Origin of the sequence: Nannocystis sp., assembly GCF_016714285.1 — a bacterium.
Lineage (GTDB): Bacteria > Myxococcota_A > Polyangia > Nannocystales > Nannocystaceae > Nannocystis.
Genome location: NZ_JADJNN010000010.1, coordinates 57672 through 115073, shown reverse-complemented (window position 1 = coordinate 115073; position 57402 = coordinate 57672). Strand labels below are relative to the sequence as shown.

General features: G+C 68.3%; 49 protein-coding genes, 4 tRNA genes and 7 pseudogenes (2 of these 60 running past the window's edge). 32 read left to right on the top strand and 28 right to left on the bottom strand.

Annotation, left to right across the window (positions count from 1 at the left end):
- The 7 genes from IPJ59_RS18710 to IPJ59_RS18680 form a co-directional block, all read left to right on the top strand.
- Nucleotides 1-60, top strand: partial view of a TlpA family protein disulfide reductase gene (locus IPJ59_RS18710; protein WP_293272742.1) — the 3' portion only. The gene continues 1239 nt to the left of window position 1, outside the view; only the last 60 of its 1299 coding nucleotides appear in the window; its start codon lies off the left edge, out of view; it ends in the stop codon at nt 58-60.
- 5 nt (nt 61-65) lie between these two features.
- Nucleotides 66-1139, top strand: a complete 1074-nt coding sequence (locus tag IPJ59_RS18705) for a hypothetical protein (RefSeq protein ID WP_293272741.1) — start codon at nt 66-68, stop codon at nt 1137-1139.
- Nucleotides 1140-1353: 214 nt separating this feature from the next.
- On the top strand, nt 1354-2988 hold the full coding sequence (locus tag IPJ59_RS18700; RefSeq protein ID WP_293272740.1) for a serine/threonine-protein kinase: 1635 nt from the start codon (nt 1354-1356) through the stop codon (nt 2986-2988).
- A 13-nt stretch (nt 2989-3001) separates the two neighbouring features.
- Entirely contained in the window at nt 3002-4093 is a 1092-nt protein-coding gene (locus IPJ59_RS18695; protein WP_293272739.1) for a hypothetical protein, read from the top strand.
- Between the two features lie 448 nt (nt 4094-4541).
- Nucleotides 4542-5690, top strand: a complete 1149-nt coding sequence (locus tag IPJ59_RS18690) for a hypothetical protein (RefSeq protein ID WP_293272738.1) — start codon at nt 4542-4544, stop codon at nt 5688-5690.
- Between the two features lie 41 nt (nt 5691-5731).
- Nucleotides 5732-7333, top strand: coding sequence for a hypothetical protein (locus IPJ59_RS18685; protein ID WP_293272737.1), 1602 nt, complete (start codon nt 5732-5734; stop codon nt 7331-7333).
- Nucleotides 7334-7368: 35 nt separating this feature from the next.
- Nucleotides 7369-8886 carry a serine/threonine-protein kinase gene (locus IPJ59_RS18680; protein ID WP_293272736.1) on the top strand — a complete coding sequence of 506 codons (1518 nt, stop codon included), beginning with the start codon at nt 7369-7371 and terminating at the stop codon, nt 8884-8886.
- Nucleotides 8887-8914: 28 nt separating this feature from the next.
- Here IPJ59_RS18680 and IPJ59_RS18675 read toward each other — a convergent pair whose 3' ends face one another.
- The 14 genes and pseudogenes from IPJ59_RS18675 to IPJ59_RS18615 form a co-directional block, all read right to left on the bottom strand.
- A complete protein-coding gene (locus IPJ59_RS18675; RefSeq protein ID WP_293272735.1) occupies nt 8915-10003 on the bottom strand; it encodes a hypothetical protein in 1089 nt (362 codons plus the stop codon).
- 14 nt (nt 10004-10017) lie between these two features.
- On the bottom strand, nt 10018-11283 hold the full coding sequence (locus tag IPJ59_RS18670) for a PAAR domain-containing protein (protein ID WP_293272734.1): 1266 nt from the start codon (nt 11281-11283) through the stop codon (nt 10018-10020).
- 288 nt (nt 11284-11571) lie between these two features.
- The gene (locus tag IPJ59_RS18665) at nt 11572-11904 is read right to left on the bottom strand and encodes a hypothetical protein (RefSeq protein ID WP_293272733.1); all 333 of its coding nucleotides are present in this window, start codon (nt 11902-11904) and stop codon (nt 11572-11574) included.
- A 232-nt stretch (nt 11905-12136) separates the two neighbouring features.
- Entirely contained in the window at nt 12137-13045 is a 909-nt protein-coding gene (locus IPJ59_RS18660) for a type VI secretion system domain-containing protein (protein WP_293272732.1), read from the bottom strand.
- Nucleotides 13046-13425: 380 nt separating this feature from the next.
- Nucleotides 13426-14445: pseudogene (locus tag IPJ59_RS37930) on the bottom strand (type VI secretion system ImpA family N-terminal domain-containing protein); the annotation flags it as partial.
- A 17-nt stretch (nt 14446-14462) separates the two neighbouring features.
- Nucleotides 14463-14975, bottom strand: a complete 513-nt coding sequence (locus IPJ59_RS18655) for a hypothetical protein (protein WP_293272731.1) — start codon at nt 14973-14975, stop codon at nt 14463-14465.
- A complete protein-coding gene (locus tag IPJ59_RS18650; RefSeq protein ID WP_293272730.1) occupies nt 14969-15895 on the bottom strand; it encodes a type VI secretion system contractile sheath domain-containing protein in 927 nt (308 codons plus the stop codon). The genes IPJ59_RS18655 and IPJ59_RS18650 overlap by 7 nt, the downstream gene beginning before the upstream one ends.
- Nucleotides 15892-16680, bottom strand: coding sequence for a type VI secretion IcmF C-terminal domain-containing protein (locus tag IPJ59_RS18645; protein WP_293272729.1), 789 nt, complete (start codon nt 16678-16680; stop codon nt 15892-15894). Before IPJ59_RS18645 ends, IPJ59_RS18650 begins: the two co-directional genes overlap by 4 nt.
- 38 nt (nt 16681-16718) lie before the next feature.
- Nucleotides 16719-17831 carry an ImcF-related family protein gene (locus tag IPJ59_RS18640; protein ID WP_463673369.1) on the bottom strand — a complete coding sequence of 371 codons (1113 nt, stop codon included), beginning with the start codon at nt 17829-17831 and terminating at the stop codon, nt 16719-16721.
- Between the two features lie 355 nt (nt 17832-18186).
- Nucleotides 18187-19281: pseudogene (locus tag IPJ59_RS18635) on the bottom strand (type VI secretion system protein); the annotation flags it as partial.
- Between the two features lie 159 nt (nt 19282-19440).
- Nucleotides 19441-20154, bottom strand: coding sequence for a DotU family type IV/VI secretion system protein (locus tag IPJ59_RS18630; protein WP_293272727.1), 714 nt, complete (start codon nt 20152-20154; stop codon nt 19441-19443).
- 1 nt (nt 20155) lies between these two features.
- Nucleotides 20156-21529: a type VI secretion system baseplate subunit TssK gene (gene tssK, locus IPJ59_RS18625; protein WP_293272726.1), complete on the bottom strand. Its 1374-nt coding sequence runs from the start codon at nt 21527-21529 to the stop codon at nt 20156-20158.
- A 4-nt stretch (nt 21530-21533) separates the two neighbouring features.
- Entirely contained in the window at nt 21534-22310 is a 777-nt protein-coding gene (gene tssJ, locus IPJ59_RS18620; protein ID WP_293272725.1) for a type VI secretion system lipoprotein TssJ, read from the bottom strand.
- A 7-nt stretch (nt 22311-22317) separates the two neighbouring features.
- Entirely contained in the window at nt 22318-22548 is a 231-nt protein-coding gene (locus tag IPJ59_RS18615; protein WP_293272724.1) for a hypothetical protein, read from the bottom strand.
- A gap of 660 nt (nt 22549-23208) precedes the next feature.
- Here IPJ59_RS18615 and IPJ59_RS18610 point away from each other — a divergent pair.
- Nucleotides 23209-23436, top strand: coding sequence for a hypothetical protein (locus IPJ59_RS18610; RefSeq protein WP_293272723.1), 228 nt, complete (start codon nt 23209-23211; stop codon nt 23434-23436).
- A 131-nt stretch (nt 23437-23567) separates the two neighbouring features.
- Here the strand turns inward: IPJ59_RS18610 and IPJ59_RS37925 are convergent.
- The 3 genes and pseudogenes from IPJ59_RS37925 to IPJ59_RS18600 form a co-directional block, all read right to left on the bottom strand.
- Nucleotides 23568-23834, bottom strand: a pseudogene (locus IPJ59_RS37925) (FHA domain-containing protein); the annotation flags it as partial.
- 739 nt (nt 23835-24573) lie between these two features.
- The gene (locus tag IPJ59_RS18605) at nt 24574-25407 is read right to left on the bottom strand and encodes a hypothetical protein (protein ID WP_293272722.1); all 834 of its coding nucleotides are present in this window, start codon (nt 25405-25407) and stop codon (nt 24574-24576) included.
- 76 nt (nt 25408-25483) lie between these two features.
- Nucleotides 25484-25834 (bottom strand): annotated as a pseudogene (locus IPJ59_RS18600) (type VI secretion system-associated FHA domain protein); the annotation flags it as partial.
- A gap of 79 nt (nt 25835-25913) precedes the next feature.
- On the opposite strand from IPJ59_RS18600, the gene IPJ59_RS18595 reads away from it, so the two are divergent.
- Both IPJ59_RS18595 and IPJ59_RS18590 read left to right on the top strand, forming a co-directional pair.
- Entirely contained in the window at nt 25914-26102 is a 189-nt protein-coding gene (locus IPJ59_RS18595) for a hypothetical protein (RefSeq protein ID WP_293272720.1), read from the top strand.
- A gap of 150 nt (nt 26103-26252) precedes the next feature.
- Nucleotides 26253-26621, top strand: coding sequence for a hypothetical protein (locus IPJ59_RS18590; RefSeq protein ID WP_293272719.1), 369 nt, complete (start codon nt 26253-26255; stop codon nt 26619-26621).
- On the opposite strand, the pseudogene IPJ59_RS37920 reads toward IPJ59_RS18590, so the two are convergent.
- Nucleotides 26517-26726, bottom strand: a pseudogene (locus IPJ59_RS37920) (FHA domain-containing protein); the annotation flags it as partial. The gene IPJ59_RS18590 and the pseudogene IPJ59_RS37920 sit on opposite strands and share 105 nt — an antisense overlap.
- Before the next feature lie 154 nt (nt 26727-26880).
- Between IPJ59_RS37920 and tssI (IPJ59_RS18585) the strand changes: the two are divergent.
- The 8 genes and pseudogenes from tssI (IPJ59_RS18585) to IPJ59_RS18550 form a co-directional block, all read left to right on the top strand.
- A pseudogene (gene tssI, locus IPJ59_RS18585) lies at nt 26881-28563 on the top strand (type VI secretion system tip protein TssI/VgrG); the annotation flags it as partial.
- A gap of 575 nt (nt 28564-29138) precedes the next feature.
- Complete coding sequence (tssI, locus tag IPJ59_RS18580) at nt 29139-30479, top strand: type VI secretion system tip protein TssI/VgrG (RefSeq protein ID WP_293272718.1); 1341 nt, start codon at nt 29139-29141, stop codon at nt 30477-30479.
- Nucleotides 30421-31419: pseudogene (locus tag IPJ59_RS18575) on the top strand (type VI secretion system Vgr family protein); the annotation flags it as partial. The gene tssI (IPJ59_RS18580) and the pseudogene IPJ59_RS18575, both read left to right, overlap by 59 nt.
- Nucleotides 31420-31437: 18 nt before the next feature.
- On the top strand, nt 31438-32616 hold the full coding sequence (locus IPJ59_RS18570) for a tetratricopeptide repeat protein (RefSeq protein WP_293272717.1): 1179 nt from the start codon (nt 31438-31440) through the stop codon (nt 32614-32616).
- Nucleotides 32597-33508 (top strand): PAAR domain-containing protein, encoded by a 912-nt coding sequence (locus tag IPJ59_RS18565; protein WP_293272716.1) that lies wholly within the window; start codon nt 32597-32599, stop codon nt 33506-33508. Before IPJ59_RS18570 ends, IPJ59_RS18565 begins: the two co-directional genes overlap by 20 nt.
- Nucleotides 33484-34959, top strand: a complete 1476-nt coding sequence (locus tag IPJ59_RS18560; protein WP_293272715.1) for a DUF6531 domain-containing protein — start codon at nt 33484-33486, stop codon at nt 34957-34959. The genes IPJ59_RS18565 and IPJ59_RS18560 overlap by 25 nt, the downstream gene beginning before the upstream one ends.
- A gap of 478 nt (nt 34960-35437) precedes the next feature.
- Entirely contained in the window at nt 35438-36928 is a 1491-nt protein-coding gene (locus IPJ59_RS18555) for an RHS repeat domain-containing protein (protein WP_463673371.1), read from the top strand.
- On the top strand, nt 36925-37383 hold the full coding sequence (locus IPJ59_RS18550; protein ID WP_293272714.1) for a hypothetical protein: 459 nt from the start codon (nt 36925-36927) through the stop codon (nt 37381-37383). The genes IPJ59_RS18555 and IPJ59_RS18550 overlap by 4 nt, the downstream gene beginning before the upstream one ends.
- A gap of 664 nt (nt 37384-38047) precedes the next feature.
- Here IPJ59_RS18550 and tssG read toward each other — a convergent pair.
- Genes tssG through tssE form a run of 3 tightly spaced genes read right to left on the bottom strand, consistent with a single transcriptional unit; the run spans nt 38048 to nt 41118 of the window.
- Nucleotides 38048-39007, bottom strand: coding sequence for a type VI secretion system baseplate subunit TssG (gene tssG / locus IPJ59_RS18545; RefSeq protein ID WP_293272713.1), 960 nt, complete (start codon nt 39005-39007; stop codon nt 38048-38050).
- A gap of 29 nt (nt 39008-39036) precedes the next feature.
- The gene (gene tssF / locus IPJ59_RS18540) at nt 39037-40758 is read right to left on the bottom strand and encodes a type VI secretion system baseplate subunit TssF (protein WP_293272712.1); all 1722 of its coding nucleotides are present in this window, start codon (nt 40756-40758) and stop codon (nt 39037-39039) included.
- A 3-nt stretch (nt 40759-40761) separates the two neighbouring features.
- Nucleotides 40762-41118: a type VI secretion system baseplate subunit TssE gene (gene tssE / locus IPJ59_RS18535; protein WP_293272711.1), complete on the bottom strand. Its 357-nt coding sequence runs from the start codon at nt 41116-41118 to the stop codon at nt 40762-40764.
- Nucleotides 41119-41405: 287 nt separating this feature from the next.
- Here tssE and IPJ59_RS18530 point away from each other — a divergent pair, with 287 nt between their 5' ends.
- Together IPJ59_RS18530 and IPJ59_RS18525 are read left to right on the top strand one after the other, a co-directional pair.
- Nucleotides 41406-41720: a PAAR domain-containing protein gene (locus IPJ59_RS18530; protein WP_293272710.1), complete on the top strand. Its 315-nt coding sequence runs from the start codon at nt 41406-41408 to the stop codon at nt 41718-41720.
- Nucleotides 41721-42074: 354 nt separating this feature from the next.
- A complete protein-coding gene (locus IPJ59_RS18525; RefSeq protein WP_293272709.1) occupies nt 42075-42890 on the top strand; it encodes a hypothetical protein in 816 nt (271 codons plus the stop codon).
- Nucleotides 42891-42931: 41 nt separating this feature from the next.
- On the opposite strand, the gene IPJ59_RS18520 is transcribed toward IPJ59_RS18525, so the two are convergent.
- Together IPJ59_RS18520 and IPJ59_RS18515 are read right to left on the bottom strand one after the other, a co-directional pair.
- The gene (locus IPJ59_RS18520; RefSeq protein WP_293272708.1) at nt 42932-43192 is read right to left on the bottom strand and encodes a hypothetical protein; all 261 of its coding nucleotides are present in this window, start codon (nt 43190-43192) and stop codon (nt 42932-42934) included.
- Nucleotides 43193-43451: 259 nt separating this feature from the next.
- Entirely contained in the window at nt 43452-43577 is a 126-nt protein-coding gene (locus tag IPJ59_RS18515) for a hypothetical protein (RefSeq protein WP_293272707.1), read from the bottom strand.
- A gap of 306 nt (nt 43578-43883) precedes the next feature.
- Between IPJ59_RS18515 and IPJ59_RS18510 the strand changes: the two genes are divergently transcribed.
- Together IPJ59_RS18510 and IPJ59_RS18505 are read left to right on the top strand one after the other, a co-directional pair.
- Nucleotides 43884-44717 carry a DUF4280 domain-containing protein gene (locus IPJ59_RS18510; RefSeq protein ID WP_293272706.1) on the top strand — a complete coding sequence of 278 codons (834 nt, stop codon included), beginning with the start codon at nt 43884-43886 and terminating at the stop codon, nt 44715-44717.
- Nucleotides 44718-45065: 348 nt separating this feature from the next.
- Nucleotides 45066-45863, top strand: coding sequence for a hypothetical protein (locus IPJ59_RS18505; protein ID WP_293272705.1), 798 nt, complete (start codon nt 45066-45068; stop codon nt 45861-45863).
- 358 nt (nt 45864-46221) lie between these two features.
- On the opposite strand, the gene IPJ59_RS18500 is transcribed toward IPJ59_RS18505, so the two are convergent.
- Complete coding sequence (locus tag IPJ59_RS18500) at nt 46222-46440, bottom strand: hypothetical protein (RefSeq protein WP_293272704.1); 219 nt, start codon at nt 46438-46440, stop codon at nt 46222-46224.
- 74 nt (nt 46441-46514) lie between these two features.
- Entirely contained in the window at nt 46515-47279 is a 765-nt protein-coding gene (locus IPJ59_RS18495; RefSeq protein ID WP_293272703.1) for a winged helix-turn-helix domain-containing protein, read from the bottom strand.
- A gap of 291 nt (nt 47280-47570) precedes the next feature.
- Here IPJ59_RS18495 and IPJ59_RS18490 point away from each other — a divergent pair, with 291 nt between their 5' ends.
- Nucleotides 47571-48569, top strand: a complete 999-nt coding sequence (locus IPJ59_RS18490; protein WP_293272702.1) for a restriction endonuclease — start codon at nt 47571-47573, stop codon at nt 48567-48569.
- 86 nt (nt 48570-48655) lie between these two features.
- Nucleotides 48656-49789: a hypothetical protein gene (locus IPJ59_RS18485; RefSeq protein WP_293272701.1), complete on the top strand. Its 1134-nt coding sequence runs from the start codon at nt 48656-48658 to the stop codon at nt 49787-49789.
- Between the two features lie 212 nt (nt 49790-50001).
- On the opposite strand, the gene IPJ59_RS18480 is transcribed toward IPJ59_RS18485, so the two are convergent.
- Complete coding sequence (locus IPJ59_RS18480) at nt 50002-53331, bottom strand: RICIN domain-containing protein (RefSeq protein ID WP_293272700.1); 3330 nt, start codon at nt 53329-53331, stop codon at nt 50002-50004.
- A 500-nt stretch (nt 53332-53831) separates the two neighbouring features.
- On the opposite strand from IPJ59_RS18480, the gene folE reads away from it, so the two are divergent.
- The 8 genes from folE (at nt 53832) to IPJ59_RS18440 (ending at nt 56837) form a co-directional block, all read left to right on the top strand.
- On the top strand, nt 53832-54458 hold the full coding sequence (gene folE / locus IPJ59_RS18475) for a GTP cyclohydrolase I FolE (protein WP_366524631.1): 627 nt from the start codon (nt 53832-53834) through the stop codon (nt 54456-54458).
- 35 nt (nt 54459-54493) lie between these two features.
- Nucleotides 54494-54865 carry a 6-carboxytetrahydropterin synthase QueD gene (gene queD / locus IPJ59_RS18470; protein ID WP_366524639.1) on the top strand — a complete coding sequence of 124 codons (372 nt, stop codon included), beginning with the start codon at nt 54494-54496 and terminating at the stop codon, nt 54863-54865.
- A 16-nt stretch (nt 54866-54881) separates the two neighbouring features.
- Entirely contained in the window at nt 54882-55385 is a 504-nt protein-coding gene (locus IPJ59_RS18465; RefSeq protein WP_293272698.1) for a 6-pyruvoyl trahydropterin synthase family protein, read from the top strand.
- The gene (locus tag IPJ59_RS18460; RefSeq protein ID WP_293253086.1) at nt 55382-56086 is read left to right on the top strand and encodes an SDR family NAD(P)-dependent oxidoreductase; all 705 of its coding nucleotides are present in this window, start codon (nt 55382-55384) and stop codon (nt 56084-56086) included. Before IPJ59_RS18465 ends, IPJ59_RS18460 begins: the two co-directional genes overlap by 4 nt.
- A 312-nt stretch (nt 56087-56398) precedes the next feature.
- A tRNA-Gln gene (locus tag IPJ59_RS18455) sits at nt 56399-56488 on the top strand.
- A gap of 53 nt (nt 56489-56541) precedes the next feature.
- A tRNA-Ser gene (locus tag IPJ59_RS18450) sits at nt 56542-56631 on the top strand.
- Between the two features lie 25 nt (nt 56632-56656).
- Nucleotides 56657-56746 (top strand) — tRNA-Ser (locus IPJ59_RS18445).
- 23 nt (nt 56747-56769) lie between these two features.
- Nucleotides 56770-56837 (top strand) — tRNA-OTHER (locus tag IPJ59_RS18440).
- A gap of 44 nt (nt 56838-56881) precedes the next feature.
- On the opposite strand, the gene IPJ59_RS18435 is transcribed toward IPJ59_RS18440, so the two are convergent.
- Together IPJ59_RS18435 and IPJ59_RS18430 are read right to left on the bottom strand one after the other, a co-directional pair.
- Complete coding sequence (locus IPJ59_RS18435) at nt 56882-57145, bottom strand: hypothetical protein (RefSeq protein WP_293253084.1); 264 nt, start codon at nt 57143-57145, stop codon at nt 56882-56884.
- On the bottom strand, nt 57142-57402 hold the 3' end of the coding sequence (locus tag IPJ59_RS18430) for a TPM domain-containing protein (RefSeq protein WP_293272697.1). 270 nt of this gene lie beyond the right edge of the window; 261 of the gene's 531 nt are visible here — the last part of the coding sequence; the start codon falls outside the window, past its right edge; the stop codon is at nt 57142-57144. The genes IPJ59_RS18435 and IPJ59_RS18430 overlap by 4 nt, the downstream gene beginning before the upstream one ends.

Below are 57402 nucleotides of genomic sequence, written 5' to 3'. Positions count from 1 at the left end.
TGCGAGAGCCCGAACGGCGTGGCAATCTGCGTCGACAGCGTCCTGCGGCTCAAGGACTGAGCGTCATGACCGCGCACGGCCGACACGTCTTGACCACGCTGCTGCTCGCCGGCTCCTGCGCCGAGACTGCGCACGCTCGCGGTGATGACCCTTGCGCCGCGGCGCGTCCTGACGAGCGCGGGCGCAGCAGCTGCGCCCGCGCGCTCTACGGCGAGCGCGAGTACGTCGCCGCCGCTGGCCAGTATGAGCGGCTCTGGCAGGACCACGGGACCCCGAAGTATCTCTACAATGCCGCCGCCGCACGCGAAGCCGCCGGGCATCTCGCCTCGGCCCTCGCCTTGTGGACCCGCTACGACGCCAGCGCGGGCGTCGAGGAGGACGAGCGCGCCGAGCTTCGACCACGCCTCGAAGCGATGCGCGCGCGCCTGGTCGCCACCACCGTGGTCGTCACGCCGGACCATGTGCTCGGGCCTGCCGCCACGTTCTCGTGCGAGCGCAACGACGGCGCCGCGCCGGAGTCCTTCGCCATCCCCGCCGCGCTGGTCGCCGACATCACGCCTGGCAGCTTCACGCTCCACCTCGCTCCGGGCGCCTGGACCCTGCGACTGAGCCCGGCTCCGGAGGTCCCCGAATTTTTGCCGGTCGGCGCCCCGCTGGAGGTCAGGCAGTCGCCCGGTCAGATCTTGCTACCGGTCTCACGGGGTTCGAACAGGCAAGTCGGGCTCGACGCGCCCGAGCGTGACGTCTCGCGCCTGACCCTGGGCCTCGGCGGCGCCGCGGGCGGGGTCGCGTTGCTGGGCATCGTCGTGCTCACGGTGACCGCGAAGCCCCCAGCCACGGTCGACGAATCGATCCACAACATCAGCGCGGGCTCTGGCCTACTCGGCGCGGCGATCGGCCTGGGCGCGGCGGCCGGCCTGGAGACCCTGCCGGCGACACGGCGCCGTCATCGCCTCCAGCTCGGAGCCGGCGGCGCGGTCGTTTTCACAGGCTCCTTTATCACCTGTTCGTGTGGGGGAAGTTTCAAAGATACGATCACTGCTCGTCGCCGGAGGAAACTGAACAAACGCTCGTGGATTCTTCTGAGGAGAGAACCAACGCCGTCCCTCACCCGTGCGCTTCGTTCGAAGAAAAACTGAATCTCAACGTCTGCATCGAGGGTTCTCCGCCGCCATGCTCGGCGCGGGCGCGGCGCTGATCGCTGGAACTGGTCTCAGCCACCTCGTACGCGTCGCGCTGCCGCAGAGGCGCCAGCGCCGTGGCCTCGCCCTAGGCGGCCTCGTCCGCCCGCACACCGTCGGTCTCACGCTCACCGGCCGCTTCTAACTCGCACCCGCGGAGCCACCGATCCTCATGCATATCTCTGACTTCTCGGGCACGACCCTCCGGCTCCGCTACCAGTTGGTGCGGCGGATCGGCTACGGTGGTATGGCCACCGTCTACGAGGCGACCGACCTGCAGATCGACAAGCGCGTCGCGGTCAAGGTGCTAAACCCGCAGTTTTCGCACATCGAGGATTACATCGCCCGCTTCCGCCAGGAGGCCCTCAGCGCGGCCAGGATCCGCCACCCCCAGCTGGTCGATGTCACGGACTTTGGCAGCGACGATGGCCTCGTCTACTTCGTCATGGAGTTGCTCGAGGGGGAGTCCCTCGGCGAGCGAATCCACCGCGAGCCTGGCCCGATTGCCTGGCAAGAGGTGGTGGCGATCGTCTCCCAGGTCTGCGAGGCCCTCGCGTGCGCGCACCAGCACGGCATCATTCATCGCGACGTCAAGCCCGGGAACGTGTTCCTGGTCGCCCAGCCCGGGCGCAGCGGCCTTGCGACCGTCAAGCTGCTCGACCTCGGCGTCGCCAAGGTCCTGCGCGACGCGCTCGACCTGCGCGACGCCGCGGCGCCAGAGACCCGGCTCTCACAGGGCACCCCGGGGACCCCCGAGTACATGGCGCCCGAGCAGGCCACCGGCCAGCCCTTCGACCACCGCATCGATGTCTACGCGCTGGGCGTAATGATGTATCGCATGCTGACCGGCCACCTGCCGTTCTTCTCGCCCAAATCTTCGTTCGAGGTGCTGCGCATGCACGTCGACCTGAAGCCCATATCTCTGCACCAATTATGCCCGGAGGCCCAGATCCCGGGGCCGATCGAGGAGATCGTGCTACGGGCCCTCGCCAAGCGACCCGAGGACCGCTTCGACAGCGTGCGCGCCCTCTCGGACGCGCTGCAATCACAGTGGCAGCGGCCTCCGGGCGAGACCCCAGCGAGCGTGCTCGTGAGCCGACCGCGCGAGGAGCCCGCCCCGCGATACTACGAGGTTGAACCACCGCGGGCCCTGTACCTGCTGCGCGCCACAAGCGTACTGCTGAGCCTCGTCACCGCCGGCGTGCTCACGATGTTGCTGATGCTCTTCGAGCTCCCGTGGGTGCGTGACATTGTGGCCGTCGATCCTCCGTCACCGCCGCTGCCCGAGCGGCAGCGGGGACCCTGGGTGATTAGCGGTGTTCCTGACGCTGACGTCAAGAAGAACCGCGACGTCGAGCATACGATCACCACACCCGGGCCGCCCCCGACACTGACGCCGACGCCCGTCACCCCGCCGCCGCCCGTCACCCCACCTGCAGACCCTGGTCATTCACCGCCAACGCCCCCGCCGGGCAGGCGACTCGAGACCCGATACAAAACACCCGGACCGAATGATACCAGGGGCGAGCCAAAACCCCCGGAGACCCCGGAGCAGCAGGCCAGGCGGAACCTCGAGGCCGCCGCCCGGAAGATCGGGAAGGCGTGCCGCGGGGGCCGCGGCACCGAGATGACCGTCAAGCTCGCGGCCGACTTCGTCAAGAACACGGTCGTACCCACATACACGGGCCAAGCGACGGACCCGTCGAGGTGCGTCATCGCCAAGCTCAAGGGCCTGGAACCCTTGAAGAAGCCCGGGAAGGGCAGCACCACCCTGACGCTCGTCATCAAGGTCCCGGCGGCAATTTAGGCAGGTCACGACTATGCCCACGCTCCTCACAATGGTCTTGCTCTCCTCCCTGGCCCCGGCGGCCGGCGGTTACACCCGGGACCAGCTCCAGACACGCGCGACGACGGCGTCGCAGGAGTTTAGCCGGATGGAGTCGCGGTGCAGCGCCCCGACCCAGCCGCCCGATCTCGAGGCCGAGCTGACGTTTCGCCTCTCCGCGGACCTGATGGAGATCGTCGTCCAGCACGAGACCTACCCCGCCGGTCGCCCTGGCCAGAGCCTGCGCAGCGACGACGTCGGCGCGGTGGCTCAGAGCCTCGAGCGTGCGTACCTGTGCAACCCCGGCTGGGAGCAACGACAATACCTCGAGCGCGCCATCAAGCTGCTGGAGGAGCGCCTGGCCCATATCCGCAACCAGGAGCGGCGCCCGCCGTCCGACCCCGACAGCGCGAGCCTGCAGCAGGTCCGCGAGCGCCTGCTGGCCCTGACGCTCGCGCTGACGCAGCCGCAGCCCTGCACGGCAACCACGTGCCCCAAAGGCCCGGTCGCGCCCGCGCGCGACGAGCCCGACACGCCCCCGCCACCTCCGTATCGCGCGAAGTATATCGACCTCTTCTCGCTGCGCCTGGAGCTTGGCGCCGGGCTGAATACGCGGTTCAAGGACGATAACGCGGTGATCGCCGAAGATCGGCTGACAGAATATAACAGCGGCTTCATCTATGGATTCGCGCCGGGGGTGCGCTTCTTGCTCGGCCGGCATAAGCGCCATGTGCTCGCTACCGGTTTTCGCTGGAGCGTCCTAACGTTCAGGGATGACGATAAAAGACATAACGTCCATCAGATCGTCGCTCGGTTCGAGTACGGCATTCGCCTCCACGAGCGCTGGTTCTCGCTGCACGCCGCGTTCGAGCCGGGCACCCAGACACGCGCCAGAGACCCCCGTTTCGGCACCGCGCAGATTGGCGGATCGGGCGCGATCTGCACCGGTGATGAGATCTTCTGCCTCCGCTTCGGGGGGTACTCTGGCACGCTCGGCGGCGATTGGGGCCTCGTCGGTATGTTCATGAACGCCGGCATCGACGTGTTTCGCGTAACGGACACCATCCTGCGGCGGGCGGAGCGATGACCATGCATTTCGCACGAGCGTGGCAGCATCGACTCCGCGGGCCGATCGCGTGCGCCCTCGCGGCCGCCCTGGCTGCCCCGTCGCAGAACGTCTCCGCTAAGGATGCGGCGGGGGCGACGTTGTCAGGGACCACAGGTTCCGCGGACGGCCCGGGCGCCGCGCAGCCGCAGGGGCCGACCTCGCCGTCGTCCGGCGCGCCCGCGGACGGCCCGGACGCCGCGCAAGCGGCAGGATCCGGGGGGCTACCGGATAATGGGGCGCCGACGCCCGCGGAGGTGGCGAACGATTCGACCCCCGCCAAGCGGATGGCCGCCGGCAAGGCGCTCTACGCGAGGCGGCAATACGTAGAGGCTGCCCGTATGTACGCTCGGGTCGATACCCCCGGCGCCCTCTACAACGCCGCCATGTCCCGCGCCGCCGCCGGGCACGACGCGCACGCGCTGCTGCTGTGGACGAGGTACCTGGGGGTCGCTCCGAAGGACGGCGCGCCGAGGTCGAGGAGAGCATCGCCGCGGCCGAAAGGCGCACCGTCGCGGTCCAGTTCGCGCGGACGAACGACGCCGACGGCCCGCGGACCTTGACCCTGCGGGACGTGCAACACCTCGCCGCCGACGAGCTCCGCGTGGCCTGGCCCCAAGGCCAGGCGACCCTCGAAGTGTCGCTGGACCCCGGGCGCTGGACCGCCACGCTCGCGGGAGCGAGCGACGGACCGCGAAGCCTCACCGTCGTGGTGGCGAAGGGCGACAAGCCGCGCGTCGACCTCGCGCCCGATGTCGCGGCGTCGCCTGTGCGGCTGCGACTGAACCCCGCGCGGGCGCTGCGTCGCGGCGTCACGGTGATGTGGTCCGGCCCGCGCGCCGTCGCCGAGCGCCGCGTGACGAGCACCGAGAGCTCGCGGTGGGAGCTCGCCCCCGGGCGCTGGCGAGTCGCGGCCAGCGCGCCAGGCTATGAAGCCAGCGAGCGCGCGGTCGAGGTGACGGAGCGCCCCGTCGAGCTGGCGATCCAGCTGAGACGCGATCGCGAGTCGCGGGCCCGCCTGGGCCTCGGCCTCGGCCTCGGCGTCGCCGCGCTCGGCCTCGCGGCGGGAGGCGGTGCGCTGCTCGCCGGGGCGGAACGGAGGACCGATGAGATCCCGAACGACCCCGGGCATCGACTGACCACCGATGAAGTCGCCCTCGTCTCGGACCTGCGGAGGTACCACGCAGCCGGCTTTATCGTGCTATCGGCGAGCGCCGGGACCGCCGTTGCGGCGCTGACGGGCGGGCTGGCACGAGGCAACAAAGCCCTCGCTACCCAGGCGGGACTGGGATTTGTCCTCGCCGTCATCGGCGCCGCGTCGCTGGGCACCACCGTCGCCCGCGACGAGCTCAACAGCATTTCGTCAGGGAATGGAGATGGCCTCAGCCGGGGCGACCTGGACGCGGGCCTCGAGCGAGCTGCGCCGTGGTCCGTCCTGACAGGCATGGGCCTCGGTCTGGGACTACCCGCGGGTGTGGCGCTCGTTACGCGGCGCTCCCTCAATCGCCAGACACGCAGCCGCCAGGCGATTGCGGTCTCAAGAGATACGATCGGTGTGACCATTCAAGGAGTCTTCTGAACATGGCTAGCAATTCGACGCCCTACAGTTCGACCTCGCGCATGACTCGCTCCGCGTCCATCGTCGGCGCCACGGGTATCTGGGCTAGCCTCGGCGGTGGTTGCTGGCACCAGTTTACGCCCGGGACCTGCAACGACGGAGTCTACAATCCTGAAGTCGAAGACTGCGACAATGGCGCGGACAACCAGGACCCGGCAACCGCAAAGCCTGGCGAATGCACATGGGAATGCACGTGGGCGCCTGGACCTCGCTGCGGCGACAAGAAAACCGACGATGGAGAAGACTGCGATGATGGGATCGAGGGCGGCGAATGGTGCACAAAAGAGTGTCGGCGAATTGTAGGGTGCGGGAACAAGCATCAGGATCCTGGGGAAGAGTGCGACGATCCCGGGGGGAACCAAGCAGTCGAAGATGCCATGCCAGGCGACTGCGTGGAGATGCTCTGCAAGAAGGCGAACTGTGGCAACGGACTTCAGGAAGGCGACGAGCAGTGCGACGATGTCAACGGTAACAAAAGCCTCGCGGAAGCGCGGGAGGGTGACTGCACGGATGAATGCAAATACGCCGCGTGCGGCGACGGTGAACTCAACGAGGATGAAGATTGCGACGACGGCAATTTCGATGACGCCGACGGATGTCCGGCAGATTGTTCGTGCGCGGACAGGTGTGGAAACAGCGTAACTGACCACGAGTGCGGCGAGACCTGCGACCGAGGGCCTCAGGGCGACAAAACGTGCTCGAAATTCTGTCAGGAGCATCGATGTGGCGACGGCGTGATGGGGCCCGGCGAGCAATGCGACGGAGGTGCCATGGTAGATCCCGCCATCTGCACGGCTCAGTGCCAGTCTCCGACCTCGCCGGGGGCCTGCGGGAACGGTACGGTCGACGCGGACGAGGACTGCGACGACGGCAACATGGTGACTACCGATGGCTGCGTCGGTTGCAAGAAGGCGTTTTGCGGCGACGGTTTCGTGCGGACAGGAACCGAGGAGTGCGATGATGGGAAGAACGATGGCAGCTATGGCAGTTGCTCGGTGGACTGCACGGAGAAGGGCCCGCACTGTGGAGACAAAGTGGTGAATATGCCGGAGGAGCAGTGCGAGATCGATGCGCCGGACTGTCTCAACTGTTGGCTCCCCAGGGTGGTCTTTGTCACGACGACGACGAAGAGTGGGAACCTAGGCGGGCTCATGGCTGCCGACGCTTTGTGCCAGAGCGAGTGGGACTCCGCTAACGCGAATACGCTGAGGAAATTCAACGCGTGGCTGTCGGCTGGCACAACGTCGGCGGCCAAGCGACTGGCGAGTACGGCGTTCAAGGGCTACTACGTGCTCCCTGACGGAACAAAGGTGGCAAACGGATGGGCCGGCTTGACGACCGAGAATCTCCTCGTGGCGATCACTAAACATGCGGATGGCACATCTCTGGAAACCATGAACAACGGCCCGTGGGCCTGGACGAATACGACGGAGATGGGGGAGGTTTTCCGGGGTAATGAGGACTGTGGCGGATGGACCAAGAATACGAAGACCGGACGAGCGGGGAAAGTCGCCGGGACGGGCCCTGGATGGTCGAGTTCGACCTCATCGCAGTGCTCGCCCCCTAGCCAAAATCACCTCTACTGCATCCAGGTGCAGCCGTAGGCCCCCTCGACAGCCGACACCGCCCCCGACCTCCCATGACCATCCCGCCCCGCCTCGACGGCCGTTACGAGCTGCGCGCCCGCATCGGGCGCGGCGGGATGGCGGAGGTGTTCGAGGCGTGGGACCACCGGCTCGCGCGCGAGGTCGCGGTCAAGCTGCTCAATGCGGACTGCTCGCGCGACTCGGGGATGCCCGCGCGTTTCAGGCAGGAGAGCCACGCGCTCGCGCAGCTCAATCACCCGAACATCGTCACCCTGTTCGACTCCGGCGAGACGCCGGATCGGCGGTTTTATCTCGTCATGGAGCGCTTGCAGGGTCAGCCCTTCGACGCGACGCTGCGCGGGCTGCGGTCGCGGGGCGAAGTCCTCGGCTGGCGGCGCCTGGTGGCGATCTTGCGGCCGGTCGGCGCCGCGCTGCAGGCGGCGCACGGGCGGCAGATCGTCCACCGCGACATCAAGCCGAGCAATATTTTTCTGCACCGGCCGGGCGGTGGGGACGAGGGCGACGAGTTCGTCAAGATCCTCGACTTCGGCATCGTCAAGATGCTCAGCGGGGCTGAGCGTCGGCCGGGGGCGAATGTCAACACGCTGACGAGCCAGGGGATCTTTGTCGGCACCCCGCACTACGCGGCCCCCGAGGCCGTGGAGCCGCAGATCTTCGGCCCGGTCGGGGTGGGCGCCGATGTTTATGCGCTGGGTGTGATCATGTATCAATGCCTGGCGGGCGCGCTGCCATTCGAGGGCGAAGCCCGCGCCCGCGCGGTGTACCGCACCGCCTACGAAGATCCGCCGCCGCTGCGGGTGCGTGCGCCCGAGCTGATGATCGCCCCCGCGATCGAGGCGGTGGTGATGCGCGCGCTCGCGCGACGACCCGAGGATCGGTACCCGTCCGTGCGAGCCCTGCTCGCGGCGATCCACGACGTCCCGGATGAACCAACGGCGCCGCGCGCCGTCGTCGCGCCGCGCTCGGTGGCAGGGAACATCGACGCGACGACGCAGATCCGCCCGACCGCCAAGAAGAAGCGCGCCACGCTGGCGTGGGGCGCGGCGAAAGCTATCGAACACGTACCCGTCGCGCGTCCGGCTCGTCGCGGCGCGGCCGCGTTCGACCCGGTCGCAATGCGCGTAGAAGCGCCGACGAAGCCGCTTGCGACGCCTGGAGCTGCGGCGAGCGGTCCGCGAGCGGCCCAAAGTTCGATCGCGGCGGGGGCATCCTCGGTGATGAGATCGGCCGCGCCGGTCGAGCCTCCGCTGTCGCGGCCGACCCAGCCGCAGCTACCTCCATACTCGCCGTATCACCCGTCCACGTCGGAGTCCGAGCGATTCGCGCACACCCCCCTCGTGGTCGCGGACACGTCCGCGGCGACCCGCGCCGCCATCACCCCGGAGCACAGGGCCGCGGGCGTGAGCGTGGGGGTCGTGATCGCCGTGCTCGCGCTGGTTGCGGTGATCGGCGGCGCGTGGTGGTTCATGCCCGTCGCCCCGCAGCGGCCCCCGGAGGTCGAACGGCGCCCGAGCGGCCCGCCGGTGGCCCGACCCCCCGCGGAAAGATAGCGACCCGGGCCACACCCAGGCGAGGATCTCAGTTGCCGGGTGGGGGCTGCAGCGCTTCCGCGGGACCTGTTCGCAACAAACGCTGCACGATCTCGTATGCACGTTCGTTAATACCACCGAGCGTACGAATCCGTGCTTTCGATACCCCCAACAAGGCGAACAGGTACCAGATGTCGCCGCGTCGACCCACGGACATATGGACATCGAACGGCGGTTGATCGGTGCCCACAGCGCCCTCCGACGCGACCTCGCGCCGCTCCCAGGCCGCCTCCAGTCCTCCGAACGGAGACATGACACGAATCGGTGATCGGCTGACCGTCAGCCCACGCTGCATGAGCGTCTTGATATGGCGCTCCATGAGATCTTCGGGTCCTGTCACGTCGCGCGTGCACACAACTGTGATCTGCCCCACGGGCTCGCCACGGTACTCGTGGAGCAGCTCCACGACGTGTTCGCCGGGGCGAGGCTCGACAGCCCGCTCGGACCATGATTGGGGGTAATGAATCACGAAGTCGCCGGGCGACGCGGCGCTCGCGGTCCGCAGGCGTTCGGCGAACGGCCACCCGGACGGCTGGAGAAGCCGACAGGAGCCAATGATCAGCAGAAGATCATCGGCCACGCGCGCGTAGTCCGACTCACGCGCGCGCGCCTCTACGAATAGGATCCTGGCGCCGTCGTGGCCGCCGTCTTTGAGCGTGAACCACCTCGATATGATAGGTCCGATCGGGGATGGTCTTCGGGTGAGCGCGTCGAGTCGGTCCCCGGCCTGTGGGGTGTCGATCCGTCGACGCCTGAGCACCTCGATGCTGCGCTCCGCGAAGAACTCCTCAAGCCAGTCGGCCGCGCTGATCTCGCGGGCGACCATGCTCGCGTACACCTCGGCCTCGGGGCCGCTCGCCCTCGTCTCATCGTGGAATTGTGCGAGCGACCATACCGGCGGCGACGGTTCGACTGGCGCGGTGGCCCCCGCCGTGGGACGCCATCGAGGCGGCAACAACAGGGCGAAGTGCCAATCAGGCGTGCCGACAGTGTAATGAAATTGCCGAGCCTCTTCGGGGACCACTTTGAGTGTGGTCGGCATGATCGGTTCGCTCGGGTCGCTCGGTTCGGTGGACATATGAACCTTGGTGGTTAATCGCCAATGAGCACAGTCAGCTCACCGGTGGCCAGAATCACCGGCCCTGGCTTCGGCGTGGCACGTTTGGCGGGTACCCGCTCGAAGTATACCTTGAGGTCGAACTTCAGACCGAGGAGCCACGCGATCCCGCCGCTCACACCGAGCTGTACTCGCCGCTTCTTCGGGTTATAGGTGGCCTCATAACCAGCGTCGGCGCCTGCGCTCACGAGGTCACCCCCCACGGTCGCATCGACGCCCATCATGAACTCGCCGAAGAACGGGACCTCGCGCGCCAGCGACGGCGGCACGAACGGAAGCAGCGTCGAGATCACCGGCATCTGAGCGTACCCGTGGAGTTCACCGCTCAACACGGACGCCTTGGCCCCACCCATCTGGCGAATGCCATACTCCCCCGTGTCGGAGTTATAACCGGACCAATTCTCGACCTCCGCTTTGGCGTAGAACATGCGACCGGTGGCATCAAGGCCGAGCAGCGAGCCGTCGCCGTCCGAGACGATGCCGCCGATCGTACCCGCCGCGAGGGCGCCCTCGGCCCTTGCTGACCCGCCCGTGCCGTTTTCAGGGCTCACCGTATGGGCGTGCCCCTTCACGCTGAATAAATCCATGCCGAAGGTTCCCCCGGCGCTGGGGTTTCCGGAGTACGGATCGACCTCTTCTTTGAACAGGATGTTCGCGGCCGCGGCATCGAAGTCGACCGTGTCGTATTTGCCGTCACCATCGGTATCTCGCGCCTTTCCCTCGATATGGGGGCCGACGACGTTGTCCTCAGACAGCGCCTGCTCCGCCGAGCGATCCTTGGCGTCGGTGGTCAAGTTGAAGCCCTTCGGCGGTGCGGCGACCACTCCAGGGACGCCTGTGGCGACCTTCGACAGGTTCGGCGCGGCCAGATCGCCCATGCGTGCCGCCTCTGCGCCGCCGATCCATACCGTCTGAGAGAACGAAACGATCGACATCACGCCCAATGGATCAACGACGATGTCGCCGCGACGTGCCGCAGGCGCGCCCCCTATCAGCACAAAGAAGTCGCCGGTGGTCACGACTCCGTTGGTCGTCGTGCGATCGCTAATACGCGCGGATGGCCTTTCACCGATAGCAGGAGCGACGATCTGCTTGACACGTTCGATGTTGCTCGTCGGCAACACCTTCCCCTCGAACCCAGAAGGGTTGAGGCCGGCTTTTTCGAGCGCTTTCCAGGTGAAGTCGATACAACTGTTGGAGAGCCCCTGTAATATAGGTCGAATCCGCCCGCGGCGGATCATCGCCGAAGCTCTTGAGGGCGTCGTACTGCGCTTGAGTGATCTCTATTGTGCGCGAGTAGGCGGTCGTCGTATAATTGGCTGAGTCCGAGTCGTATACCTGGCCCGGGCCCCACGGCCTACCTTCGTGCTCCTCATCAGGGGCGAAGCCATAGCTGGTCGACTTTCCGTTGCTATCCGTGATCTCGTACCACATGTGCCCGGGGAGGGATCTACCACCATCTTTCAGTTTTGTACCGCTTTCGGCGATATGGACTGTGACGTTTGGCATAGGGTCTCAATATCTGTCGATCATGGATCTTGGGGAGAAGGCAGCCTGTCGATTCTGGCGACTTTGCCGTCGTGGAATTCGACCCTGAATAACGTGCCGGGCTCGTTTGGAAACTGGGTGTCGTTCTTGAACGTCATCCAGATCTGGCTGCTATCTGGCGCGATGGACTGCTGCCACATGACCCGGAGCGGATCGGAGTGGGCCGGCCAACGGCTGGTGTCGGCGATGACTTTGAATGCAAAGGCACCGCCAGCAAGCTTCGATTCGAAGGGCGTCATGCCCGCGACGATGACCCCGTTGAGGATTGGTGAACGGTGCACTTCGGGAAACAGCTCTGGATGCTCCTTGAACATGCTTCGCGCGTAGGCTTCCCTCTCTTCCGGTGACATTATATGGTCTCCTCTGGGAACCGGAGGAGGCCATGGAGGAAGGTGATTGTCAAGTGCTGAAGGATCGAGCAAGACGCCGCGGAACGGTTCCTTGAATTCTCAAGGCGCTCCGGCTCGGCATCGATCTCGATGAGTCTCGCTTGAGTGAAGGTGCTGTAGTCACATTCGTAGACCGCGTGATCGATCGGATTCAGGTTCACGCGCGCGGCTCCGGGAGCTCGGCGAGCAGGGTCGCCGCGGCGCTGGTGTCGAGGCGGGCCAGGCGGTGCAGCGCGCGGCGCCAGGCGGGGACGTCGCGGGCGCGGTGGTGGGCGCGGATGAGGCCGGTCAGCGTGCGGGTGCTGAGCGAGGGATCCCAGCCATCGAGGTCGCGGCGCTCGAGGTCGTCGGCGAGGGCGGCGAAGAGGTGGGTGGCGAGCGACAGGTCTTGCTCGTCGCAGAGCTCGGCGAGGCCCAGGCGTCGGAGGTGGCGCTGGTGCTCGCCGCGGGCGGCGTCGATGTGGCGCTGGGCGTCGGCGAGGGCGTCGCTGCGGGAGTCGCCGCGCAGGCGCGGGCGCAGCTCGGTCCAGAACTCGGGGGCGTCGGCGGCAGCGGTCGGGGTGCTGGCGGCGGGGCGCGGGAGAACCTCGCTGGCGAGCCAGCGCTGGGTGTCGGGGTCGGCGAGCGGCTGGCCGTCGCGGTCGCGCAGGCTGGCGAGGCCGGGGAGGCGGGCGAGCAGGGAGCGCAGCTCGACGCGGACGGCGTCGGCGGCGGCGGTGTAGTCGGGGCCCAGGCCGGCGAGCGCGGCGGCGGTGTGGCGCTGGAGGTCGAGGGCGAGGCGGCGGGTGGCGAGGAGGTTCTCGCTGCGCGCGAGCAGGCCGGCCCAGCGCGAGGCGGCGGCGAGCTCGGCGAGCTGGGCGTGGTCGCGGGCGTCGAGGCCAGGGAGCGCGGTGTTTCCGTCAGGGCGCAACGGCGGGGCGGCGACGAGGTGCAGCCACAGGCCGGTGCGCAGCAGTCGATAAGCACGGGGGTCGGTGGGCGCGGCCTCTCGGAGCGAGCGAGCCGCTTGCTCGAGCGCCTCGCCGGTCGCGCCGAGGAACTTGTCGAGGTCGGCGGAGTCGGCCACGACGGCGGGGAGGGGCGCGAGCGGGGCGCGGGTGGGGGCGCAGGCGGCGCTGAGGTCGGCCGACGAGGGGGCGAGCTGGGCGCTGGGTCGGGCGTGAGGGGGGACTGCGCGCTGGGGTCGGCCGACCGGGGTCGACGGGGCGCCGGGGGCGCGAGCCCGAGCTGCTCGCTGCGTTCGGCGAGGATGTCGCGGAGCGGTCGGAGGCTCGGGGCGTCCTCGCCGAGTCGAGCGCGCAGGACCACCGCGAGGCGCTCCCCGAGGGCGCGGAGGGTGGCGAGGAGCGGGGCGTCGAGGCTGGCGGTCGTGTCGCGCAGCGCGGCGGCGGCGTGCTTGATCAGCCATTCGCTCTGGTCGCGGACGGAGCGGAGCTTGCGGGGGAAGATCGCCTCGCCGAAGCTCTCGAACAGGCCGACGACGATGGTGAGGCCGAGGGCGAGTCCGGAGGGGCCGACGCGATGGGCGCGGGCGAGGGTGAACCAGGCTGCGGCGCGCAGGTCCTTGCTAGTGCGCAGGAGGACGGCGTCACTCCCCGCCTCGACACGCGCCCAGTCGACCGCGCCACCGCTGGGACTGGCGAGCTTGGCGAGCTCGTCCTGGGCGTCGATGAAGCCCTCGCGCCCGGCCGGGTCGACGCCGCAGGGGCTCGACGGGTCGATCGGTGCGAGCCAGGCGGCGGCGGCGGCGATGAAGCGCTGCTCGGGCGGCTCCGACGCCGCCGGCACGGAGGCGAGGGCGAGCTGGGGCGGCGGCGCGGCGACGGGGACCTCGGCGGAGGTCGCGAAGACCGATGCGGCGTCGGGGACCTCGGCGGAGGTCGCGGCGATCGGCGGAGCGTCGGGTCCGGCGAGCTCGCGGAGGCGCTGCAGGGCTTGCATGAGCGGACCGAAGCTGGGGGCGAGGTCGGCGAGGGCCTCGCGCGCGGCGCCGCGGAGCTCGCGGGCCGCGAGCTCGAGGCCGGCGGCGTGGGCGGGCGGGAGGGTCTGGGCGACGTGCAGGACGCGAGCCAGGAGCCACTCGACGGCGCTGGCGCGACCGCGAGGCTTGGCGGGGGTGAGCAGGGCCGGCGGAGCGCGCAGCAGGCGGGCGAGGGCGTGGACGCCGGCCTGCAGACCGTCATGGTCGTGGAGGTGGTGATGGGCGAGGGCGAGGTAGGCGATGACGCCCAGGTCCTTGCCGACCTCGCGGGTGAGCGCGTCGGCGAGGGCGCTGATGCGTCGCCAGTCGACCTCGCCGCCGGCGAGCGAGCTCAGCTTGTCGAGCTCCTGGCGGAGGTCGTGGTAGCGGTCGTCGGAGGTGACGGCTCGCGGGGCATTCGGGACGGAGACGAGGGCGTCGATGCGGGCGAGCAGTTGCGGCGAGGGGGCGAGCGCCGGGTCCGGGTGCTTGTCGGGGCTGTCCATGCGCGCGGTCCTTCGGGTCAGGCGGCGCCCTCGGCCGCGGGGCGGTCGAGCTTGCCGAACAGGGAGAGGGTGAACGAGGCGCTGTTGTGGGTGAGGTGGGGCTGGAGCTGCAGGCGACAGCGATACCAGCCGGTCTGGCCCGCGACCTCCTCGACGAGGACGGAGGCGCGCCGCAGGGGGCGACGGGCGCGGACCTCCCACTGGGCGTCATCCTGATCGGAGACGAACTGGCGCAGCCACAGCTCGAGCTCTCGCTCGAGCGCAGAGCGGTCGCTCCACGTGCCGATCCGTTCGCGCTGGACGCACTTCAAATAGTGCGCGAGACGGGAGACGAGGAAGATGTAGGGGAGCTGGGCGCCGAGGCGCTCGCCGGCGAGTGCGGCCCGCTCCTGATCGGTGCTGGTGAAGACGGTGCGCGGGCGCTGTAAGGAGGCGGCGGAGACGAGGCGGGCGCACCCGCTGCTGCGCTCGTAGACGAGGCCGATGAGGCCGCCGTCGGCGAGGGCCTGCTCGACGCGGGCGGTCAGCAAGCACTCGAGGGGGACGCGGTGCCACAGGCCCTGGAGCGACGGGTAGTCCCAGCGGAGCTGGATGACGTCGAGGCGGCGCGCGAGCCGAGGAGGTGCACGCACCAGCGGTGACGGGCGAAGGAGCCGGCGGCGAGGGCGGCGAAGACGTAGGAGGGTCGACCCCACAGGAGCTCGCGGTGGTGCTGAACGGTCTCGCGGTACGGCAGCGGGGCGCGGGGGTCGGCGTGCAGGTCATGGGCCGGGCGGAGCAGGACGCGCGGGAGGCAGAGGCCGAGGTAGCGGGCGTCCTCGGTGGCGCGCAAGGCGTCCCAGGCGCGCAGGCGTGGGCCGGACAGAGCGGCGGCGAAGTCTCGCAGGCGCGGGAGAGCGGTGAAGTCGGGGAGGTGGAACAGGGCGGGGTCGACGTTGGCGATGAAGGGGGCGTGGGCCATCGCCGCGATGGCGCTGCACTGGCGCAGGAGGCTCACGTCCTCGGCGCCGGGGCCGAAGTCGAAGTCGGCGCACAGGAGGCCGTAGGGGTGCGCGCCGTAGGTGCCGATCGCGCGGGCGTAGACGATCTGGTAGAGGCCGGAGCGCGGGAGCTCGGCGGCCTCGGCGAAGTCGTCCTGCAGGTCCTGCTTGCGGCAGTGGAGGATCTCGACGCGGATGTTCTCGTCGAAGTCGATGCGCTCCATCATGAGCGCGAGGCTGCGCCAGGTCGCCTCGAGGGCCTGGACCCGCGGGTCGTGCAAGATCACGTCGAGCTGGGCGGCGATGCGACGGTCGCAGTCGGCGACGATGAGGTCGAGCATGACGGCGTCGATGAGGCTCGCGGGGGTGTCGACGGCGATGCTTCGCAGGACGGAGACCACGCCGAGGCGCGCGCGCGGGTGGTCGTCCTGCGGACAGTCGTGCAGCAGCTCGTCGCAGAGCGGGGTCACGGGGGGCACGTGAAGCCGACCTCGGCGAAGAGGGTGTGCGGCGGGGCGTTGAAGCCGGCGGCGCGGAAGGGGGCGAGGAAGCGCTGGTCCGGGCCGAAGCCGCGGAAGATGTCGCCGCCGCGGGTCGGAGCCGGGGTGACGACCATGTCGAGGTTGCCGAGGTTGAAGCGCTTGAAGTCGTAGACGACGGCGAAGCTGTCCTGTCCGGGACGCCGCCGGGGTTGGCCGTCCTCGAGCATGCGAAACAGGGCGAAGTCGTCGTAGTACGGCTTGTGGTCGTTGCGGCCGCTGTCGCCCTTGACCTCGAGGAGGGCGCGGCGCTTGTCGGCGGACTTGCCCGGCCAGTGGATCTTTCGGCTGGGATCATTGCTGCACAGGTAGAGGTGCTCGGCCTCATCGACGGAGAGGATGACCTTGGAGATGGTCCGTTCGCAGCGCATCAGGATGTCCATGTCGACGCCGATCTCGGCGTCGCGGTGGAGCAGGAGGCCGAGCTTGTGGGCGGCGTCCAGCAGATCGACGACACCGCGGTTGATGTGGAGAGGAGCGTCGCTGCCATTGTTCCGGACCTCGATGTTGTTGGCGCGCTCGTCGACGTAGGCGCCCAGCTTGTCGCGGCGAAACTTGGCGATCGAGCCGGTCTCGGGGTGAAGGAGGTGCTTGATGTCGTCGAGCCGGACGTCGGCGCGGGCCTCGGGCGCGAAGGGGTAGCGGCCGGCGATGGTCTGCTCGATCGGGCGGACGACGGCGGCGCACCACTCTTCGTTGAGGGCGCCGACGATCACTGTGCTGGCGAGGATTCCGATACCGTCGATAGGCGGCGCTAGCAGTTCCTCGACACGCTTCTCCCAGTCACCCCCGAGGTTGGCGCCCTGAACCTGCTCGTGGAGGGTGCTGCGTGCGCGCTGGATGGCGACCTCACCGGCGCTCTGGGCCTCGTTGATCGGGTTGCCCTTGGCCTTCTCGAGGGCGGCCGCAGCCCGACGAGCAGCAGTTGGTAGGTGGCCAGGCGGGCCTGACCGCCGGGCTGCGGCGGGATCGCGAAGGCGGTGAGTCGCGCGAAGCGGGCGGCGATGTCGGTGGAGTTGCGGGCGTTCGGGTCCGCGGCGGTGCGGGCACGAGCACGCTGGGGGAGCAGGGCTTGCGCCTCGCTGCAGATGATCGGCGGGAGCTTCTGGGTGTTGTCGTGGATCGCCCGGAAGACGTGGCGCAAGGGCTCGTGGGTGGTGAGGTCGCTGATGATGGCGACGGCCTCGGACCAGGTGGCGGGGCTGTCCAGGCGGAGACGCTCGAAGAAGGCGAGCCAGGCCTGGATGTAGCGCTCGGCATAGAGATGACGAAGGGCCTCGCAGCGCTCCTGGTAGCTGGCGCCGGCGGTGTAGTCAGCGAGCACCCAGTCTTCGCCGCCGCCCCGCTGGCGCAGGTCGGCGAGGGCGCGCTGGAAGGCGACCCAGCCGGGGCGGGTGAAGCTTGGGCTGAGGTCCTGGTCACCGTGGATTCGGACGGCGTTGGTGAGCTCCTGGAGGTGCACGCGGGGGAGGTTGCTGCGGTCGATCTTGGCGAGCAGCTTGTCGACCAGGGCCCGGTTCTGCGGGGTGCGCAGCAAGATCTCGCGGACGCTGGCGACGAGCTGGGCGTCGCGGGTGACGGCACGACCGCCGCCCGCGCGAGCACACACGTCGTCGCCGGGGATCGGGGCGGCGGAGGCCTGGACGAGCTGGAGCTGCGCCTGCAAGATCGTCGCGCGCCGGGTGGTCGTCGGCGCCGTTGTCGAGGTCCTTCCAGGTGGCGAGCAGCTGGTCGCGCCACAGCTCGCGGTCGGTGCTCCACAGGTGAGGCTCCTGGGGGTCGGGGGCGTCGGATAGGAGGAGGTACTGGCGGAGGTGGTCGAAGATTCCCTGGTGCTCGCCGCGGCTGGCGAGGCCGCCTCCCCCATAGCGAGCGACGAACTGACGCAGCGGCTGGGCGCTGCGCTCGGCGGCCGGGGCGAGCACGCCGCGACAGAACGCGCCCGTGAAGGCGTTCGCGGTGGCGGTTGCCAGCTCGTCGCCGCGGAACAGGCCCCAGCCGAAGCCCTCAGGGGCCGTCTCGCGCCAGGTCAGGGCGGCGAGGCGGAGGTCGTCGAGGGCCGTGAGTGCGGAGAGCTCGGCGCGGGAGGAGACGGCGCTGGCGCTGTCGAGGGTGCGCTGCATGAGCTCGTGGTTGGCCTGGGCGGAGCCGGTCATGCCGCGGATGCTGACCGTCGTGAGCCCGACGGCGGTGAGGGCGGCGGTCGCGGCGAAGGTGAAGTGCCGCCGGTGGAGGGCGCGCAGGCGGTCGGCGTATTGGCTGTCGCGGGGGAGCTCGTCGGTGAAGAGGGCGGTGGTGAAGGCGGGCGCGATGGCGACGCCGACGTCGACGGGCGGGAGGCTGCTGCCGAGCCGCTGGGCGAGCGCGGCCATCCACTCGTCGACGGGGGCGACGGGGTCGGGCTGGGCGCAGGTGAAGTAGACGCCCCGCAGACGAAGCGGGTCGCCGCCGGGCAGGGGCAGGCCGGCGAGGCGGCCGGCGGCGGTGGCGGCCTGTTCGGCGAGGCGATCGAGCTGCTGCCAGAGGCCATAGAGGCGGGCTTGCTTGCCGTCGCCGGGCTCGGCGCGGGCGACGAGGGCGTGGCAGCGCTGACGGGTCCAGTCGAGGAGGCCATCGGGCGCGGTGAGCCGCTCGCGCACGGCGGCCTGGACCGAGACCTTGCCCTCGCGCGGCGGCAAAGTGACGCCGAGGACGCCGCTGGTGGACGGGAGACCGGCGGTGAGCTCGGCGAGACCGGCGATGCGATCGAGCTGGGTGACGACGAGGTCGACGGGGACCTGGGCGGCGAGCGGGAGGGCGACGAGGTTGTACTGCTGACGGACCGCGTCGAGGGCGGCGAGCGTGGCATCGGTGTTGCTGAGCAGAAGGTCGGCGCGGACGGCCAGCAGCACGCCGCAGATCGGTCGGCGCGGGCGGGCGCGACGAATGCTACGCAGCAGCTCGGCGAGCGCGAGGGTGGCCTCGGGTCGCAGGTGGTAGTTGGCGGGGATCTCGATGAAGGCCGCGTCGGCGGCGAGGAAGAAGCGCGGCTCGCCGGGCTCGCCAGCTTCAACCTCACGGAGACCTGGCGCAGCGCCGAGCAGCGCCGACTTGCCGTGCGCCTCGGGCCCGAGGACCAGCCACCAGGGCGCCCCGCGGCGCTCGCGGTAGCGCAGGCGCGGCGGCTCCTGGACGGCCTTCAGCGCGCGCACGAAGCCGCGGAGGCGACGACGGAGGATCTGCCGCTGCTGGCGGGCGAGCAGCTTGGCGGCCTTGGCTGCGTCGGCCTCGGGGGAGCGGCCGCCACTACCCGAGCCGCCGGAGCCGAAACGCTGCATCGCGTCGACGACGAGGCGAATGGCGATGACGGAGGCCCCGATGGCGATGGCGATCGTGGCGTAGATCTGCGGCAGCCCCAGCTGATAGACGGCGCCGACGACGAGGCCGACGAGTACAGCGATCAGACCGGCGAAGGCGGCGAAGTTGCGCATAGGAGCTCAGAAGGGGAAGGTCAGCAGTTCGCCGAGCCGCAGGCGCAGCGCGGAGGCGTCAGCCACGAGGACCAGGTGATAAGTGAGGAGCATGGCGACGGCGAACAGCACGGAGAGGCCGCCGATCCACAGCAGAGGGGCGTGCAGCGAGCGCTGCTGCGGCCAGGGGGCTGGTACGGCGACGGGGAGCTCGACCGGGACCGCGAGGGAGCGCCGCAGCTTGTCGTTGAGACGGGCCCGCATCGCCTCGTAGCCCTCGATGTCGTGGGCCTCGTACTTGCCGCGAAAGCCGAAGGCGAGGCACACGGCGTAGGCTTCGAGCACGGCGGCCTCGGGCTCGCTGGCGACGCGGCTGTCGATGGTCTGGGCGAGCTCGGCGAAGAAGGTGTGGCCGGCGATCGTGGTGCCGTTGAAGTGCTTCTGCTGCAGCAGGGGCGGCTGTCCGGGCGGCGGCGGCGCGGCGTAGTTGATGCGCGAGCCGGGGCGCTGGGTGATCTCGTCGGCGGTGGCGATGAGCGCGAGACGGACGCGGTTCATGTGCTCGGGGGTGAAGCCGAGGGTTCGGGCGCGATCGTCGTACTTCACGCGGACGACGGCAGCCTCGATCGCCTGGCGAACGGCGTGCGGGTCGAGGCCGCCGATCCGCACGCTGCGCTCGAGCAGGAAGATCAGCGAGAAGGCGTCGGCGACGCGCTCGCGCAGCCAGCGGGTTGCCTGCACGTCAGGGCTCCTTGCGGGGGATCGCCACGAGGCGCACGCGGGCCCGCTGGGGGTCGTAGGGCGCGCGCAGGAAGAAGGCGATCTTGCGGTCGGCGACCAGCTCCTGCCACAGCTGGTCGCTGGTATCGAGGATGAAGTAGACCTGGTTGGGCTGCATGGGGATCTCCGGGGGCGGCCGGAAGGTCGCGCGGATCGGCACGCCAAGAGCCTGCAAGCGCACGATCGCGGCGATCCGCTTCCACGACGAGATCTTGGCGATATCCGGGATCTCGGCCGAGGCGATGACGAGGTCGCCCTCGACCTCGACGATCATCACGAAGGTCGTACAGTGCAGCAGGCGCTCGTCGCGGAACTCGCCGAGCCACGAACTGGCCTCGTGGATGCGCAGCGGAACCTCGATGTACACCGGGTCGAACTCCTTGCTGAGCAAGCGGCGGAGCTCGGAGAACAGCGGCGTGAAGGTGGCACGAAGATCGCTGTACTGAAAGGAGGGGAGGTCGGCGGGGTCGCCCTCGCTCGAGACCGTCATGAGAGCGCCGGCGAGTTCCGTCAGCGCGAGGTACAGCGGGAGCGGGTGCGTCTCCGGGGTGTCGCTGCAGTGCTTGAGCGGGGCGAGGCTGCGGTCGAGCGCGTGCAGGAACAGGACCTTCTCGAGCTCGCGGATCGTCAGGTCGATCTTGGCGCTGCTGCGGCCGCGCCGCTCCTCGGCGAGCTTGCGCCGGCGGGTCATGCCGCGGCTGAGGATGTCCTGCAGCTCGGCGACGAGGTTGGGCGCGGCCGAGATGGCGAGCGCCGGCGGGATGAAGCCCTCGGCGAGGGTGAAGCCGCCGGCCTGGTCGCGCACGATCTCGCCGATCTTGAGGATGGCGTGGTCCTTGTGCGGCTCGCCGTCGAACAGGAGCACCAGGGCGGGCTCGCTGACCTGCAGCTCGCGCTCATTGCGGGCAAGGGTGAGGTCGAAGACGCGGCGCACGACGCCGCGAAAGCGCTGGGCGGCCGAGGCGTCGCTCAAGAGCGCGTAGTTGGCGACGCCCTCGCGCATCAGCGGCAGGCCGAGGTGAACGCCGAGGGCTTCGAGCTTGGCGGGGAAGTGCGGGGCGATGGCGCGGCTCGGGGGACGTAGCGGGCTGAGGGCGTCGAAGCTGATCGGGGTGCCGTCGGGCAGGACGCCGCGGAAGCTGCTCAGCTGCAGGGTGCCGGCCTTGAGCGCCGAAGCGTCGAACAACACGCTGGTGACGCCCCATGGGGCGGCGGAGAGCGCCTGCAAGCGCGCTTGCAGGTGCTGCTCATGATAGAGGTCCTGCTGCTGCATGTGCTGGGGGCACATCAACATGCCCTCGCTCCACAGCGGCCTTGATGCGGTGGCGATCGTCATTGGTTCATCTTCCGGGTAGGCGCGGAGCCTGGGGCATCGTCGGACCGCGCGGTGCCTGCGGCAGCTGCGGGGCCTGCGGGGTCTGGGGCAGCTGAGGGGCCTGCGGGGTCTGCGGCAGTTGCGGGGCCTGGGGGGTCTGCGGCAGCTGCGGCGTCTGCGGCACGTCTGGGATGCGCCACGATCGCTTCTTCTTTTTCTTCGGCTTCTTGCCGGGCGGCGCGACGACCGGGGCGCAGGTGATCTCGAAGGCCTTGACGTCGAACCCGGCAGGCGGGAAGCGACCGCCTGAGATCTCGTTGCGCTCGAAGGCGAGGAAAACGCAGGGATCGAGCGGCGTCTTGCCGCGTCGCTTGGCCTCGCAGCGCTGGGCGGGGAGGTCGGCCGGGAGCGTGTAGGCCTGATACCAGGCGTCGGCGATCGGCTCGCGGAATAAACCGACGGTGACGACGTGCCTGGTGCTCGGGTCGAGCACGAGCTGCCAGAGCTTGCGTCGGTCGGCATAGATGTCCTTCTCGTGCACCTTCACGAGGGCCTCGCCGAACACCTTCTCGGCCTCGCTGCGCACCGCGTCGAACTCGAGCTGCTCGAGGTCGATGTCACTCTTGAGCTCGTAGATGCGGAGGTTGGTCGGCCACGACTTGCCGTCGTCGTCGGGGTTGAGGACGGGGTCGGAGATGGCGAGGAGCTGCACGCCGACGGGTTCGGCCGTGCACTCACCGCGCGGCCTGCAGGCGGACAGGGCGACGAGCGAGGCTGAGAACAAGAGCAGGGTGCGCAGCACGGGGACCTCAGCGGAGCAGGTGGATCTCGACGTCGGTCGGGTTGATCCCGGCGGTGTCAGCGTTCCAGGTGAAGAGTTCAGCGAGTTCACCGCGAGCGCCAGGGCGCGCCTCGGCGATCGTGTGGACGACCGAGCCACCAGCGGTGGCACGGCGGATGCCGATGAAGACGTCGAGGCCGGTGGTGACGACGGAACGCGCGGCCTGCAGGTCGGACCAGCCGCTCGCCGCCGCGAACATGGCGGCGAGACGGGTGATCGCGGCGTCGGCAGAGCGGGCTCGCAGGGTGGCGATCGTGCCGCCGCCGGGGTGACGCAGGCCGTCGCACAGGTCGCTCGCGTCGCCGGGCTCGACCTCCTCGACGACGAGCCAGTCGGGGTCGAGGCGACACGCCGAGGCCAGGGCCCCCGGAACGTTCGCCCGCGAGGACGAGGAGGTCGCCGGTATCCCACGCGCCGACGCGACGGACGACCGCGACGTTGCGATCGGCGGGACGGGCGGCGATCAGGGCGCGGGTCAGCGGTGACAGGTCGGCCGGGGCGTCGCCGTGGAGCAGGAATGTGCGGCCGCGACGGACGCACTCGCCGAGCAGGTCGGCCGCGGCTTGTGGGAGCACGCGCTCGCCGACGAGTTCGGTGAGGCCGGGTGGGCAAGTGCGCCGGGCTCGGGTGACATGGATGATCGGTCCGCCGGGAGCGAGATCGCAGTCGAGCGCGAGCAACGAGGTGCCCTCGCAGGGCGCGGCCTCGAGGCGCCCGTGCTCACCGAGGCTCTGGCCGGTCCACCGCTCGATCGCGGCGTGAACCGCTTCGACGCAGGAGAAGCGGGCCGCCGCGAGCTCCTGGACTCACCGCGGCGGACCTGGATCGCCGCGGTGCCGCGGACGCTGAGGGCGGTGACGTGGACATCGTCGAGGATGTCGTCGAGCGGGCCGAGGCCGCACAGCTCGCGCGCGAGTCGCTCGGGCCAGGGCGCTCCGGCAGGCAGCTCTTGCAGGCGCGCGGCGATGAGGCGGCGGGCGGCCTCGGTCGCGCGCGGGAGATCGGCGCGTCCGAGGCTGGCGGCCTGACCCCAGCGCGCCGCACCGTGCTGGGCGGCGAGCTCGCGGTAGACCAGCGCGAGGGGTGAGCTCTCGGGCGCGGACGAACCGGAACGAGGTTGAGCTCAGGTGCTGTTGTGTTGGGATCTGGCACGGCCTGTCTGGTGGCGTCGGGGGAGCCGAGCTCGCACTGGATCGTGTAGGCGTCGATCTCGATCACGTCGCTCGCCGCGAGCCGACGAGGGCCCTGCACGCGCTCGCCGTTGACGAAGGTGCCGTGACGCGAGCGGTCGATCACGGTCACGCCCCCGTCGCCGACGAGGATCTGGGCGTGGCTGCGGGACACGCCCTTGCTGGCCAGCACGATGTCGTTGGGGGCGCCCTCGGCGTCGCGCTCGCGGCCGATGCGGATCACGGACTGGTCGAAGCGCAGGTTGTTGACCGCCTCGCCGTGGAGGAGCACGCGGACATCGAGGGTCGCGTTCATGAGGACAACAGACCGCGGAATCGTCGGCCTGACAATATGCAAGTCCAGTTGGGTTTGACGGCGCTGCACGCTGCGGCTACCACCGATAGCGATGACGCGGCGGACAGCGCTATGGATGGTCCTGTGGGCGACGCTGGCAAGCGTCGGCGGTTGCACCCGGCGTCAGAGCCTGACGGCGGTCGAGTTGGCGCGGGTCGAGGAGAGCGCGGCGCTGTCCGGAGCTGCGGGTGTACCTGAGCCGCAGGCTGCGGTCGTATTACCCGCAGCTGAATGACCCCGAGGACTATGACGTGTCGGGCCGCAAGATCAAGGTCCGCGGCGCCCTGCGACCGCACCTGCAGACGCTGCGGCGCGGAACACCGGGCAAGGTGCTGGCGGAGAACAAGCTGGGGGGTATGCGGGTGTTCTGGGTCAGCTTCTCGAACTCTTGCACGATCCCGGCGTGCACCTACGGGTTTGTGCAGACCGAGTACGATCGATGGACGCTGGTGGCGGTCCCGCGGATCGAGCAGTATAAAGAGCCCCTTTCGTATCGTCGCAACCGACTGCGGCGTAACCGCCTCCGGATGGGCCGCCAACGGGCGATGAATGAGGTCAATGAGGTGCTGGTGGCGCCGCGGCGGATCGGTCGCGCCAAGACGATCGACCTGCAGATCTTCAAGGACGTGTTCCGCCCGACCCGCAAGACCCGTAGTAGCGAGGGGGGGGTCGACATCGACGATGACGTGCGATTGCCGCTTCAGGGCGTATCGTCCCAGGCGCTGCGGCTGGTCGTGAAGCGGCCGTCTTGCCAGGCCAGCGTGCGGTTCTCCTCGGCCCGCCATTCTTCCCGACACAGCTCGGGCTTGCTCGTCGGATCGCACAGGCGGATCCGGATGACCTCGTTGATCACGGTCGTGTTGCCGCTCAGCCGCAGGCGCCGCTGGACGTCAGAACGTCGGACCCAACCGTCGGACAGGGTGGTCACGCGGCGCTCGGTGATGACGACACGGGCGGGGCCGATCGCGGCGTCGTCCACGAAGAGGTTGGCTTGCATGAAGCGCTGCTCGACCAGGGGCAGGAGGTAGATCTCGTGGGTGCAGCTCTTGAGGTCGTCGCTGGTGCAGCGCTCGCCGTCAGCGATGAGCAGCTGGGCGTCTTCACCGAGCGGCTCGATGCGGAGGCGCGCGCGGCGCTGTGGGGCCCATAGAGTGCCGATGCCGCGGATCTCGACGCCGCGCTCGACCCAGCGGGCGAGCGCGACCGGGCCGAGCGCGGTGCCGTCGTCGAACTGGGTGATGCGGGCCCAGACCAGCACCTGTCCGTCGGGGCCCTCGCCGAAGGTCATGTCGGCATCGGTCAATGGGCGCGACGGTAGCGGCTTGGCGGTGCTGCGTGGGTCGATGGCGGCGCTGCGCTCGTCGGGCCACGCGAGGGCGACGGGTCGGTTGCTGCATTCGTGGGGATCGTCGGGCGGGAGCATGGTCGTGCGGTCGACGCCGCGGACCAGCAGGCTGAGCCACTGCGCTGGCGGCAAGACGCGGGTGTCGGCCTCGAGGGCGCGCTCGCTGCTGACGAGGGTCGCGGGGCACACGGGCAGGGTGCCGACGCTGCGGCAGGCGAGCGAGAGGGACGCATGAAGGAGATGGCGAGCAGCGGTCGGGGATGCGTCATGTGGCCTTGTGGTGGGCGATGCCGGCGCGGGCCAAAGCCTGGGTGTAGGCGCGCTGGAGGGTCGCGCGGAACGCCGGCGTAAGGTGGTCGTGGGTCTCGCTGTGCAGCGCAGCGTAGACGGTGGTGTAGTGGCGCCAGAGGGCGGCGGCGCGGCTGGGCCAGCCGGTGACGGCGCCGCGTTCGACCTCCGCCGGGGACAGCGAGTTGAGGGCGCTTCGGGCGGCCTCGAGGGCGGAGTGGATGTATGAGCGCTGGTGGTCGACGAGGCCGGCGAAGACGCGCACGAGCTCCTCGCTGCGCTTCTCGCCGGTGTCGCGCCAGTCGAGCAGGTAGCGCAGGACCTCGTCCGCGGGTGGCGAGCGCGGCGAGCGGGTCGTTGGGGTCGGCCCAGGTGACGCCGAGCTCCTCGGCCTGGAGGGCGCGCACGTGCTGCAGCTCGAGGGTGCAGGCGGCGAACACCCGCAGCACGTCGATGATGCGGGTCAGGAATCGGCGCGACTCGTCCTCGCCGGTGGGCGCGCGCAGGCCCGGCAGCAATTCGCTGGCGGCCTGCACGATGGCGCCGCGCTCCTCGTCGGCGGCAGCGTAGGGGTCGGCCGCGCCGACCATGACTAAGCCGCCGCGGTCACGCGCCGGGAACTCGCGAAGGAGCATGTTGACGCCCTGGCGATCACCGCTGGCCTCGAGGGTTCGGACGCTGCGGGCGAGGTTCTCGTCCCAGGCGCGCCGGGCAGCCTCGAGCTGGGCGTGGTGAGGCCGCAGCTCGTGCAGCGAGGTCTGGAGGCGAGCGAGGCGGGCGGCGAAGTCGGTGTCATCGGTGGCGAAGCTGGGGAGGGCTTCGCCGATGCTGCCGGACGTTGCGGCAGCGCCGCGGGGCGCTGCGCCCCCGGGGAGGCGCGGGAGGTCGTCGCTCTCCGTCGGCTCGGCCGGAGCATCGGGGCGGGGGATCTCGAGGCGCAGCTCGAGCTCGCCGACCGTGACGACCAGACGATCGTGGAGAGGCACCGCGCCCCCACCAGCGATGCGGCGCGGGCCGATGAAGAGCCCGTTGGTCGCCCCCAGATCGCACAGGCGCAGCGCCTCGCCGTCGCTGCGGACCTCGGCGTGCCAGGCCGAGACGAACGGGAACGGTAGGACGACGTCGTTCCCGTTATCGCGGCCGATCCGCACCGGGAACACGTCGAAGAGGCGTTCGCACACGGTCCGCCGCGTCTTGTGATCGACCACCGTGATCTGCATCGACCGCATCTTGGTACCGCGCGCCAGCGACGATACGGATTTTTCGTCAAGCGCCAATCACCAACCTCGATTGGGCCTGCACAAACCGGGCAATCCCCGTTGGGGCTTGTCGCGCGGGCACGATAGTGTTTGCGTACGCCCAGGACGAACCCTCATGAGCTTGATGTCGTTTCTCCGCGCGCTCCTCGGCAACCAGCCGCTCTTCACCTTCGAGGCTGCGGCGGGGGCCGAGCTGCGAGTCGTGCGTTTCTTCGGCCGCGAGAGCCTGTCGGGACTGTTCGACTTTCACCTCGAGCTCGCCGGTGGCGAGGTCGATCTCGCCGCCATCGTCGACACGCCCGGAGTGCTCAAGATCGACGGGCTCGAGACGCCGCGCTTCGTCTCGGGTGTGATCTCCTCTTTCGAGTATATCGGCCAGTCGCGCCACCTCCAACTCTACGAAGCCCAGCTGGTTCCGTGGATCTGGCGGCTGCAGCACCGACACGACTGCCGCATCTTTCAGGACCAAAACACGCCCGACATCATCAAGGCGGCCCTGACCACGGCCGGCCTGTCGACCGAGGGCTTTCGCTTCGATCTGCTCGGTGAGTATGCCCCACGCAACTACTGCGTGCAGTACCGCGAGTCGGACCTCGCGTTCCTCAGCCGCCTCATGGAGGAGGACGGCCTCTATTACTTCTTTGAACACAGCGCTGACAAGCACGTGCTCGTGATGGCCGACCACCCGGGCGCTCACCCGCCGATACCGGGCTCACCCGTCCTATGGTTCAACCCACCGGGCGGCATGGTCGCCGATCGTGAGCATATTCAGGACTTTCGCTTTGGCGAGCGGGTGCGCCCCGGGAAGGTGTCCCTCCGCGACTTCAACCTCCACAAACCAGGTTTGCCGATGGAGGCCATGGACGTCGCCAAAGCCCGGGCCGAGCTCGAGATCTATCAATACCCGGGGGAGTATCAGGACCCGGGCCAGGGCGGGTCCCACCAGGGAAAGTCTCAGGCCAAGCTCCGATTGGAGGCGCTCCAGGCCCACCGCCGCGCCGGCTCCGGTAGCAGCGATTGTCCGCGCATCACCGCCGGGCACACCATGAAGATGGTCGGACACCCGCGCCACGACCTCGACGGTGAGTATCGCATCACGCAGGTCAGTCACGTCGGCGAGCAGCCCCAGGCCCTCGACCAGGACGCTTCTGGCGAGTTCAGCTACAGCAACCAATTCACGGCGACCGAGCGCGCACAACCTTACCGCGCCGAGCCCGTGACCCGGCGGCCGATCATGAGGGGCCTGCAGACGGCCACGGTCGTCGGGCCCGAGGGCGAGGAGGTCTATACCGACGAGCACGGCCGCGTGAAGGTCCAGTTTCACTGGGACCGCAAGGACCCTACAACGAGTCGAGCTCGTGCTGGGTGCGGGTCAGCCAGCTGTGGGCCGGCAATGGCTGGGGCGCCATGTTCATCCCGCGCATCGGCCACGAGGTGCTGGTCGATTTCATCGAGGGCGACCCCGACCGGCCGGTGATCACCGGCCGCGTCTACCACGGCGACAACAAGCCCCCCTACCCGCTCCCGGCCGACAAGACCAAGACCACCATCAAGTCCGACTCCTCCATCGGCGGCGGCGGCTACAACGAGCTCCGCTTCGAGGACCGCAAGGGCCAGGAGGAGGTCTTTCTGCACGCTCAGAAGGACTGGAACACCTTCATCCTCAATTGCCTGACCGAGACCGTCGGTGCCAGCCGCACCTCCTCGGTCGGCGGCAGCGAGACAGTCAGCGTCGGCGCGGCTCGAACGGTCAACGTCGCCACCAGTGATGCCACCACCGTGGGAATCGAGCACACGGTGACGATGGCCCCACCCCCGCCGCTGGTCCTCAAGTTCCCTTCCATCCCGTTCATCCCCCCGATCCCGCCGCTGGTGCTGCCGGTCCCGCCGACCAAGCTGACCATGCGCACCAGCTCGTTCATGGAGTTGACCGACGGCTTTGCCCTATTCGAAGTCACCAAGGGTGATCAGCGACAAGAATAAGCGGTGGTACATCTACAGCGTGGATGAGCTGAGCGCATATCTCAGTAAGACCTATGGGCCTCCGTTCGCGCCGCCCAAACGTGAAGCGAGCAGCTTCGGGTATGCGAGGTATCATCCTGTTCCGCGGAGGGATCACGGGCGCCACAGGGCACGCCGATCTATGGAACGGATTCTCTTGCGAGGGAACGTGCTACTTCGGGGCCCTGCGGATCGAGTTCTGGGAGGCACCCTCGGTACCGCCGACCGGTGTCGGGGTTCGGTAGGGGTGGTAAGAAGGGACAACCCAACCCTGATTGGGGTTGCCGTCGGAAGACGCCATGCAGATTGCTGCTTGTCGAAGCGCTGCGATGATGTTTACCTGAATCTACAGGATAATTCGCAGTGAGCTTGATGTCATTCCTTCGCACGCTCCTCGGCGACCAGCCGCTCTTCACCTTCGAGGCGGCGGGCGGCGGTGAGCTGCGGGTCTTGCGATTCTTCGGGCGCGAGGGCCTGTCGGGCCTGTTCGAGTTTCACTCCGAGCTTGCTGGCGGGGAGGTCGACCTCGCCGCCATCGTCGACAAGCCGGGGGTCCTCAAGATCGGCGGCATCGAGGCGCCACGCTTCATCTCGGGCGTGATCTCGTCCTTCGAGTACGTTGGCCAGTCGCGCCATCTCCAGCTCTACGAGGCCCAGCTCGTGCCGTGGATCTGGCGCCTGCAGCACCGCCATGACTGCCGCATCTTTCAGGACCTGGGCACCCCCGACATCTTGAAGGAGGTCCTGACGCAGGCTGGACTCGCGGCCGAGGGCTTTCGCCTCGACCTGCTCGGCGAGTACGCCCCGCGCAACTACTGCGTGCAATACCGCGAATCCGACCTCGGATTCATCAGCCGTCTGATGGAGGAGGACGGCATCTTCTACTTCTTCGAGCACAGCGCCGACAAGCACGTGCTCGTGATGGCCGACCACTCCGGGGCCCATCCGCCGATCGCCGGGTCGCCCGCGTTGTGGTTCAGCCCGCCCGGAGGCATGGTCGCGGACCGCGAGCACGTGACAGAGTTTCGCTTCGGCGAGCGCGTGCGCCCGGGCAAGGTCTCGCTCCGCGACTTCAACCTTCACAAGCCGGGGCTCCCCATGGCTGCCGCGGAGGAGGCCAAGGCCCGCGCCGAGCTCGAGGTCTATCAATACCCGGGCGAGTACCAGGACCCCGGGCAGGCCGGCGCGCATCAGGGCAAGACGCAAGCCAAATTGCCAGGACTCGAAGCCCTCCAGGCGCAGCGCCGGGCTGGCGCCGGCAGCAGCGATTGCCCGCGCATCACGGCCGGGCACACCTTGAAGCTGATCGGTCACCCCCGCCATGATCTCGACGGCGACTACCGCGTCATTCAGGTCAGCCACGCCGGCAATCAACCCCAGGTGCTCGACCAAGACGCTGCGGGTGAGTTCAGCTACAGCAACGAATTCACGGTCACCGAGCGCGCCCAGCCGTTCCGCGCCGAAGCTGCGACCCACCGCCCCGTCATGCGCGGCCTGCAGACCGCCACTGTGGTCGGCCCCGAGGGCGAGGAGGTCTATACCGACGAGCACGGGCGTGTGAAGATCCAATTCCACTGGGACCGCACGGACCCGGTACAACGAGACCAGCTCGTGCTGGGTCCGTGTCAGCCAGCTATGGGCGGGCAACGGCTGGGGCAGCATGTTCCTGCCCCGCATCGGCCACGAGGTGCTGGTCGATTTCATCGAAGGTGACCCCGACCGCCCCGTCGTGACCGGCCGCGTGTACCACGGCGACAACAAGCCCCCTTATCCGCTGCCCGCGGACAAGACGAAGACCACCATCAAGTCCGACTCTTCACTCGGTGGTGGCGGCTTCAACGAGTTGCGTTTCGAGGACCGCAAGGGCCAGGAGGAGGTGTTCCTCCACGCGCAGAAGGACCTCAACGAGGTCGTGCTCAACGACAACAGCCGCACCGTCACGGCCAACCAGACCTTCTCTGTGGGCGGCAACCAGTCCTTCACCATCACCAAGAATCGGAGCGTCACGGTCAGCGAGGGAGACGAGTCGCTGACGGTGACAACGGGGAAGAGCACCACGTCGATCGAGATGGACCGCGGCGTCACGGTCCTGACCGGAAACAGCTCGCTGGACGTGAAGACGGGCTCGCGCTCGGTGACGGTCAAGCAGGGGATCACGGAGACGTCGACCGATGCCAACATCAGCCTCACCGCGCAGACAGAGATGAGCCTCACTGCCAAGACCGCGTCCGTGTCGGTGACGGCGGAGACCGACGTCTCGCTCCGGGCCAACACCGCGACGTTCAAGGCGTCGGCGTCGAAGGACGTGTCCCTGTCCTCGGACACCGCGACGCTGACCGCGGTCGCGCTGCAGAGCGTCTCTATCAACTCGATCGCCAGCACGCTCTCCCTCGGCAGCTTCCAGCGCGCTTCGCTCGGGTCGATGATGGACGTCCTGGTCGCCGCGCCGCTCGGAGTACACATCAGCGGCGGCGTCGGCGTCGACGTCGGCGCGAACAAGGTCGTGATCACGGCTGGCGAGGAGATCACGCTTCAGGTCGGCGGCAGCGCGATCACGATCAAGGCGGACGGAATCACGGTGTCCGGCCCCAAGATCACCAGCACGGCGATCGGCATGCATGAGATCTCTGGCGCGCTCATCAAGATCAACTGAGGCGAAACGTTGCGGCTATTGCAAGAGCTTCGCGGCGAACTGGCGGGCTTCCTGGGCGACCCGGAGCACGGTGTCTGCGTCCTGCGCGGCGCCCGCGAGCAGCTGCCCTTTGTGTACCGCCTGCTCCACGGTTCCGAGGCGAGCTCCACGGACGTGTTCCTGAGCTTTCCCCACCCGTTCACAACCGCAGAGGCATACGTCGAGGTGATCACGGAGCGGATCGAGGCGAGCGAGCGAGCGGCCCACGGAGCCGCGCCCGCGCTCGCACGCGATTGCCCGGGCGCCGCGGCGCAGCTCAAGTCCGCCCTGGAACGCGCACGCGAGCTGTTGCCTCGCGGCCGCGACACCCCGAGGCTGGTCGTCATCTTGTGTCCACTCGAGGTCGTGGACGAGCGCGCATATACCGAGCTGGTGCGAGGCCTGAGCGATCCTGGCGGCGTGCCCCCCTGGTTTCGCCGGCTGCGGATCTTCGTGCACGCCGCCGGTGAGCCGTGGCCGCTGCCACGTTTCGTGCGGACGCTGCACTTCGACTTGTCCTCCGCGGCGCTCGCGAAGAGCGCCGCGATGGAGGCCGAAGATCCGTCGTTGCCGCGGCAGCAGCGGGCGCAGGCGCTGCTCGAGGCGGCGATGCTGGATGTGGGGCACCGTCGCTTCGAGCCGGCGCAGCGGCGGCTCGACGCCCTCTACGGCGAGGCGCAGGCGCTCAAGAGTCCGGTCCTGGCCGCGTTGGCGCTCAGCGGGCTCGGTGACATCGAGCGCATCGAGAAGCGTAGTGCTCCGGCGATCGAATGGTATGAGCGCGCCCTGGTGCCGGCCAGCGACGCGGAGGCTCCGATCGTCTTGCTCATGATCACACGCCACCTCGCTGACCTCTATTTCGCCATGGGTCGCGTCGTCGACGCGGAGGTGTTCTTCGACGGGGCGCAACAACTGGCGCGAATGATCCCCGAGCCCGAGACACAAGCCACGTCGCTGCTCGGACGCGGGCTCGCGCAGCAGCGGCGTGGAGCGGCGCCCGAGGTCTGGGCCGCCAGCTTCCTCGCGGCGGCCGAGGTGGCCCGCGACAACGACCGCGACCAGCTGGTGGCGGAGCTGCGACCGCATCTCCAGGCGAGTCGCAACCACGGGCTGCCCGCCGCGCTGCGACGATCGATCGACGCCGTGCTAGGAGGGGGCCATGGGCTCGAACGTCGGTAGCCAGACGATGCGAGCGGCCAAGGCCGAGAAGCCACCCAGTCCGGCGCGCATGCTGCAGGAGGGGCTCGGCAAGGCGATGCAGCTGGTCAGCGCGCCGACCGACGCGATCAACATGGGGATCGCCAAGCTGACGGACGGCATTTCCAAGGCGTTGCCGTCGTTCCCGGCGGCGACGTTGGGCTCCCTGGTGCTCGGGCTGCCGCACGCGCATCCGCATCCACCGAGCTTCGGCGTGCCGCTGCCGCCGCTCGGCGCCGTGGCGCTCGGGTGCTGCGTGACCGTCTTGATCGGCAGCCTGCCCGCGGCGCGCTGCGGCGACGTCGGCCTGTCTCCGACCTGCCTGGGCTACGTGCCCGGCTTCGAGATCTTCACCGGATCGTCGAAGGTATTCATCGGTGGTGCGCGGGCAGCCCGGGCGATCGACGTCACCATGCATTGCTGGCCGCCGAAGGGATGGCTGGCCCGCGGCGCGATCGCGGCGCTCACCAAGGCGGCGATGCAGGGCATGAAGGTGATGGGGAAGGCTGGGCAGGTCGCGCAGGTCGCGGGCATCGTCGCGGATACCGAGGACGCGGCCGGCGCCGCGATCGCCGGTGACTCGGCGACGGCCTCGGCCTACGCGCTCTCGGCCGGGATGGCGGTGCTCGATATGGCCGCGCAGGCCGCCTCGGACGCGGCTGCGAGCGCGCTGTCGGCGGCGATGGGGAAGGACCCCGCGGTCGGACCGCCGGTCGGGGCCATCACGCTCGGCGATTCGAGCGTCTTGATCGGCGGCTTTCCGATGCCGAGCGGGATGCAGATCGCCATGCGCAAGCTGACCAGCGCGGAGTTCGAGCCCAAGCGCAACAAGAAGGACAGCGAGGCGGGGTGTACCGAGTGTCCCAAGAAATAGACGCGAGCGAGTGCCTCGGCGACGGTGTGCGCTGGGTCGGCGATCCGGTCGACATTGTGACCGGCGCCCTGGTCGAGGCCGTGGGCGAGTTCACGATCGCGGGCCCGCTGCCGATCGCGTGGGAGCGGCACTACAGCACCGCACGCATCACGGCGGGCCCGCTGGGGTGGGGCCATACGCACGGGTTCGCCCGCACGCTGCAGGCTGCGGTCGATGGCTGGCTGCTCCGTCAGCCGGACGGTGAGACGCTGCTGTTTCCGTATGACGCGCCGACCCATCCCCAGCGTGGATGGCGATTGTTGCAGGTCGGGGCGGAGCACCAGCTGCGCGCGCCCGATAAGACGGTGCACGTATTTCGCGTGCCCACCGCGGACGTGGCGTCGCGGCCCGAGCAGATGATCCGCGGCGCCGAGGCGCTGGCCTTCGCATATGACCGCGGAGGACGACTCGTCGAGATCTGCGACCGCGGGCGCACGCGGGTCGTCGCGGTCGAGTACAGCGACGAGCGGATCTCCAGGCTGGTGTCGGTCGCGCATCCGGCTCAGGCCGAAGCACGGCCCGTGGCGATGATGCGCTACGAATATGACGCTCGCGGCGATCTGGTGGCAGCGACCGACCGTCACGGGCACCGCCGGACCTTCGCATACGACGCGGCGCACCGCATGGTCGCGCGAACCGACCGGGACGGCTACCGCTTCGTCTACGAGTACGACGCCGAGGGCCGCTGTGTGGCGTCGCGCGGGCACGACGGGGTGCAGGCGGTGTGGCTGCGCTATATGCCGGAGGCCCAGGCCACGGTCGTTCGTCACGCCGACGGCGGCGAGTGGCTGCACCGTTATGACGGGTCGCTGTCGATCACCGAGGTGATCGACCCGTACGGAGGCGTCCGGCGCTTCGAGTACGACGCGGAGGGGCGGCTGGTCGCCGAGACGGATCCCGGAGGCAATCGGCGGACGGCGCTCCACGACGCCGCGGGCGAGGTGACCGCGTGGATCAACGCGGCCGGCGGCGTGCGACCAGCCGACGACCCGACCGGCCCGCCGGCGCATCGTGTCCCGCGGACGGCGGCGGAGCTCGAGCTGGGCGACCTGGCGTCGGAGGTCCTGCTGCGCGCGCCGCTGGCCTCGGCTGGGCTGGAGCCGCTGATGACCGGCGGGGCCTCGATCTTCTCGGAGATCGTCCCGGAGCGCGACCCACGGGTAGAGCCGTCGTGTCGCCGCGACGAGCAGGGGCTCTTGAGCACGGAGACGCGTGACGGCGCCAGCCCGCGGCGGTGGATGTACACGCCGAACGGATGGCTGCGCAAGTACGTCGATCACGAGGGCGCGCTACGAATTCGAGTATGCGTCGTGGAATCACCGTGTCCTGGCCCGCGATCCGCTGGACCGCGAGATCCGCTACGAATATACGCCGAGCGAGCAGATCGCCGCGGTCGTCGACCCGGCCGGTAACCGTCACGAGTATCGCTACGACCTGCGTGACGCCCTGACCGAGGTGCACCACAGCGGGTCGCTGGTCGAGACCTATCAACACGACCGCGCCGGCAATCTTACCGCCAAGCGGGACGCTCGCGGCGAGTTGCTGGTCGAGTACGCGTACGGGGCCGAAAACCTGAAGTCGCGGCGCACACTCGCTGGCGGCGAGGAGCACCACTACGAGTATGCGCCGAACGGCCGCTTCGCGCGGGTGAACTACGGCGAGCATGTGCTGGAGTTCGCCTACGCGGCCAATGGCCGTCGCTGCCGCGACCAGCGGGACGGTCGCGGGGTGGAGCACGTGTTCGAGGGCGGGCGACTGGCGGAGACGCGGACGCTCGGACGCTTCGTGACCCACTATCGTCGGCTCGACGAGAAGACGCTGGAGATCGAGGACCCGCTGGGAAACCGGCACGCGATCGTGCTCGAGCCCGAGGGCGCGGTGGTCCGGCGGATGGCCTGCGGGGTCCATGAGGTGACGCAGTTCGACTCGCTGGGGCGCTGCCTCGGAAAGCACCTGTTCTCCGCGGACGCGCAGGCGCCGGTGTGGCGACGACGCTTCGAGTACTCGCCCGAGGGCGACCTGCTGCGGGTCGAGGACAGCGAGCGCGGGACGACGCAATACCGGCACGACGCGGCACACCAGCTGGCCGAGGTGATCGCGCCGGATGGGCGTGGGAGCGGCGAGTATCGCTATGATGTGAGCGGAAATCTGATCGCGGCGCCGCACCTGTCGGGCGTGGAGATCGCGGCGGGGAACAAGCTGGTCAAGGCGAACGGCGGGGCGCTGACGTATGACCACCGTAACAACGTGTCCCGCTGGCGGCGCGACGGCCGGGAGCTCAAGTTCCACCGCGACCCGCTCGACCGGCTGCGGCGGATCGACGGGTTCGCTGAGGCGTGGTCTGCAGACTACGACCCGCTCGGGCGCCGGACGCGGAAGACGTATGGGGCGGCGATCACCGAGTATTTTTGGGACACGGACCGCCTGGCGGCGGAGCTGCGGCCTGGTGGGCAACTGCGGGTGTATGTGTATGCGGATGACTTTTCGCTCACGCCCTGGCTGGCGATCGACTATGATTCGGCCGATGCGGCGCCAGACAGCGGCAAGCTCCACTACCTGGTCACGGACCAGCGCGGCGCGCCTGTGGCGGCGCTGGATGCGGATGGGCGCAGGGTTTGGAGCGTGCGGTTGGGGCCGTATGGGCTGGCGGAGGGTGAGCGCGAAGATTCAAAGTTTGAGCTGTCGCTGCGGCTGGCCGGGCAGTTCTGTGATGTCGAGACGGGGTTGCATTACAACCGGTTTCGGTATTACAGCCCAGAACTTGGGAGGTATCTTGGGGAGGATCCGGCGGGAACGGGGGGTGGGGTTAACCTGTATGGGTATACGAGCAATCCGCTCGTTCAGCGTGATCCTCGCGGACTGGGGTGCGGCGACGAGGACGCACGACCGGACGATGAGGTACCTGATGACCAGAAGACTCCTCTCCATGAGCGAAAAGGATGGGTCGACACATACGGCGAACAAAAGAAGATCACCGGCAATGGAAGCTGCGACCGAGATCACATCCCTTCAAAGGCAGCGCTCAAGGAGGCCGCCCGGAAATATGCCGCAGACAATGATATCTCACCAACCCCCGATCAGTGGGCGAACATTGACAAGCGAATCGATAAAGAAGGCACAACCGTGGTCGTCCCGAAGGATATCCATAAGGCAGGCCCCACCTACGGGGGCAAGAATCAACCAGACGTGGTCAGGGGTGACGCCCAAGATTTGAACGCGGCTGCAGCGCAAGACGCCAATGCGATGGTGAAGAACGCGGAGACAATGGATCCAGACAACATCGACGCGTATAAAAAAGCCGCCGACCAGATCAAGAACAAATCAAATCAGGATTACGACGATCAATTTGGAAAAATCATCGACGAGGAAACGCAGCCATGAAGAGCGCAAATTCGATGCTTAAACTTCTCGGCCGCAGATACGACGCTCCAGAAGTGAAGTCGTTGCGCGAAGAACTGATGACTGAATCTTGGCCTTCTGCTATCGCAGCAGACACACAAAGAATCGCGCTGAGTGCAAAGGCCTCGGGGGTGGATCTGACGTTTCTCCGCTCGAACGATGGCTTTCTCCTTCACCAGCTGAATTTTTGGTCGAGTGAATTTTCCAAACACGGCTATTCGCAGTTTTCTGGTGAATTGCCGAAGGGAATGATGTTCGGACAAAAGTACGAGGGCATTGTAAGATCCCTCGGAGAACCGAAGCGATCGCGGGCAGTTAGCGGGACTGTCCGAGGTTGCACATGGATCCTCGACGGACTGCGGATCTTGGCACAATATTCGGCAGCCGACGGTGGATTATCGTCGCTGGAATGCGCTCGCGCTGAGGAGTCTGCTTGAGCCCGTCTATCTACCGGCCCGACCTTGATAGCAACGCGCTCCGCCTCAACTTTGGACGCGCGTTCCGGGATGTCGTGAGTAGCTGGAAGGAGACCGCTGAGTCGCATTGGATCCAGGAAGGAGAGCGCTTGCCCGAGGTGGATCTTTGCAAGGACGCGGGGTGTCGTTTGAGATTCTGTCACCCCTCGTATATCCGCGTACCAGAGTCTGCACGCGATGAAACGATCTTTTGTAGCGTTGTATTTCATGCCCGTGGCGACTTCGACTCGCCGGGGTTCGCCGCGAGACTCCCTTATCGAATCTCTTTTACGGATCCCGCACCGGTCGTTCTGGCCAAGATGGGGCGTCGGCCAGACGAGGAAACGTCGATTTCGGGGGGCGGCAAGGCCCTCGACCTGCGTGGGGACTGTGTCGGTTGGATGTATCATTTAGACGCGTACTCGTTGCATCTATTGAGAGTTACGGATGGCACCGCCCTCGACAGCATCGTGCGCGTGCTGTGGATCCATCGCGCCTCAAAGGAGCGAATGGCGCTGCGCGCTCGGTGAAACTGGCTACTTGTATTCGTTTAAGCCGCAGCACATACGCTTGGATACGAAACGCCATCATTCGCAAAATAGAGGCTATCGAACTTCGGCAGTCATCACGTCCTCCGACGAGGTTTCTACACTCCAACAACCATCCGCGTATGCACCCCCTTCAGGTCACTACGCGCCAACCACAGATCCTCCCCGAGCTTCCGCAGCCCCAAGATCCCCGGCGGGTACGTCAAGTCCTCGATCTCCAGCACCAGGTCGTAATGAATCGGCTCCGGGGTGAACCCGGCCGTCAACGCCTGGACATTCGAGTGCCCGATCGATCCAGGCGTGAAGATCTTATAGTGCTCCCCGCTGAGCGGTCCGATGACCACCTGCGCGGCGCCTGACGGGTGCATGACCTCCGTGCCGAGCACTGCGGTATCGTCGAGGCGCGCGCTGGAGCTGCCGAGGCGGGTCCACTGCGACTCGTCGATAGGCATCCAGGCCCCGCTGAGGGGTTCGACGTGCAGCGTCGCGTTACCGAGCTGGTCGGCGAGGGCGATGCGCAGGGCCACGGCGAGCATCGCTGGTGAGCGCACGCCCGAGGCGAGGGTCGGGGCGAGGCGCAGCAGCGTCGCACGAGGCAGGCGTTGTGCGGCGCTCGACTCGTCCTGGCCGAGGAACGCGAGCACGCGTGAGGTCCACAGGTCGCGGCCGTCGGCGCGCAGGGAGCTCGGCAGGTCGACGGCGCGCAGGCCGAGGACCAGCAGGGAGAGTACGCGGTGGTGCAGGACATCGAGCAAGCCACGGATGGCCGCGCCTTGCTCGTCGTCGAGGTCGGCCTCCTCCGCCATGTAGAGTGGCAGCGGCGTGGCCGAGCCGCACAGGCCGAGCAATGAGAGGGTCAGGGTCGGACGCGGGGGCTCGCCGCGCAGCTCGACGGCTGCGACCTCGCCCACGTCGCACATGAGGGCGCTGCTGTGTTGCAAGCGGATGCGCTCGTCCTGGGCCTCGACCACGGTGCCGAGCGGTGCGGGGCCGGGGAACAGGCGCTCGAGCAGGTCGACGACGGCCAGGAACGGGTAGGATGCCGGCGCAGCGAGCACGCGGCCGAGCCAAGTCTGGGCCTCGGCCTCTAGTCCCCGATGCGCACTGGCCACGTAAACTCCATCCGGGACGGGCTTAGCACCGTCCGCAGTTCGCTCGCTACGTTGATGTTGATATGCGAGGCGTAGAGGTCGTCGAGCACGGCGCCGAACAGGCGAGCATGGCCGGCGCCGAGGAAGGCACGTTCGTCGAGCTCGACGGTGGTGCGGACGGTGCGGATGGGGACGCCGCGGACGAGGCGGGTGACGGCCTCGCGGCGGACGTCGCGGACAGCGTCGATCGTGCGCGCGCTGAGGCGGCCGCGTTGGGCGTTGGCCACCCCGTGGAAGTTGTAGAGGTGTAGCAGGCCGCGGAGCGAATCGGCGTCCGCGGGGCCACGCTGATTGAGCGCGAGGTGGGAGAGCAGGCGCCAGAGCGCCTCCGAGCCGAGAGCCATGCGCACTGGCGGCGACACCGGCGTGATGTTGGCATATCCCTTGTAGAGCGCGCCGCGCAGCTCTTCCTGAATATCACCGGCGTGGAGCGCCTCGGGGAGCGCGCGGTTGGTACATAACAGTTGCAGCGAGAGCACCTCCTCGTCGAGGACGGCGCGCTGGTCGGGTGGGTCGATCAACGAGAGATACGTGTCGATGCCGCGATCGACCGGGGAGAGCGCCCTCCGCAGCGCGAAGGCCGGAGCTGTGCCGCCCACGACCTGGCCGGCGCGGGTGAACGGGACGAACGCACGGCGTCCGCCGTGGGTGCGGCTGACGGCGACGACCGAGCGCACCTCGTAGACCTCCATGTGACGCGGGTCGACGCCATCCGCCCGCACCAGCGATTCCCGCGTCAGTGGGCCGCGGGTCACGGGTTCACCCGGCGCCTCGAAGAGATTGATCGCTGGCGTGCAGTGCAGGCGCAGCGGTGAGGGGCCCAGCGCGCCCGGGAGCGGCGGGGGACGGTCGAACTCGAACTGCAGCATCAGCCGGGCGTCGGCCAGCGGCACCTCGTGCAGGCCGGCGAGCTCGAAGAAGTGGAACTTCTCCGGCAGGGCGAAGAATTCGAGCACGCTTCGGTATCCGAGCGGCGCCGTATCTGGCCACGGCACCACCGCGCTGCCGGCCGCCGACAGCACGCGCACGGCCGTGGCGGGTAAGTGATGGGTCGATGCCGCGCCGCTGACCGAGACCCCCGTGAGGTGCTGGGTCAGCCACAGCAACAGCGTGGTGGCCAGCGCCGTGTCGCTGTGGTGGATGAAAAACCGGAGCGGCTGCGGGTCGGCGAGAGCGACGCGACCCGACTCGAACAGCTCGAGCTGGACCTCGAGCTTCGGAGCCCGCGGGAGGCTGTCGTCGAGGCGGACCTCACCGACCTTCAGCGGCCACAGGTCGACCGGGTAGCAAGTACGAAAGCGGCACGCCGTACCATCGACCGCGCGAGCCAGCAGCGGCCGCTCCGCAGGGATGCGCTGGCGAACCCGGAGGGTCTTGGGATTGGGCGCGAACTCGACGATGGTGGTCGCCGGGAGCGACCGCAGATAATGCGGCAATACCAGTTCGGCGAGCCCATGGGCAAGGTGGGCGCCGGCTTGGTCGATGCGGGCGCGCAGGCCTGCGGTCATGAACGCCACGCCCTCGAGCAAGCGCTCGACATCGGGGTCCGTCCCGCGCTCTTGCAGCGAGGCGGCGAGCGCGGGATGCTCCTGCGCAAAGGCCCGCGCCGTCTCGCGCAGGAAGGTCAGCTCACTTGCGTAGTATTCAGAGAGGTTCATGCGTCACGAGCCCTGCACGTGGAATCTCCCGCTGACCGACAGCTCGGTGCGCAAGCGCAACGGGCCTCGGCGCTCGTCGACGTAGCGGGCCGAGATCTCGAAGGCCAGCGCGAGCGGATCGCTGCTGGCTACCGGCTGGATGTTCAGGGTGCGAAGCCGGGGTTCGTACTGCAAGATCGTCGCGCGAATGCTGTGCAGCAGCGCCTGCGCGCTGGCCGGAAAGTTGTGCACCACGTCCGCAAAGTCGATGATCCCGAGCTCCGCGGACGACAGCGACTCACCGATGTGAGTGTTCAAGATCGCCTGCAGATGAGCGACCACAGCCTCCTGATCGCTGCGCCTGCTCTGCCCGCCGGCCAACCGACGATATAGCCCGCGCGCCGGGGCGCGTGACAACCTGGCGTCACCACCAGACATTCCGCTGGTCCTGGACGGGACGATCCCTTATCGCGGAGCGTATCAACACTACGCCAGTGTACTGGATGCACCGAACGGCCGCGACCCCCAATGCCGATTTGGGCAAGATCTGACACTCGTCAAGAATCGCCGAGACCCGCGAGTGTCTCAGCCCGGCCCACTCGCGTTGTGCGACCCCCCACCCCGCTTGGCTTGTCGGGCCACGCGCACGGTCGTAAACCAGCCGAGACGTGCCGCCTGCCAGCCGCATCACCGATGTGACGCTCCACGGCGGTATCGTCATCACCGGGTCGAGCAATGTCTTTATCGGTTTTCTGCCCGCGGCGCGGATCTCGGATCACCACATCTGTCCGCAGCACATCGGCGGACCGATCGAGGAGGGTTCGCCGACCGTCCTGATCAACGGCCTGCAGGCGGCGCGGATCGGCGATCGACTCGCCTGCGCCGGGCCCGGCGAGGAGCCCTCGATCGAGGGGACGATCGGCCACGAACACGAGTTCGACCGCGCCCAGGAGAAGCCGCTCAAGAAGTTCGGCGAGCAATAAGAGGACGACGATCGAGCCCTCCAGGCCGAGCTAAAGAAGACCTGGGCCGAGGACAGCGGCGAGCTGGACACGTTCTGGGGCGACCACGGCAAGCTCGTCCACGGCGAGTACTCGGTGAGCACCACCGCCGGTGCCGAGATCAACGGGCTCCGCGACTTCAAGGCCAGCCTCGCCGCCGACGTCGACGGCAAATAATCGACCGTCAACGTAGAGGGCGAGTATACCGGCGCTCTCGGCAAAGTCGAGGGCACCGGCGACGTCCTGACCGCCGACGGCAATCTCAACGTCGGCGCCACGATCGACACCAAGAAGGGCGAGGGGAACATCGGCGTCGACGCTGGCGCCGGCGCGGCGGTGTTCAAGGGCGAGGTCGCGGTCGAGTCCAAGGGCCTCAAGATCCCCTTCCTCGGTATCGAGATCGGCGGCCGCCTCGGCGTCGAGGGCACGCTCCTCGGCGTCGAGGCGCGCGCGCACGCCGGCGTCTCCTACACCAAGAAGGACGGGTTTCGCGCTGGCGCTGGCGGAAAGATCAGCGCCTTCCTCGCAGGCCTCGGCATCAACTTCGAGATCTTCATCCGCCCGATCAAGGACACCTCGGCCCCGCCCGACACCCTCGCCACCGGATACCCGACGGTGCTCATCGGTCCGGCCGCGAACACGGCGCCGCTGTTCAGCGACGAGTACCTCGCGCGCTTGGTTGGCAAGCACATCGCCGGCGCCGACTCGCCGGAGCTCAAGGCTGCGATGGACACGCTGTGGAAGCACCGGCACGAGCCCGACAACCCGCTCGTCGCCGACGCCCTGCAGGCCCTCACCGTCGCCGTCGCCCCCGAGTTCGCCATCCTCGTCCGCTCTCAGACGCCGGCCCGCTCCACCGTCTCCTACCTGGCCGGCGACTACATCACCGAGGTCGTGGTCACCGACGAGTGGGTCCTCGTGTCCGCCGTCGACGGCCTCGTCGAGCTCGCTGCACGCGCGCACATCCTCGTCAACGGAGCTAGCGGCGAACTCGTGGTCGCCCGCGTGGCCGGCACCCAACTCGATGCCGCCCGCCGCGCCGTCGTTGACGAGGGCGGCTTCATGACCGCGCGCCACTCCGGCCTCGTCACCCGCCGGCGCGACGCCTGGACCCCCCCCCCAACATCCTCGCATTCACGCAGGCGGCGCTGACCGCCCTGCGGGCGGCGTCACCGTCATGACGCGCGCGCGTGTCACCGTGAACTCGCAGCTAAACAGCATCCGCGCGAGCACTCCGTGAACACCCCGAGCGGCGCGGGACCCTCGTCCAGGTCGATCACCCCAGTCGGCGCGACGTACAGCCAGCTCGCCGGCAGCACCATGTTGAACGCAAAATCTCCACCGAGCTGCGGCGTCACGGCGAAGTAGCGGTAGTCTCCCCGCTCCGCCGACTCCGGTGTCAACCCGCGGAGCGGCAGGTCACGATTTAGATCGACATCAGCGGCACGATCCATCGGCGGTCTCCCGGCACGTCGCAATCTACAGCAACGAGCACCCCCCGCAACCTCAACGCCGGTTGGGGTGCCCAGGCATTAGCGGTGGTGCGGTGGTCGCGTGCGAGCAAAATCGTCCCCTACGACGAGAAAAATGGTTCGGCGTCCGCGATGGTGCCCATGGCGTAACCAACTCTTGGGCTTCATGTAGCTTCGATCTGGCGGGTTCTCCGTAGCAATGGCAGAAGGAGAGCGACCGTCTGGTCGTTGGCTACGTCGGTCAGGACAGGCTGCTGACGAGCGGCCGGACGGACAGCCCGTGCGCGCGCAACAGACGGACCACGCTCGACTTGGCGAGCGCGCCCGGAGCGACGAGCTTCGCCCGCTCGACCGCACGGATGAGCACGCGGACGCTCCGCCGCGGCGCCTCCCGCCGCAGCGCCCAATTGTGCTTCGCGACAGCCTCGGGGATCGCCCGGCAGGTGCCCGCATCGGACCGCGGGTGTGGCTCGAGGGCGGTGAGCCCTCCGCGTTTGTATTGGTAATATGGGCTGCTTGCGGTCCCGGGGTCGGGTGAGTCGGCCGGGGGCGTAGAGCGTCGAGATCGATGAGATGCGGCTCGAGTACGGGACGAGTCGCCAACGTCGACTGGATGGATGCCAGTGCACTTGGGATGGTCGCCGGGAGAAGTCACGCCTATCCTCCGTGATCCATGCCACGTCTGGTCGTCTCAACTGCCACCCTTCGGTGCAACGCAGGGTGCTCGCCATCGTCGCTCGTCTGCCTGGGGCTGAGCCAGGTCGAATCGATCTTCCACGCGGCGGGTGGGGTTGCGGATCATGTCCCGGGCGTGAACGTATTTCCGTTCGGCCACTGCAAGAGACTCGAGAAGCCGTGCATACCGCTAACGCCGAACGACTGGGCTCCCGCGGGGCAAGTAGTCTTGTCGGGCGTCTCCGCACTGCGGGAGGACGCGAAGCTCGGGTGCCAGGAGGGTGGCGAAATATCGGTGGTCGATCCGGGGCCGCATCCGGTCAATTTGGAGGCGTTGCGGAGCCGCTTTGAGCAGCAATTGATCGAGCGTACTGGTGAGACGGATCCGAGGTTCCTCGAAGCCTTCCTACAACAGCTCACGCTGGCAGGCGTCACCGCACTGCCCGTCGGTGCTCTGAACGCCGCGCTGGAGAATGTGGAGAAGCTCAGGCGCGGGGGAAGTTTGTCGGCCTCGGCGCTCAAGGATCTGGGGCGGGCGGCGAAGGGCATCAGGTTGATGAAATCTTCCACGAAGGTCCTCGGCTCGGCCGTTGATATCGCCGAGATCATCGAGGCTCTCAGGGAGAGAGACGTCAAGAAGGCCGCGCGGAAGGCCGTGGGGCTCGCGGCCGGCGTCGCGGTGACGCAAGGGTGCGTGACCGGAGCTGCTCCCCTCGCAGCGGGCGGACCTGGAGCAGCGGCGGCGGTTGGCATTGGCTGCACGGTGGCAGGGATCGGCGCTGGTTTCGGGGGCGAGGCGTTGGCCGAGCATCTCCCGTTCATCGGTGACTGAAGGGCACCCTGGCGTCTGACAAGCTCACGAGGCCAGAGCCCGCGCTATTCTATGCGACTCTGTTAGAGTCGAGGTCGTGAGGCGGGTCAGCGGCTCGCCCGGAGCCTTCCGTTGATTCCGGCGTCGATCGCCGAAGCCAAGGAACGGACCGTCAGATCGTGGCCCTCCGCCCGGCCCGCGGGCTGTCGAGACAGCCCGCAGCAGGCCCCGCGGAGGCCCTCCTGCGCGGCTGTGAGATCCCCCTCGCGTGGTACGATTTTGGTACGATTTTCGACCCAAAATCGTACCACGGGCAAAAAGTCCCCGAATTCGGCCGAATTGCCCGCCAATTCGGCCTCCTACCCGCTCTTGGACAATGACCAGAACACCGAGATCGTGATCGGCTCCAACGCCAATTGCAACGTCGGCTGCCCGGCCATCGACCCGATCCACCGCGGCGTCCGTTGTATGTCCGGTGCTGACTGCGGGTCCAACACCTGCGACGCCGGCTACTGCCGCTGCGTGAACAACAACGAATGTACGGCGGGCCACGTCTGCGCCGCTCCGCCCGCGATGACCCCAGGCGTCGGCAACACCTGCCGCGCCGAGCACCCGATCGGCGCCAAGAAGACCGGCGTCCGCATCCTCCGCGACCAGCTCGACCGCTGGTCCTCCTCGCGGCCCATCTGGAACCAACACGCATATAACGTGACGAACGTCAACGACGACGCCACGATCCCGCAGACCGCCAAGTGGAACCAGAACTTCCTCGATCCGACGCTCAACAACTACCGCCAGAACCAGCAGGGCGACATCCCGCCGACCGCCCTCCCGGATATCACCACCGACAAACTCGCGTGCGAACTCATGGGTAACACGGCCGAGCTCTCCGCCGAGGTGTGCAACCGCGGCATCAAGACCGTCGGCGCCGGCCTCAAGATCGCCTTCTACGAGGGCGACCCCATGGACGGCAAGATCCTCTGCGTCGCCACCACCGACGCCGCCCTCGAGTCCGAGCAATGCGTCACCGTCAGCTGCCAACACGACGGCGTCGTCATGGGCAACGTCACCGTCAACGGCAACGACGACGGCATGGGCGGCAAGACGACGCTCGAGTGCATCTATACGAACAACGACGACGACGCCGCGCCGATCATGTGCATGTGAGCGTTGGACGGGACGGTTCAGCGCGCACGCAGATCCTGTCCGACGACGACGCGCACCACCAAGTGCCGCATTAAGGACCGCCCCCTATCCGTACCCGAACCAGCCACTTCGGTGGTCGGTATGGTCGTGGGTGGCCCAGGACACTATCGGCAGCGACTCGGCCTGCCCTGCAAAGCGCCCTCTTGGGCGTCGCCGACTTCGTCAGCGACGGCCTGGGTGCGCCGCTCGGCGGAGAGTACAGTCTCTGGCTCACCGAGGTTACCGTTGGCACAGGGACCGATCAGCCGTGCTACCCCTCGCATGTAAGTGAAGCGCACGAGGAGGCGGCTCAGTACCCATCCGTCGAAATCGCCACTCGCTATTGGAACAGGCGATTAAATGTATCCTTGTCGAGCCGATGGAGACCATCCGCGAACTCGTTAACAAAGTACATATCCGGAGGAAAGCGCTGGGCACGCATACGAATCGTGAAATCGGGCTGCTGAGGATTCAGCGTGAAGAGAACCAGCCCGACACCGAACAACATACACAAGGCCTCAAGGCGATCGCGATCTTCTGTAGCGATCGTCCTCGGCATGACAACGTACGTCTTGGTCGAGAAAAGTCTGTATGCGACCGCCTGGCCAAACGCCACGACCGGTGCCTGGGGCTCTATCTTGATCTCTGCAGAGATGATCTCATGCGGGAACTTAATTCGGTCGGAGGGCTGGGGCTTGTAGATACCGATGACATCAGGCGTACCCCACTTAGACCTAGCCCTGAACCGCCGAGCGCCATCGCATCCGTTGCATCACCAGCGTCATTCTTCAGCCAATCGGCGAAGGGCTCGTAAAATGCCTCCTCTTTGAGGCGATCCGGAGAACGTGCCGTTGTCGCAGCGACGACCGCCGGTTCGCTCGCTGGGCCAGCCTTAAACAACCCGCGAGCGGGCTTGAAGATTTCCGCCGGAAACTGCACGTCGAGGTTCCAAATCGATCCCTGCACTGTGTTTCGAGGCGTTGCTGGATGGCGATCAAGGATCTGCGTCAACAGCTGCCCATAGCGAATGCCCTCTGGGCTGTCCTTGACGATTTGACGCGCGAGATCGCGAATCTCCTGCACGCCCAGCTTCTGTCGGGATTTATCCTGCGCCTCGACGATATGCGGTGCCGTTCGGACAGCGTCAGCCCCGCGGGCTCCTCGACCATTCTTGCGCACATTTCGCAGGGAGAATGTCCCTGGTGAGACCCGCTCGAAGCGCGACTCTTCTCCTCGTTCCTGAATGTCGACCGCCAGCCGCGAGTTGACCGTCGCCTCGGGTGTCTTGCCCTCGCTTGTCCAGAGGCGTCGCTTCAGAGCACGATCCGTGATCTCCCGATAGTGGAGAGGTCCGCCCTCATCCCTCAGCACGGCCTCAGCAGCATCAAGTGCGTCCATCCTGTCCTCCGTCCGTGCGCAGCATACACGGACCGAGATCGATGCGGAAACGCAGCCTACGCACATGCACTGGTTATCGCTTCTCGATTCATGCGCCGTTCGCCTTGTATTTCACGCTCGGCTTGGGACTGCCCCGGTGCTAACCGCGTTGCCCTACGCCACGAGGGCGGGATCCAGGCCGTGAGCCTCCGGCACGGGGGTCTCGACTTAAGCGCGCAGACGCGCAGACGCCTCGATCCAGCCCCACCAATTCAGTATCCGAAGCCGTCGCCCTCGAGCGAAGCTTCGAACATGGCCAGAGTCCGCCAGGCCCGCTCGTCGCGGGTAGATCGGCTGCACCGCACCCTCGACGTGCCGCAGGCCGACCGCCTCGGCAACGTCCGCCAGCTCGTCGCGGCGATCCGCGACGGCATCGACCACGCGGCGACGCTGCTCGAGCTCCTCGACGTCGACCACCGCCACTTCCTGTATTACCGCCAGGCCGCGGTCATCCTCGGCGTCGTCGAGTTCAACGCGCGCGGCGAGCTGTGCGTCACCTCGTTCGGCCAGCGCCTGCTCGCGTCGGCCGAGGGCTCGCCGGACGAGCGCCTGGTGTTCGCCGACGCCATCGCCCAGGCCCGCGCGCTGCGTCCCTTCGCCTCTTTCTTCGCCGGCGAGCCGCTCGACCTCCCCACGCTGACGCGCCGCCTCGAGGTCCTCACCGGCCTCTCGCACTCGACCGCCGAGCGCCGCGCCCACACCCTGATCAAGTGGCGCCGCTACGTGCAGGGCCCCACCCCGGAAAATAGCGGCGGCCTCGAGCTCGCCGACCCCGCCCCGCAGATCGAGACCCTGGTCGCCCGCCACAACGCGCTCGTCAAGCAGCAAACCCTGCAATGGTTGATGGGCGTCGACCCCGGCGACTTCGAGAAGATCGTCGCCGAACTCCTCCGCGCGATGGGCTACCTCGACGTCACCCAGCGCGGCGGACCCTTCGACGGCGGGGTCGACGTCGTCGCCGGCCGCGTCGACGCCTGGGGTCACCGCAGCGAGCTCGCCGTCCAGGCCAAGCGCTACGCCGCCCCGGTCGGCCGCCGCTACGTCGACGAGCTGCTCGGCGCCTTCCGTCGCCAGCGCTACGCCGAGGCCCTGCTCGTCACCACCTCGGAGTTCTCGGCCCCCGCCGTCCAGGCCGCCCAGAGCGAGCCGAACCTCAAACTCGTCGACGGCCCCAGGTTCGTCGACATGCTCGCCGCCCACGGCGTGCTCCTACAGGTCGGCAAATTCGGCGAGCTCAAGCGCCAGAAATAGTAGCCATCTCGCCCCAAGTCAGGCCGGTGCGTCGAGGCCGATCGTCGCGCTGGCGAGGTGCCCGGGCGTGTGAGATCGTGGCCGCGATGAGGACCGTCTGGAGCCTTGAGACGCCGTGGGCGCCATATTCCGTGATGTTCTCGAACGACGGGACGCGCCTCGCGGTCGGCGGGGGCACCTGGTACGGCGAGGGCGGAGTGATGATCGCCGAGCTCGAGACGGGGACGTTTCGCTGCACCGCGGCGAGCGACCTGCTCGCCACCATCCCGAATCAGCGGAACGCGCCATCGATCGCGGGGGTGTACTTCTCGGCCGATGACCGCTACTTGGCGGTCGCTACCCGCGGCTCGGGGCAGAGCTATCGCCCGTCGCATCTGTTCGCCGTCGAGGCGCTGGAGCTCGCGCATCGCAGCGTGATGGTGCACCGCAGCGAGGACACGATCGGGCGGCCATTCGCCACTGGCGTGCAGCTGGCGGGGAGCTCGATGATCACGCGCCACAACGCGGCGTTTCTGGCGGACTGCATCTCCGTGCACGAGACGCCGCCGCGACTGGAATGCCGGGGCGACGACAGCCGCCAGCACCTGACACACAGCCGAATGATCGTGCGGTGCGGGCGGGTTCTGACGGGCGGCGGCGGCTCGCTCGCGCTGGTCGAGTGGCGCGCGGACCTCGGGCGCCGCGAGTCGGGCAAGGTCGCCGTGGGGCTGGTCTCGGCACCGTTCGTCGGCGGGGGAGCAGTCGAGGTCGTGCCGGTGCGAGCATGCGCGCGGGTGACGGCGATCGCGGCGCTGCCCGGGCAGGAGGATTTCTTGACCGGCGGACTCGACGGCGAGCTCGACCGCTGGTCGGGCGGCGATGGGCCAGCGCAGGTGCGATTGGCGGTGCCGGCGGACGAGCTCGAGCGGGCCTCGGCACCGTTCGTGCAGCCACCGACGTCCCCGGATTCATCGCATCCACCGATCACCTGGGCGACCTACAAGCCGCGCAGCGTCATCGCAATCTGCACGCTGTGCGACGGGCAACGGTGGGTGAGCGTCGATGCGGGCGGGCGGCTCCGCCTATGGCGAGGCGACACATTGCTGGCTGCATGGACCCTACCGACGCCAGGCTCGCCGCGGTGCCTCGCAGCGCACCCGACCGAGCCGTGGATCGCCGTGGGGATCAAGCAGGGCGGGTTTGCTCGCCCGACCTCGGCGGTGCTCGTGCTCGAGTGCTGATCGGATCGCCGTCGACTAGATTGGTACTCGCACGGACATGATCGATATGATCGGGCCCTTTGCTGCGCGCTACCGCGCACGAGGCGATCAACGCCGGCCGCGACGCCAGGAGCGGTCAACGCTCCCTCACCGCCAGCGCGGTGGACGCGGTTCCTCGGCCGCGGCGAGCCGCAGCAGGCGCAGTGCGGCGGACGATGATCGCCCGCCAGACACTACGGAATCAGCGCCTCGACCGTCCACTCGCTGCCGATCGTCGCCGACCAGGTGGTCACGCCCGACGGGCTGTCGGGGCGATGCAGGTAGTCGCCCTTCCACGAGCGCAGCAGCACCTTCGAGCCGCGCAGCTCGAGGGTCCACTCGTTGCCGATGCCCATCGAGAACGTGGTGACCCCTTGCGGCGAATTCGGGCGGTGCAGACAGTCGCCCTTCGACGAGCGGAGCCAGATCGTCGCGCCGTTGCGGGTCAGACGCCACGTGTCACCGGTCGGCGACGACGTGACCCCGGCGCCCGCGTCGAGACGGCGCAGATAGTCGCCCTTCCACGACTTGAGCCGGATCGCCTCGAACTTCACGAGCTGATCGAGGTCGGTGATCAACACCGGCTCGAAGGCGTCGGGGGCCTTCATCGCGGACGAGGCCAGCGAGATCGTCCAGCGCTGATTGGCGCCGACACCCGGCGACATCTGCACAACCGGCGCGCTGCTCTCTGGGGAGGCCTGCCCGACCTCGAGCGGCAGGCCGCTGTGTTTGGCAGTGATCGAGTAGGAGCCGTCGCCCAGCGGCGTCAGCGAGAAGCGCTGATTGTCGCCCGCATGCGCCGGCCACTGCAGGGCGATCGCCCCGGGCGCGACCTGTGCATAGTAGATATCGACGTTTCTCCCGGTGTGGCGATTGGTCAGCGTGAACCACCCGCCGCCCACGTGGGTGAGGATCCACTTCTGGTGATCGCCGGCGTAGAATCGGCCCTGCGTCACACCGAGGCCATCGTCGAGGCGCCCCCCGGGGACCTCGAGCGCCTTGCCGCTGTGCCTGGCGACCAGGTGGACCAGCCGGCCTGTATGCGCGGTGAAGTCGTGCTCGACGTCGATCACCTGAAACACCGCCGCGCCCCCAGAGTCCGCGTCGGCTGCGAGCAGCGCCGGCAGCTTGATGAAGTCCGGCAGCGGCAGCTTGCCGACCCTGACGTACCCACCGGTAGCGACCGACCGCAGGCGGATCACCTGCGGCTGCATGTTCACATCACCCAGCACCTCGCGGGTGAACAGCTCGCGCGGACCGACCTCGTCGCGCAGGCATGTGAGCGCGATGCCGCCGTCCTGGACGCCGATGAAGCGGCGCCCCTGGGCCCGCAGCGCGACGTGGCCGTCGCACAGCTCCTGCAACTCGAACGCCTCCCACCCGCTCACGAGCTTCGCGTCGGCCAGCACTGGCTCCGCCGGTGGCAGTGTCAGCGCCTCCGGTGGGTTGACCCCGCCGCCGTTGTTCGCCGACACGAACCCTCGATCCGCCCGTAGCACGACCTGACGCCGCCGCGTCGGCCAGTAGATCGCGCCGGTCACCGACGACCACACGATCTCCCCGGGCGACTCCGGCGTGCCGCGCACCAGGGTCACCACGCCCTGATTCGTGATCGCCATGAAACACGGCCCGGGCGCGCCGACGACGTCGCTCTGCCACAACGTCGCGCCGGCCTGTTCCGGGCCCGCGCCCGCGCGCACGGCGATCCGCCCGTCCTGCGTGACGATCGCGTGATAGCCCGCCGCTGCCGCCGGCTGCGGGCTCGCCCACGCCCACGGGAGCTTCTGGTCCTGAATGAGCCCCGGCTGGTAGACCAGCCACGCGGTCGGCGAGCCGAGCGGCCCGCTCGTGCGCTGTCGCATCGCCAGCCGCCCGTTGTCGGCGAGCACCAGCGAGAACATCCCGTTTGCCGAGCGCTTCGACTCGCCGACGCGGAGGAACTGGCCCGGCCGGAGCAGCGGGCCGGCGACCTCTGGCTGATCGCTCGGCCGGTCGAGGAGGAAGGTCGCGTCCTCCTTCGTCGGCGCCTCGGTGCCGAGCAAGCGCTCGGCGCAGAACACCGGCGTCGGCGTGACGATCCCACCGCGCACGCGCGTGGCGACGAGGCAGCGCGGGTTGTCCTTGCCGTCGGACGCGACCGCGAACGACGCGCCCGAGCCGGCGAGCCCACGGACCATGCGGAACGTCGTCCCCCTGAGGTCTAGCTGCTTGTCGTAGGGCACCAACTTCATCGTCCCGTTGGCGTCGGCGCACCAGTACAGCGGCGGCTCGCCGACGGCCTCAAACGACACGCCGGTTGGATCTGTCAACCCGGCCACGAGCTGCACGGTCTTGCGGTCACCGGCGAGGTCGAGCCCGAGCGCCCCCTGGCTGGTGCCGATCACCGTCTGCCCCTTCAGCGTGCGGACCGAGCCGTAGTAGCGCGGCCTGTACGCCGCCATCGCCGCCGCCAGGGCCGTCGCCTGGATCCGCTCGGCGTCGGCCGGGTCGGCCCGTGCGCGCAGGGCCGCGTCGAAGTGAGGCGCCTGCGCCGACAGCCCGTTCGTCAGCTCCTCCCACCCGAGCTCCGCCACCGGACCGACGACCCCGATCGCATCGGTCACGAAGTCGCCGTTCGGCTTCGGCGCCTGGACCTTGACCTTCCACTTCAGCTTGCCGGCCTCGTCGGCCGTCTTCTTCTTGCCGAAGATATCGAGGTCGAGGTCCATCGCGTAGCGCACGCCGAGGAACATCGGCGGCATCGTGGCCTCCATGAGGATGACGCCGCCGACGCTCACCGCGAGCTTCGCCTTCGGGTTCGTCTTCAGGCCGAGACCCAGCTTGACCGCCCGCGCCCCGCTCGCCCGCGAGACCGGCCCGAACACCATCGTCACCTGCGCCGACACGCCGACGGACAGCGACGGGCTCGAGATAATCTCCTGCAGGCTGTCGAAGCGCGAGTCGACGAAGAACCCCCAGCCGCCGCCGCATGCATAGAGACCGATGTTGATGCTCGAGACCGCCTTGAGCTTGATGCCGAACGTGATCACGCAGCCGGCCGTGGCACACAGCGACTCGATGCCACGCGCGACCGGATCGCTCAGCAGGTACGCCGCGACCTCGCGCGCCTTCGGATCGAGCCCGCCGAGCTTCGGCAGGGTCTCGTAGAAGTAACTGGCGAGCTGCTCCCACACCCACTTCGCGCCGACCTCGAGGGCGTTGGACGCGTCCTTGTAGGCCTCGACGGTGAAGCTGGCGACGTCACCGGCGGCCCTCTCCGTCCACTCCGCGACCTCGGCGAACGATGTTTTGGACCAATCGACCGTGTCCCCGGCCGCCGTCACGCTCCACTTCGCCACACCCTCGCCCGCGGTCACGAGCCCGTCGCCGACGGTCTCGGCCGCATCGACGATGCCATCGCCGAGGATCTGGGCCACGCCGATCGCGTCCTTGGCGGCGTCCGCGGCCTTGTCGATGACAGACTTGCCCTTGTCGTAGAGGTCCACAAATGGATCGTCCCAGCTGCTCGGTTCGTACCAACTCATCGCTATCTCCGTCGTTGGCTCGCGACGTAGGCGCCACGAGTGCGGCAAGTAGCGGCCCACCGCGACCGATCGGATCACTGCGACCGACACGTGGATCGCCGACAACACACCGCCGCGCTCGCTCCCGCCGCGAGTCCGTCGGCGTCGAGCGGCCCTGTGATCGTGCGGTTCCAGACTGGCACTCGCCGAATGTGCGGACTATCCGAAGCCCGTGGAAAGCGAAAGGCGGCGCTCCGTACCCACAGCCGCGAATCGCACGACGCAGGCAAGCGAGCCTGGTACAGCTCAGCGTGACAATAGTGGCACTGGAGTCGACAGGGGTCTCCTGCATCCCAATCTTCGAGACCTTCGAAGCCCGTGGCCTGGCGCTCCGGTCGGAGGTGCAGGCCTATCCACCGCCCACCGGCCGCGTGAGGAAGCCGCCATCGGTCCATGCCGGTCCGCCCGGCGGACCCGACGGGCCAGTGTTAGCGTCCGGCCCGACGAGGGAGCCGAAGCCAATGACCCAGACACCCACGCGCTCACAGCCGGGCGCAGCTGATGCTGCGGCCGAAGCCGAGGCCCTCGCGCCGATGGTCGACGCGGTGAGGACCCTGCTGCGCGGCATCGGCGAGGACCCGGGCCGCGAGGGCCTCGAGCGGACGCCCCTGCGCGCGGCCAAGGCGCTGCAGTTCTTGACGCAGGGCTACGAGCAGTCGCTGACCGCCCTGCTCAACGGGGCGATCTTCGACGTCGGCCACGACGAGATGGTGATCGTCCGCGACATCGATATCTTCAGCATGTGCGAGCACCACATGCTCCCCTTCGTCGGCCGCGCACACATCGGCTACCTGCCCGACCGCAAGGTGCTCGGCCTGTCGAAGCTGGCCCGCATCGCCGAGATGTTCGCGCGCCGACTGCAGGTGCAGGAGCGCCTGACCCGCCAGATCGCCGAGGCGATCCAGGACGTGCTGCAGCCGCAAGGCGTCGCCGTGGTGATTGAGGCCAGCCACATGTGCATGATCATGCGCGGCGTACAAAAGCCGCACTCATGGACGGTGACCTCGTCGATGGTCGGGGTGTTCAAGGACAATCTGAACACCCGCCAGGAGTTCCTGAACCTGATCCGCCACAAGGTGACCTTTTGATGCACTCGCATGATGCACCCGGGGCACCGCTCATGATGGAGATCTACCGCGTATACGGCTTCGAGGCGGCCCATCGCCTGCCGAAGGTCCCCCCCGGCCACAAGTGCGCCCGCCTGCACGGCCACTCCTATACCATCGAGGTCCGGATCCGCGGCGAGGTCGGCGAGGACAGCGGGTGGATCCTCGACCTCGGCGATCTCGACCTCGCCTGGGAGCCGATTCATCGCATCCTCGACCACCACTATCTCAATGAGGTGGAGGGCCTGGAGAACCCCACCAGCGAGCTGCTGGCCCGCTGGATCTGGACCCGTCTTCGTCCCACCCTGCCGCTCCTGACCGAGGTCGGCGTCCGCGAGACCTGCACCTCGGGCTGCATCTACCGCGGCGACGACCACGAAAAACCATGACCCGCCGGAGCCAGCCATGCGAGGCGATGTGAAGCTCACCACCATCGAATTGGCCAAGGAGGCCATGAAGTTCTCGGCCGGGCACTTCACCATCTTCTCGGCGACCGAGCGCGAACGCCTGCACGGCCATAACTTCAGCGTCCAGGCCCACTTCACCGGCGAGATCGACGACAACGGCATGATGGGCGACTACAAGCTGTACAAGCGCCTGCTGCTCGCCCAGTGCAAGGCCCTCGACGAGTACCTCCTGCTGCCGGGCCGCTCGCCGCACCTGCGACTCCGCGACCAGGGCGAGCACATCATCGCCGAGTTCGTGGGCGAGCAGCTGCAGTTCCCCCGGCGCGACGTGCTCGTCCTGCCGATCCGCAACGTCACCGTCGAGGAGCTCGCCGGCCTCATCTGCGCCCGCTTGATCGACGAGGCCGAGCTCCCGTGGAAGGCACCGATCCACCAGCTCACGGTCAAGGTCTCGTCGGGACCAGGACAGCTCGGCACCGCAACCTGGCGGAGAAAACCATGAACCCGGACACCGTCATCATCACCGGCGCCAGCGTCGGCATCGGCCAGGCCATCGCCGCCCGCGCCCGCGCCGACGGCCGACGCGTCATCAACCTGTCCCGTCGACCATGCCCGATCGAGGGCGTCGAGAACCTCGCCGTCGACCTCGCCGAGGCCGCCCAGGTCGCCGACGCCGTGGCCGCCCTGCGCGCCCGCCTCGGCGCACCCGGCCGGGTCCACCTGATCCACAACGCCGCCTTCCCGATCGGCGACTCGGTCACCGACTTCGACGCCGCCGCGTGCACCCGGGCGATGCGGATCAATGTGGTCACCCCCGCCGAGCTGACCGCCGGCCTCGCGCCCCTGCTCGCCCCCGGCTCGTCGGTGATCTTCATCGGCTCGACCCTCTCGGAGAAGGGCGTGCCCGGCCGCCTCAGCTACTGCGCCAGCAAACACGCGCTGGTGGGCCTGCTGCGCGCCACCGTGCAGGACCTGTTCGGCGCCGGCATCCACACCGTCTGCGTCTGCCCGGGCTTCGTCGACACCGACCTCCTCGACCCAATCCGCGCCCGCCCCGAGCTCATGCAATCGGTGCTCAGCATGGTCTCGTTCCACCGCCTGCTGCGCCCCGACGAGATCGCCGACATCGTCGCCTTCGCCCTCATCAACCCCTCCCTCAACGGCACCATCATCCACGCCAACCTCGGCCAGCGCGAAGGCTGACCGGCCCGCAAGCACAGCGCGCGCATCCATGAACCCGATGGGCCCCATGAAGGTGCGGGATGATCGGCGATGAAAATATGTTGACACTTCGTGCGAGGGCGGCTAAGTTCCGCCGCTCGTAAGGTCGCCATGTTCACCGCCCCCGTGCAACTCCGTCGAGCCTCACTTCCCGCCGCATCGCGCGTTGCCGGGCTGTGGTCGTGCTCCGAGCAGTCATGGTGCGGGGCGGACTCGTGGCGATCATCGCTCGCGTGACGCCGATCGTCTGATCGGTCGTTGCTGGCATCGTTGCTGGCATCGTTGCTGGCATGTGGAGAGGCAAGCCGAAGGTCGGCGACGGCGCCCGCTTTGAGGCCGGGTGAGGCACGTGTGCCCTTGCGGGTTCGATCCCCGCCCTTTCCGTCGATCTCTGCGTGACCGCGGATACGCTCGATTGCGTCGTGAGTACGAACAATGGAGAGGCCAACCGACGGCTGGCGACGGTACCCGGTTGGAGGCCGGGCGAGGCAGCGATGCCCTTGTGAGTTCGATCCTCACCCTCTCCGCACCCTGAAGACTATCGATGACTCTGGAGGGTCAAGCCGACGGCTGGCGACGGCACCTGGTTCGAGGTCAGGCGAGGCAGCAATGCCCTTGAGGGTTCGATCCCCTCACCCTCCGCTCTTGTTCGCTCTTCGTCTTCGAGGCTGCTTCCTGGTGGGACTGCCGGACTCCAAATCCAGCGGGCAGGGTTCGATCCCCTGGCGGCCTGTATCCCCAGCTCATCAGGGCGCGGCGGCTACCTACGCTCGGCGGCTAGCCCTGCGCAATGTCGTCGCGGAGCCGACGCAACTTCGCTTGCAAGCTCACCGCCGCCGCATGCAGCGATTGTGTGGCGACGTGGTTGACCTCCTCGAGCTTGTGGTCGAGCTCATGCAGCCGCGGTTGCAGGTCCGCCCAGGCCGTGCGCGCGTCCATGCTCGCCAGGTGGATCTTGACCTTGACCTCGTCGCGGAGCTGGGCGAGCTCCGAGAGCGCGTCCGTGAAGCCGTCGGCGACATCCTGCAATTTGTTGTTCATGTGCGCATGGTGGCACGGCGCGGACCGAGCCCCGGTGCAGGATCTGCGCCCACTTCTTCTGGCTGCGGTGAACTCTGCGCGATGTGATCGACGACCACCACGGCGTTGGGCAGCTCGTTGCGGTCGCCGGCGGGGTCGACCGGGAAACTCGGGCCCAGCCTGATGCCCAGCAGCTCGATCGCCGCGACCAGGCCCTCGGTGTAGCGACCGGCGCGGAAGCTCGTCTCGAGACGCCCGCAGACCTCGGTCCAGAAGGC

Excerpts from the sequence above, each read along its gene's own strand:
- IPJ59_RS18705 (WP_293272741.1), top strand. The coding sequence starts at position 66 with ATGACCGCGCACGGCCGACACGTCTTGACCACGCTGCTGCTCGCCGGC.
- IPJ59_RS18700 (WP_293272740.1), top strand. The coding sequence starts at position 1,354 with ATGCATATCTCTGACTTCTCGGGCACGACCCTCCGGCTCCGCTACCAG.
- IPJ59_RS18695 (WP_293272739.1), top strand. The coding sequence starts at position 3,002 with ATGCCCACGCTCCTCACAATGGTCTTGCTCTCCTCCCTGGCCCCGGCG.
- IPJ59_RS18685 (WP_293272737.1), top strand. The coding sequence starts at position 5,732 with ATGACTCGCTCCGCGTCCATCGTCGGCGCCACGGGTATCTGGGCTAGC.
- IPJ59_RS18680 (WP_293272736.1), top strand. The coding sequence starts at position 7,369 with ATGACCATCCCGCCCCGCCTCGACGGCCGTTACGAGCTGCGCGCCCGC.
- IPJ59_RS18675 (WP_293272735.1), bottom strand. The coding sequence starts at position 10,003 with ATGTCCACCGAACCGAGCGACCCGAGCGAACCGATCATGCCGACCACA.
- IPJ59_RS18670 (WP_293272734.1), bottom strand. The coding sequence starts at position 11,283 with ATGATCCGCCGCGGGCGGATTCGACCTATATTACAGGGGCTCTCCAAC.
- IPJ59_RS18665 (WP_293272733.1), bottom strand. The coding sequence starts at position 11,904 with ATGTTCAAGGAGCATCCAGAGCTGTTTCCCGAAGTGCACCGTTCACCA.
- IPJ59_RS18640 (WP_463673369.1), bottom strand. The coding sequence starts at position 17,831 with ATGGGGGAGGCGGCCTCGCCAGCCGCGGCGAGCACCAGGGAATCTTCG.
- tssK (WP_293272726.1), bottom strand. The coding sequence starts at position 21,529 with ATGACGATCGCCACCGCATCAAGGCCGCTGTGGAGCGAGGGCATGTTG.
- IPJ59_RS18615 (WP_293272724.1), bottom strand. The coding sequence starts at position 22,548 with ATGTTCGCGGCGGCGAGCGGCTGGTCCGACCTGCAGGCCGCGCGTTCC.
- tssI (WP_293272718.1), top strand. The coding sequence starts at position 29,139 with ATGTCATTCCTTCGCACGCTCCTCGGCGACCAGCCGCTCTTCACCTTC.
- IPJ59_RS18565 (WP_293272716.1), top strand. The coding sequence starts at position 32,597 with ATGGGCTCGAACGTCGGTAGCCAGACGATGCGAGCGGCCAAGGCCGAG.
- IPJ59_RS18555 (WP_463673371.1), top strand. The coding sequence starts at position 35,438 with ATGGCCTGCGGGGTCCATGAGGTGACGCAGTTCGACTCGCTGGGGCGC.
- IPJ59_RS18550 (WP_293272714.1), top strand. The coding sequence starts at position 36,925 with ATGAAGAGCGCAAATTCGATGCTTAAACTTCTCGGCCGCAGATACGAC.
- tssF (WP_293272712.1), bottom strand. The coding sequence starts at position 40,758 with ATGAACCTCTCTGAATACTACGCAAGTGAGCTGACCTTCCTGCGCGAG.
- IPJ59_RS18520 (WP_293272708.1), bottom strand. The coding sequence starts at position 43,192 with ATGGATCGTGCCGCTGATGTCGATCTAAATCGTGACCTGCCGCTCCGC.
- IPJ59_RS18510 (WP_293272706.1), top strand. The coding sequence starts at position 43,884 with ATGCCACGTCTGGTCGTCTCAACTGCCACCCTTCGGTGCAACGCAGGG.
- IPJ59_RS18500 (WP_293272704.1), bottom strand. The coding sequence starts at position 46,440 with ATGCCGAGGACGATCGCTACAGAAGATCGCGATCGCCTTGAGGCCTTG.
- IPJ59_RS18495 (WP_293272703.1), bottom strand. The coding sequence starts at position 47,279 with ATGGACGCACTTGATGCTGCTGAGGCCGTGCTGAGGGATGAGGGCGGA.
- IPJ59_RS18490 (WP_293272702.1), top strand. The coding sequence starts at position 47,571 with ATGGCCAGAGTCCGCCAGGCCCGCTCGTCGCGGGTAGATCGGCTGCAC.
- IPJ59_RS18485 (WP_293272701.1), top strand. The coding sequence starts at position 48,656 with ATGAGGACCGTCTGGAGCCTTGAGACGCCGTGGGCGCCATATTCCGTG.
- IPJ59_RS18480 (WP_293272700.1), bottom strand. The coding sequence starts at position 53,331 with ATGAGTTGGTACGAACCGAGCAGCTGGGACGATCCATTTGTGGACCTC.
- folE (WP_366524631.1), top strand. The coding sequence starts at position 53,832 with ATGACCCAGACACCCACGCGCTCACAGCCGGGCGCAGCTGATGCTGCG.
- queD (WP_366524639.1), top strand. The coding sequence starts at position 54,494 with ATGGAGATCTACCGCGTATACGGCTTCGAGGCGGCCCATCGCCTGCCG.
- IPJ59_RS18465 (WP_293272698.1), top strand. The coding sequence starts at position 54,882 with ATGCGAGGCGATGTGAAGCTCACCACCATCGAATTGGCCAAGGAGGCC.
- IPJ59_RS18460 (WP_293253086.1), top strand. The coding sequence starts at position 55,382 with ATGAACCCGGACACCGTCATCATCACCGGCGCCAGCGTCGGCATCGGC.
- IPJ59_RS18435 (WP_293253084.1), bottom strand. The coding sequence starts at position 57,145 with ATGAACAACAAATTGCAGGATGTCGCCGACGGCTTCACGGACGCGCTC.